The following is a 57671-nucleotide window of genomic DNA, read 5'->3' as shown; positions in this document are numbered from 1 at the left end:
GCTCCGCGAGGGATACGGCCGGTGGCTCGGCCACGCCTTCGGTGGCCGGACCAGCACCACCCTGGTGCTCGCCGGGATCGCCGCTACCCAGATGCTGCCCGTGCTGCTCGTTCGTGCCCGCGATCCGCGCACGCGCGCGCTCGCGCGCGGCGGTTACGCATGCTTGGTGGCGTCCCGCCTCGTGGCGGGCCAGGTGGAGCAAGGAGCCAGGCTGCAATGTGCCCGGATAGTCAGCGCCGTCGCCCATCCCGCAGCTGCCGCCGGGGTGATAGCGCTGGTCCTGGACTCGCGGGTGCGGCACCGGCGCGGCCAGGCCACCTGGCGGCAGCGGCCGCTGCGGCTGCCGTGATGGCCGCGCCCCCGCAAAGGCAGGCGAGGCCTCGCTCGGGCGCGGGCTAGCGCAGATGAGCTCGTGGGAGACCAGGCGTTATTCCTATATGGATGTGATCCTGGTGGACATCGTCCGAGAAGAACCCCTTGCGAGCTCCGTTCAGGTCGATCGGTCCGCCCACTTCCGTGGCCCCGAGCTCAGCGGCGCGGCGCATGAATTCCTCCACCAGTCCCGCTTCCATCTCGGGGCTCACCACCTGGATGCCATTGATCTCCCTGATATCGACGGCCCTGCCAACCGCGTGATTGGATACTCGGTTCGTCGGGAAGACAGTCTGGATATGGCCGGTGTGCATGACCTGGACGGCGAAGGTGTATTCACGCGCGAGTCCAAGGAGGACGTTCAATAGTGGTTCATGCATCCTGCCCGAACGGATGTCCAGCAGAGATGGCCCGGAGAGGTTGATCCGTGGTTCGGAGAGGACAGCGAGGGAGTTGCCAGCGAGAACGCCGAGAGGTGCTCCTAGCGTAGTAAGCGGATTGATTCTCTCGACTTTCCATCGAGCACCCCGGCGGTGCACGCGAACATCCAGAGCGAGCTGACGGGTCGTGGCCTCCCGCGGCAGGGCCAGGTGCTGGTTGAGCAAGGTGATGACGGCCGCCCGGTCGCCAGACAGTCCGCCATATTGCGGATAGATCACTGCGACCGAGCTTTCCCTGGCTTCCTCGACGTGCAGCGCGGCGGCGGATGCGGTGGCTTCGGGCGACGCGCCCGCCGCTGCAAGGCTGTCGGCACTGGTGCCGCCCGGGGCCCATGTTCCGGCTGTCTCGATGAACGCCGCCGCCGTGCGCTTGATGTCAGGGGATATCTCCCCCGGTCCCGGTAGCCAGCGACTGGCACCCGCCGACAAGGGGCGCGGAGGAGGCGCCAGGGTTGCCAGCCCGTCGGTGGGCCGCCTGCCTGTGAGCGTCGGCGCTGGGGAGCCTCGATCGGTCAGGGAAGAGCCACCGGCTGCGCAGCCTGCCACTGCCCCGGCTGGCAGGGCGGCCATCAACGCCAGAAACCGTCGGCGATCCAGATGCATTGCTCCGCCCTAGCTCCGGGCATCCAGCTGGGTGCGGTATAGCCGGACTTTCCCCTGGTCCCGGGTTGCTAGCTCGCTGACGGCGGTCCAGCCGAGGTGTTCGTAGAATCGCGCCGCGCTGGAGTTGTCCGAGAAGATGACCAGCTCGGCCGAACTCGCGCCAGCCCGCCGGCACTGCGCTGCGAATTCGTTGACCAGCGCGGCGCCAGTACCTTGCCCGCGGAGAGTGCCGTCCACGGCAAGATCCGACAAGACGGCGACCCGCGGCGCGGCGCCATCGGGAATTGCGACAGGCCTCGTGTTCCCGAGGATTCGCTTCGTCCAGGGCACGGCCCGCGAGCGCGCGAAACGGAGCAAGAGGGCTGGCCGCATCATCAGCGACAGCGCGCCTTGCAGGACGAGCAAAGCGAGGCTGCGCCGGTTTCCCAGCACCGCACGAGTGTGCGCGTCGTGATTCGTGGATCCCAGCAGAAAACCTGCTACGGCACCATTCGCGCTGCGATCAACCGCAACGAGGAACACCACGTGAGGCGAGGCCAGCGCGGCGCGATGCCATTGCCGCATGAAGCTCCTACCGAGCGCGGGGAACAAGCCCCGGGGCAGAAGCGTGATGTGTGTCCGGGCAGTCGCGTCCATGTCCTCTGCTGTCGCCCGGCGAATCAGCACGCTGCTCCGGCTTGCGCCGCGGGACTCCACCAGCAACTCCTAACTGCAACGGAAGCAGTGGTGCGTGCGGCGCCGCGGTCCCGATCAGGCAGATCCTGCTCGGCACATGCTCTGTACGCGGGTAGCAGCCAGCAGCTTCCAGGCTCCACGGTGATGAGGATCTCGGGGGCTCTTCGTGTGCTACCGGCAGAGTACGTGAGAATCGTCGAAGCCGCTGCGGCTGCCGTGACCGGCTAGGCCGGTACCGCTGCCATGCCGAGGTTGGCCAGGACCTCGCGGGTTGCCTTGGCGAAGTTGAGCGTGCAGAAGTGCAAGCAAGGGGCTCCCTCGTCGATCAAGCGCTCGCACATCGTGGTAGCGAGCTCCATGCCGACCTTGCGCACCTCGGCCTTGTCCTCCTCCGGCCCGTTGCCGGCTGCGCGGGCGAGCCGCTCCTCGATATGAGCGGGGATCTGCGAGCCGGAGAGCTCCACGATCTTGCGCACCTGCCGCAGCGAGGTGATCGGCATGATCCCCGGGATGATCGGCTTCTCGCCCTGGACAGGGTCGGCCGCGACGACCCGGTCGCGCAGGCGCAGGTAGTCGTCGACCTCGAAGAACATCTGGGTGATGGAGTACTCGGCGCCCGCGCGGAGCGTCCCCAGGAGGAACCGCGTGTCCTCCTCGAGCGACGCGGCACGGTAGTGGCCCTCGGGGAAGGACGCCACCCCGACGTGGAAGTCGCCGAGCTCGCGGATGAGCCGCACCAGTTCCTCGGCGTACTCCAGGCCCTCGGGGTGCTTCACCCAGTTCCCCAGCGGATCGCCCGGCGGGTCCCCGCGCAGCGCGAGCAGGTTGACGATCCCGCGGTCGGCGTAGGACCCCACGAGCCCGCGCAGCTCGTCGAGGCTGTGGTTCACGGCGGTCAGGTGGGCCACCGGCAGCAGCGTGGTCTCCTGCGCCAGCTGCCCGGCGATGCGCACGGTGCGATCGCGCGTCGAGCCGCCCGCGCCGTAGGTCATCGAGACGAAAGCGGGGTGCATCTGCTCGAACGTGCGCACGGCGCGCCACAGCCGCTGCTCCTCGACCTCGTTGCGCGGTGGGTAGAACTCCACCGAGAACGGCGTGCCGCCGCGGTGCTCGCGGATGCGCTCGACGATCGATGGAGTCCTGCTGGTTCGCTCTGTCGACTGACTTGCCCTGATTGCCACACACACAGCATACGGATTCCGTCACCGGCTAGCCGTGACGGAGCGCACCGGTGGCTGGCCCCGCGCCATGTCGCCCATCCGCGAACTGCTCGCTACTCTGGTGCCCGGGGCCGCCCCGACGACGACAGGAGCCAGCGCTGAGCACACAACGAGACGGGCTCGCCGCGCGCGATCTGCCGCCGCGGGTGACCAGTGCGCTAGAGGCATTCTTCGCTTCGCGCGGGCCCCTGGTCGAACCGATCGGGCCGACCTACGCCACCGCGGTGGCACGCCTCGAGGCATTCGTGCTCAGCGGCGGCAAGCGGGTGCGCCCCATGTTCGCCTGGCTGGGCTGGACCGCGGCCGGTGGCGAGCCCTCGGGCCCTGGTGCCGAGCAGGTGGTGACCGCGTGCGCGGCGCTGGAGCTCGTGCAGGCCTGCGCCCTCATCCATGACGACATCATCGATAACTCCGATACCCGTCGTGGCCGCCCCACCGTGCATGTCGGCTTCGCCGCCGACCACTCGGCGAGCAAGTGGGCGGGCAGCGCGGATCGATTCGGGATGGCCGCGGGCATCATCTGTGGCGATCTTGCGCTCGCGTGGGCCGACGACATGTTCTCGGGCTCGGGCGTGCCCGGCCCCGCCATGGCCCGGGCACGGCCGGTGTGGGCGGCGATGCGCACCGAGGTCCTCGGCGGGCAACTGCTCGATATCGTCGCGGAGGCATCCGGCGATGGCCGGCGCGGGACCGCCGAGCTGATCAACCGGTTCAAGACGGCCGCCTACACGGTGGAGCGGCCGCTTCACCTCGGCGCGGAGCTCGCTGGCGCCGATAGCCAGCTCATCGAGGACCTACGAGGGTTTGGCGCAGCGATCGGTGTCGCTTTCCAGCTCCGTGACGATCTGCTCGGTGTCTTCGGCGATCCCGCGGTGACGGGCAAGCCCTCCGGTGATGACCTCATCGAGGGCAAGCGCACCGAGCTGCTCGCTCGTGCGCTCGACCACGGCGACCAGCACGATCCGTCGGCAGCGACAAGGCTGCGCGCCCTCCTCGGGCGCGAGCTCCCTGCCGGGGAGATCGATGAGGCGCGCGCTATCCTGCACGATCTCGGGGCCGTGCGCGCCATCGAGGCCCGTATCACCTCGCTCACCGAGCGTGCTCTCGCGATCCTCGAGCCCTCGAGCATGACTGCCGGACCAAAGCGCCAGCTCCAGGAGATGGCACTGTCCGGCGCCCACCGAGACCACTGAACCATCCCAGGCAGCCCGAGGAGAAACCACGATGCCAGCACGACGCATCAATACCATTGCCCGGCCCGCGAACCATGTCATCATCGTGGGCGCCGGGTTGTCCGGGCTGAGCGCCGCGCTGCACCTGCGCGGCGCCGGAGCAGACGTCACCGTGGTGGAGCGCGCCGCCACCCCCGGGGGCCGGGTCGGTGCCTATCCGGGCCCCGGCGGCACCTATCGCATCGATAGCGGCGCCACGGTGCTGACAATGCCCAGCCTGATCGACGAGGCCCTCGCAGCGGTCGGCTCGGACCGCGCGCGCACCGGACTGGTGATCCGCCAGCTCGCGCCGGCCTACCATGGCCGCTTCGCCGACGGCACCACCCTCGATGTGCACAGCGACCCCGACGCGATGGAGCAGGAGGTCCGGCGGGTGTGCGGGGCCGCCGAGGCTGCTCGCTACCGGGAGCTGCGCGCCTGGCTCGCCGCGATGTTCGACACCGAGTACGACCGCTTCATCGCGGCCAACTTCGACTCCCCGCTCGACCTCGCGAACTCGTCCACCGCCTTCCGCGACCTCGCACGGCTGGTCGCGCTCGGCGGCTTCGGGCGCCTCGGCAAGCAGGTGGCCAAGCGGATCGAGGATCCACGCCTGCGGCGCATCTTCACCTTCCAGGCCCTGTATGCCGGGATGCCGCCCGCCCGGGCGCTCGGCGTGTACGGCGCCATCGCCCACATGGATACCTCGCTCGGCGTGTACTTCCCCGACGGCGGCATGCACCGGATCACCGAGGCTCTCGCCAATGCCCTGACCGAGGCAGGCGGCCGCATCCACTACGACACCGAGATCACCGGGCTCGAGCACAGCGGCAGCGCGATCACGGCAGCCACGACGGCCGATGGCCATCGGATCGCTGGTGATGCATTCGTCCTCACCGGAGACCTGCCGATCACCGACACGTTGCTCGGCCGCACGCCCGCGCGCATCCCCCGGCGGGCCACGCGCTGGTCCCCCTCGGCTTTCATCCTGCACGGCACGATCCCCCGGTCCGTCACCGGGCTGTGGGACGCCCAGGCCCACCACACGATCGATTTCGGTGACGCTTGGGACACCACGTTCACCGAGCTCACCGCCCGGCGCGGCACGGGAACAGTCATGTCCGACCCCTCGCTGCTGATCACCCGGCCCACGCTCACCGACCCCGCCATGGTCGCGGGCGGGACGGACGCTCCTCGCGAGCTCCTCTCGGTGCTCGCGCCCACGCCCAACCTGGTCTCGGCCCCGCTGGCGTGGGATGCACTGGAGCCGTCCTACCAGGCCGAGCTCCTCGGAGTTCTCGAGCAGCGCGGCTACAAGGGCATCACCGAGCACTTCGCTGTCGACCACCTCGATTCGCCCCGTACGTGGGCAGCGCAAGGCATGGCGGCCGGGACGCCCTTCTCCGCGGCGCACTCGTTCCCGCAAACCGGTCCGTTCCGCCGCGGCAACCTGGTCAAGGGCGTCGACAACGTCGTGCTCGCCGGATGTGGCACGACCCCGGGCGTGGGGGTCCCCACCACGATGATCTCCGGGCGCCTCGCGGCGCAGCGCATCACCGGCGCACCATGAGCCTGGTAGTCGTGCCTGCGCCGCTCCGGGATAGGGTCGATGCAGACAATGATCGCGATCCTGGCCTCCATGGCCACCACCCTGGGGAATGATCGACACCGATGAACGCCACACACCGTGCTTCGCTGCACACCACCGCCGAGGAGCGGCGCATCGGCAGCCTGCGGGAGTTCTTCGGCAGTCCCCAGGGACGCGCCGCCCTGCTGGGCTTGCTCGGCGCGATCGTGCTGGTGATCGGTGGGCTCGGCTCGGGCAGCCTGCGCCGCCACGATGCGCTGCTGGAGAACATGCAGCTCGGCTGGCTCCGCTACGGCCACGGCATGGTCATCGCGAGCATCCTGCTGTGGGCCGGGGTGCTGGTGATGATCTGGGCCTGGATCCGGCTGGGCCGGCTGACGCTGCGCGGCGACGTCACCCTCGCGGGGCTGCGCCTCACCGTCCTCGTGTGGACCGTGCCGCTGCTGTTGTCCGTTCCCCTGTTCAGCCGCGACGCCTACTCCTACATCGCCCAGGGCGCCCTGCTCCGCGACGGCTTCGACCCCTACAAGGTGGGGCCGGTCGCTAACCCCGGGGTGATCCTCGACAATGTCTCCACGGTGTGGACCACAACGCCCGCCCCGTACGGACCGGCGTTCATGCTGACCGCGAAGACCGTCACGATGATCGCGGGGGACAATATCGTCGCCGGCACCCTTCTGATGCGCGTCGCGATGCTGCCCGGCCTCCTGCTCACGCTGTGGGCGGTTCCGCGCCTTGCTCGCTACCTCGGCGGCAATCCCGCGGTCGCGATCTGGCTCGGGGTGCTCAATCCGCTCGTGCTGATCCATCTGATCGGCGGCGTGCACAACGAGGTGCTCATGGTGGGGCTGATGACCGCGGGCCTCGTCCTGGCATTGCAGCGCCACCATGTCGCGGGAATCGCCGTCGTCACGGTGGGGCTGGCCGTGAAGGCCACCGCCGGGGTCGCGCTTCCGTTCATCGTATGGATCTGGATGGTGCACCGGCGCGAGGACGCCACCGAGCGGGGCGCGGTGCCCGCGCACCCACTGGTGCTGTTCGCGCGAACCGCGATACCTGGCGTGGCCGTCTTCGCGATCGTGCTCGCCGCGATCTCCTTCGCGGCGCAGTTGGGACTGGGCTGGCTGACCGCGCTCCAGGGCTCCGCATTGATCGTCAACTGGCTCTCCCTGCCCACGATCCTCGCGCATATCGTCACCTGGTTCACCAGCTTCCCCCTGATGAGCGTCCTCGATGTCACCCGCATGATCTGCGGCGCGGCGATGGTCATCATCCTGATCACCGTCTGGTGGCGGGGCAGGCATAGCCAGCGCGACGCCGTGCTCGGCCTGCTCCTCGCGCTCCTCGCGATCGTGGTGCTCTCCCCCGCCGCGCTGCCCTGGTACTACTCGTGGCCCATCGCCATCGCTGCGGGCTTCGCCCTGTCCGACCGGTCGCTCGTGATCCTCGCTGGCCTGTCGGTGTGGCTGATGGTGATCTTCCGCCCCGACGGGGCCCACGGGATGTACGACCCGATACATGTGGCCCTCACCTTCGCCGCAGCCTTCATCGCGGCACGCTCCCTCACCGTCGAGGACCCGCTGCGCCTGCGAGAACTCGTGCGCGGCAAGCCCAAGCCGGCCGCTGCACCGAGCGAGCCTGCCCCCACCGCGTAGGAATCCTGGAGCCGTGACAGATACCGCCCCCGATGCCACGCTCGACCGCGCCTTCGAGCTGTGCCGCCGCATCACCGAGCGCCATGCCCGCACCTACTACCTCGCTGCCCGGCTCCTGCCCGACCGGCAACGCCCCGCGATCCACGCCCTCTATGGGTTCGCCCGGCAGGTCGATGACGTCATCGATGAGGGGGACGTGGACCCCGTGGTCCAGGCCGCGTTCGTCGACACTGTCGAGCAGGAGCTCCGCGATGCCCTCGAGCACGGAGCCCGGCCCGCGGACCCGATCATCCTCGCCCTGAGCACCACGATCATCCGGCATGGCATCCCGCATCAGTACTTCTGGGACTTCCTCGCCTCCATGCGGATGGATATCCCGGGCACGCCGGAGCATCGCGATCGCTACCGCACGCTCGCTGAGCTGCACGAGTACACCTATGGCTCGGCGGCGGTCATCGGCCTGCAATTGCTCCCGGTGTTCGGCGTGGACACGCGGCCTGCCCGTGAGGGCGCTGCCGCTCTCGGCGACGCCTTCCAGCTCACCAACTTCCTTCGCGATGTGGCCGATGACTTCCGTCGCGGCCGCATCTACTTGCCACTCGCCGAGCTCGCCGCGTTCGGTGTGGACGAGGCGATGCTCGCGCGATGCGTAGCGACGGGAGAGGCCACGCCGCAGGCGCGGCGCGCCATCGCGCACCTCATCGCCATCACGCGCTCGTACTACCGCACAGCCGAGTCCGGCTGCACCGAGCTGCCCACCGAGGCGCGGATGTGCGTGGAGACCGCCTTGATCCTGTACCGCGGCATCCTCGACGAGATCGAGTCAGCCGACTACAACGTGTTCGCCCGCCGCGCGGTGGTGCCCCAGCGCACCCGCGTCGCGGTCGCGGCCCCGCGCATGGCCCGGGCCGCGCTCGCCGGGGCCCGGACCGGGAGGACCAGCAACAGCTAGAGCGCCAGCGCCTGGGCGCGACGCACGACCTCGCGCGCCGAGTGCGTGCGCAGGGCATCGACGGGGCGGCCAGGCAGGCTCGGGTCGTCCTCGTACATCCATGCCAGCGCGCCGTCGTAGTCGAACCCGCCATCGCGCAGGACCGCGATGAGACCAGGCAGTTGCTTCAGGATACGACTGCGACCTGGGCGCTCCTGGTCAGCATCGAGGAAGACTGCCGGGACCACGACGATGTCGTCGCGGCGCACCGCGAGCAGTTGATCCTCCCGCAGCAACTGGTGCACGCGGGTCACAGGGATGCCCAGCGCTTCAGCCACATCGGGCAGGGACAGGACTTCGTCCGATTCGGCGAGGACGTCCTCGCAGACTGGAAAGGTGCTCACACGGCTACCGTAGCGGTTGCCGGTGCCAGAGCGGGTACCGGGCTGGCGGAAGACAGGGCTTCGAGCTGGCCGCTACCATCGGTACGGCAGGGAACCAGGATGGTTCCACCAACATCGTAGGAGTTGACGTCCATGAGCACAGGGGGCCAGCGGGGCTCGGACTCGCTCAATCTCGTCGGCGCCCTGCTCGATAACCGCTACCGTATCGACGCGCCGATCGCGCGGGGCGGCATGTCCGTCGTCTACCAGGGAATGGATCTGCGCCTCGATCGTCCCGTGGCGATCAAGGTCATGGAGCCCCGGTTCTCCGAGGATCCCGAGTTCCTCGAACGGTTCGAGCTCGAGGCGCGCAGCATCGCGCGGCTGACGCACCCCTCGCTGGTGGCCGTCTTCGACCAGGGCACCGATGGCGAGCACGTGTTCCTGGTGATGGAGCTCGTCCCGGGCGGCACGCTGCGCGAGCTGCTGCGCGAGCGCGGCCCCATGCCGCCGTATGCCGCCGCCGCAGTGGTCCGGCCCGTGCTGCGCGCCCTCGCCGTCGCGCACCGAGCTGGCCTGGTGCACCGGGACATCAAGCCCGAGAACATCCTGATCTCGGATGCTGGAGCGGTCAAGGTCGCAGACTTTGGCCTGGTCCGGGCTCTGGCAGCATCGGGCACGACCACCGACGGGATGATCCTCGGCACTGCCGCCTACCTCGCGCCCGAGCAGGTCACGACCGGTAGTGCCGATGCGCGCAGCGATGTGTACGCCCTCGGCGTGGTCATGTTCGAGATGCTGACCGGTCGCGTGCCATTCAGCGGCGACAACTCCATCTCCGTCGCCTACCAGCGGACCTCGCAGGATGTGCCAGCGCCCGGCTCGGTGGTCCGGGGGGTACCCCGCGAGATCGACGACCTCATCCTGCGGGCCACCGCGCGCGAGCCGCAGCACCGGTTCGCCGATGCGGGGGCAATGGTGCAAGCCCTGATCGCGGTGACGGAGAAGCTCGCGCTGCCCCCGTACCGTGTCCCCGTGCCGCGCCAGTCCGCGCAGCACGTCGCGGTCTCGTCCATGATGGGCAAACCCGGCTCATCGGGCGCTACCGGCACCGTGCCACCCGCAGCCGTGCCGCCCGACGACCAGGACGTTCCTGGCCCCGGCGGCATCGACGGCAGCCACCAGACCACCGTGATCCCGACCGGCCCGGCCCCCGCCGCCCCGGGAACGCCGGGTGCTGGCCGCGCGCCCAACGAGCAGACCACGAGCCTTCCCGCGGTGCAGGGCTCGCCCACCACGGTCCTGCCGGTGGGCGGCCCGCCGCCAGGCACGCATCCCACGCCGCACCAGGCGCCCGCTGCGCCCGATCGAGGGCTCTCCGCATCCCGGGGCGCCCGCTCCCCGCTCGTGCTGATCATCGTGGTCATGCTGCTCGCCACGCTCGTGGGGGTGGCCGGATGGTGGTTCGGCTCTGGCCGCTATGTCACGGTGCCGTCCGTCGAGGGGCTCAGCCTAGTCGCGACCGAGTCCGCGCTCGAGGAGGCCGGGCTCGATCCTGTCCGTGATGGCCAATACCGTGACGCGGAACCCGTCGATACGATCCTCGGGATCGCTCCGCCGCCAGGCAGCCGGGTGGTCCGGAGCTCCGAGGTGACGGTGACCGTCTCGCTGGGCCAGCCCGCGGTGCCCTCGGTCGACGACGACATCCCTGTCAACGAGATGATCGAGCAATTGCGGGACCGGACATTCGAGGCGGTGATCGGCGATGGCGCGTATCACCAGGAGCGCCCCGAGGGAACCGTGGTGTCGCTCGCCCCGGCCCCGGGGACCGTGCTGGCCGTGGGATCCCAGGTCACGATCACGCCGAGCCTGGGCGAGCCGATCATCGTTCCCAACGTGCGCGGCATGAGCGCCGACGAGGCGCGCGCGGCCCTCGTCGATGCGGGCCTGAACGTCGGCGAGATCGTCGAGGAGTTCGATGCCGGCATCGATGCGGGCGAGGTCGCGGCGACCCGTCCCCCGATCGGCGGCGAGGCAGGGGCGGAGACACCCATCACGCTGGTCGTATCGAATGCCGAGCGCGTGCCCGGCGTGCTGGGAAGCTCGGTCGCCGATGCCCGCTCGACCCTTGCCGCGGCGGGGTTCCGCGTAGCGGTGCGCCAGATCGTGAACTCGAGCTCCTCGCTGGTGATCGGCCAGAGCCCGAGCGCGGGCTCGCGCGCCCAGCCAGGGAGCACCGTCACGGTGACAGCTCTGCCCTAGCATGGGACGTGCCCTGCCCTGGCGAGGCGCCCGGGCGAAACGGGACCTAGCCGCGCAGCATCTCCGCGACCAGGAACGCCAGCTCGAGCGACTGCTGGGTGTTCAACCGGGGATCGCACGCCGTCTCATACCGGCCCGACAGGTCGAGGTCGGAGATCTCCTGCGCACCGCCGAGGCACTCAGTGACGTTCTCGCCGGTGAACTCGATGTGGATGCCGCCCGGATGGGTGCCGAGGGAATTGTGCACCTCGAAGAATCCTTGCACCTCGTCGACGATCCGATCGAAGTGGCGGGTCTTGTAGCCCGTGGTCGACTCGTGGGTATTGCCGGGCATCGGGTCGCATTGCCAGATCACCTGGTGACCAGTGGCCTGCACCTTCTCGATGATCGGGGGCAGCAGCTCCCGGACCTTGCCATTGCCCATCCGCGAAACCAGCGTCAGCCGGCCCGGCTTGTTGTGCGGATCGAGCCGCTCCACATACTCGACAGCCATGTCGGGAGTGGTGGACGGGCCGATCTTGAGTCCGATGGGGTTGGCGACCAGCTCGGCCAGCGCGATATGGGCGCCATCGAGCTGGCGGGTGCGATCGCCGATCCACAGGAAGTGCGCGGAGAGGTCGTAGAGACGGGGCTCATCGCGCCGCTTGTCGAGGCGCAGCATGGCGCGCTCGTAATCCAGCACGAGCGCCTCATGGCTCGCGAAGATCTCCACGGCATGCAATGCGGGATCGGTCACTCCGCAGGCATCCATGAATCGCAGCCCGCGGTCGATCTCGCTGGCGAGGGCCTCGTAGCGGGCGCCAGCCGGAGAGGTACGGACGAATTCGCGGTTCCACTCATGGACCTTGCGCAGGTCCGCGAGGCCCGAGCCCGTGAGCGCGCGGACCAGGTTCATCGCGGCGCTAGCGTTGGCATAGGCGCGGACGAGGCGGGAGGGATCATGCTGCCGGGTGTGCTCATCGGGCGCCAGCGAGTTGATCATGTCGCCCCGGTACGTGGGCAGGCCCAGCGCATCGACATTGGCCGAGCGCGGCTTGGCGTACTGCCCGGCGATGCGCGCGACCTTGACCACCGGCATGCTCGCGCCGTAGGTCAGCACCACGGCCATCTGCAGCAGGGTACGAATGTTCGCGGTGATGTGCGGCTCGGTGTTGTCAGCGAACGTTTCCGCGCAATCGCCGCCCTGCAGCAGGAACGCCTCGCCCCGCGCGACGGCGGCGAGCTTCTCCTGCAGCGCATCCACCTCGGGCGCCACGGTCACCGGGGGCACCGATTCGAGCACCGTGCGCATCGTGGCGGCCTGCCCGGCCGGCCAGCCCGGTTGCTGCATGGCAGGCTTGGCGAGCGCGGCATCCAGCCGTTCCCGCAGGTCACCAGGCAGCGGCGGGAGCTGCGGCAGTTCATCGATCGCGACGTCGACAGTCCAGTTCACTCCCCTAGCGTAGGACGTTTGCGGTCGTCTTCGCTCATGAGGGTGGAAATTCACAGCTCAGCGGTGGCTGTCGCATCGGCGTCGCCCGGTGGGGTCAGCGCCGGGACCTGCGATCTCGCAGTGCCTCGATCGACAGGAAGCGCTGCGCGTTGTGACGGGCGTCGGCGAGCGCGTCATGCACGTCATCAGGGGCGGGGGGCAGCTCCGGCTTGCCATGCGCCTCCCAATGCTGCTTGATCTCGCGCGTGAAGCGCGGCATCCCGCGGGGCAGGGCCGTCATAGCTCCCCAGAGCTGGCACAGTGCCACGTGATCGTAGGCACCGACCCACGCCCAGAGCTCGACGTTGCCATCGGCAGGCTTCAGGAAATCCGTGAGGTCCTCACGGATCTGGCTGCGGCTGCGCCACACCTGCGAGGACGGTGGCGGGAGCTTCGGCAGCACATGGGTGCGCACCCACGTGCCCGCCCGCCCGGCGTCGAACTCGGTGGATACCGCATAGAACTCCCGGCCGTCCTCGGCGACCACCGCGATCGAGACCAGGTCGATGGTGCGGCCGTCCTCGATGAACTCACAGTCATAGAAATAGCGCACGAGTAGTTGAAACCGCCTGTCTGTAGTGGTCTGGTGGCCCGCTCGCCAAGCGAGCGGTGTGAAGTCTATTGGCTGCCCGCCTAGCGCCGCGCGCGGTCCCCACCACGCGCGTCATCGCGGTCCCGCTTCGCGCGCCACCGCGGCGCGCGCGAGATCGGCGGCCCCGATCACTGCCGCATCCTCGCCCATCTGGGCGCGACGGATCCTGGCGAGCGGTCGATGCCCCGCCCCGGTGATCATCATCGCGTAATGCTCGCGCGCCTCGTCGAGGAACAAGGGGGCCGCGCTGCCCACGCCGCCGCCAAGCACGATGAGATCAGGATCGTAGATATCGCTGACCATCGCGAGCCCCACTCCGAGCCAGCGGGCGAACTCGCTGACCGTCGCTTCGGCAAGCACGTCCCCGTCCTGCGCCGCGGACATGATGCGCCGGCCCGAAACGGACTCGGGGTCGCCGCGGAGGTCGCGCGCTAGCGGCGAGGCGAGACCAGGATCGTTCGCGAGCAGCTCGATCGCGGAATCTATGAGACCGGTGCCACTGCAGTAGCGCTCGAGGCAGCCCCGCTTCCCGCACGGGCACGCGCGACCCTCGGGCACGACCTGCAAGTGGCCCAGCTCGGGCGCGACCCCATGGCTGCCCCGGTAGATCTCCCCGCTCATCAGCAGCGCCACCCCGATCCCGGTTCCGATCGCGAGGGTGACCACGTTCTCGCCGCCCATCCCGGCCCCGAACCGATGCTCGGCCCACCCCGCGGCATTGGCATCGTGCTCGACGACCACCGGAACGCCCAGCAGCCGCTGCATCGTCTCGCCCACAGCCGTGCCGCGCCACGGCAGATGAGGGGCGAATCGCAGGGCGCGACGGTCCTTGGTGAGGAAGCCCGCCACGGCCAGCCCCACCGCTGCGATATCGTGGCGCGCCATCAGGCCACGGACAGCACCAGCGACGGCCTTCTCGAGGGAACGCACCGAATGCGGGGTCGGCGCATGGATCGTGTCGATGACGGTGGAGTCGGGGGCGACGACCGCAGCGCGGATATTGGTGCCCCCGATATCGACGCCGACGGCAAGCGGCTCGATCGTGCCGGGATGCCCTGATCGGGTGCTCATGGGCCCGATCCTGCCACTGCCGCTACGTGCCGATCAGCACGGGGATGGGTTCGAACCGCTTCTCGCGGACCGGATGGGGGCGCGGATGCTCCCCTCCTGCCCCAGGTTGCCCGGTAGCAGGACGCTTCGACGAGGCACGGGCCCGCTGAGCGTGGTTCCTCGCCGCGCCGCCGTTCTGGGCATGGGCCGCGGGCGCGAATCCCCGGGCGAGGTCGAACATCGAGTTCAATTGATCGACCAGGATATCGTCGATCGACTCCTCGTCCTCGTTCTCCACGATCGTGCGCAGGAACCCCAGCACCGTGGCGCCATGCCGGGCAAGGACAGTGATGAGCTCATGGTTCTCCCCGCGGGCAAGAGCAACAACCGCGCACACCGGGCACCAGGTGCAGGCCGCTCCCCCGGCCGGCTCATGCTCCTCGTCCGCGTAGGCACGCAAAGCAGGCTCGAACTTGTCGATGATCACCTGGGCAAGCATGCGCAGCTCGCGGGCCGCGGCACGCAGGGCGGGCTGGGGCTCGGCGGTGGGCGAACCGTCTACCACTGTGGCCATACCTCCGGGTTGGGTCTGAAGCGTATCTGGAGCTCGCTGCCCTCCATGCGCGCGCCAATGACCAGGCACCGCCGGAGCACCGGGGCCAGCAGGACCCGCCGACGGATCCCCGCCGCGCCCACGATGAGATCGTCTCCGATCCGGCCGAGGCGCACCGAGGCTGGGTCAACGAGCGGGAGCTCCATCGTCAGAAGGTACACCGCATTGAGGTCCTCCCCGGTCTCGCACGATACCCGTGGGACACGGCGAGCCGCGACCTCCCCCGGATCGCCCCCTCGCGCGCCGATCCCCGGAAGGACCACCGCGAGCCGGTGCAACGCGTCCGGGCCAACGGGCTCGGCCGCCGCGTGATGGACACGGAGCAGCGGCACCGCGCCGAGCGCCCCGCCGAGCTCATCGAGGACGGCCTTCTGCTCCGCGAGGCGCGCGCTGTACCAATGGTGGATGGGATCGTCCGACGGGGAGCACGGATGCGGCTCGAGGACACGATTGGCGATCACCGTATCGAGGTTCATGCCGAGCAGCGCCATGGCTGTCACCGTGCGCCGGGCCTCCTCCATCACCACTTTCTCCGGGGTGAGCACCAGCGCTACGCGCACTGTGCTCGCGCTCGTGAGCCGCGACCGCAGCCGCGCCGCGCTCGCGGTGATCGCATCGAGGATCTCGGCGAGCATGCCGGGCCCACCGGGATGCCCCAGGGACTGGAGCCGCCTGTGCTGGGGCCAGATGCGATCCGCGTACGCCTGGACCGTCTCGGGGAGGGTGATCAATCGGAGCGTCTCAGCGGTGGGCGCGCAATCGACGATCACCTCGTCCCACTGCCCGCTCTCGGCGAGCCGCATGATCTCGACGAGCGCGAGCAGCTCCTCCGCGCCGGGGACCACGGTGATCTCCTCGGGCTCGAGGGACAACCAATCGATGGCCTCGTCGCCCTCGTTGCCAAGCCGCGGACCGATCCGCTCTACCAGGCTCGTCCACAGGGATTCGGCGAGCGCGACGGCATCGATATGCCGCGCATGCAGCAAGCCGTCCTCCAGATGCCACGATCCGTCGTCCCCCGCCGGGCCATCGAGGCCATATGCATCGGCGAGCGAATGGGCCTGGTCGGTAGAGATCACGAGGGTCCGGCGGTCCTGCCTCGCGCTCGCGACCGCGAGCGCCGCCGCGAGGGTCGTCTTTCCTACCCCACCCTTGCCGACGATCAGCGTGATCGGGGCACGGGTGGTGCCCTGGTCTTCGGTCAGCGCTCGACTCGCTTCTTGAGCTCCTTGAGCGCGGTATCGGTGATGACCTTCTCCGCGCGCCGCTTGAGCAGTCCGATGACCGGGATCGCGAGGTCCACCATCAGCTCATAGGTGACCCGCGTGGAATTGCCGTCGGGCAGCGGATCGAGCACGTACGAGCCTGACTGGGCCTTCTGGATGGTGCCGTCCTTGAGCTCCCAGCTCACCGCGAGGCCATCGGGCGACCAGCGGTACAGGAGATCATAGCTATCCTTGATAACCCCGGCGTCGAGCTCGAAGTGCACGCGCGCAGCATGCCCATTGGGCAGCGTAGATACCACGCGGACCTCCTTGACGGCCGAGACCCAGTCCGGATAGGCGGGAAAGTCCGCGATCACCGCCATGACACGCTCGGCCGGGGCTTCGATCACGATCGACTGCGTAGTCCTTTCCGTCATGATGCAAACGCTACCCTGCCGCGGGGGCCGCCACAGCGGGCTCGCCGACTCGGCGGCCCCGTTCCGCCCCCATCTTTGCCTCGAACGCCATCGCCCGGCCCTGCGCGCGCCGCGCCCGGTTGGCCCCGGCAAGGTTCTTCAGCACCGCCTGCGCACCAGGTCCGGCCGGTTCCGCGTGGAGGAAGTAGTGCAGGATCGTGCCGTCGAGAACCGCCTCGAGCCACACCTCCATCGTGCCGTCGAGGGGCCCATGGACCTGCCAGCGGATTCCCTTATCCGCGCGGTCCTCGCGCACTACCAGGTCCAGGCCTGGCCACCAGCGCCGCCACGTGGAACGGTCACCCAGAATCGCCGCGACCCGCACGGGCGCGGCAGCGATGAACGTGTCATCGGCGACATGAATGCTGCTCACCCCCTTAGCATCACATACGCGTTGGCAGCGCACCAGCACGGCTCCGGCGATAGCGTGCCCGCGAAACCCGCCTCGCTGGTCCTCCACCCCAGGCAAAGACACGTTAAAGTGTGGGGCACCACTTCAACGATGCACGGATGATCCCGGAGGTGCCTAGTGCACGAGTTCAGCGTACCGGCAACATTTACGATTCCTGAGGATGTGTCATGCGCGGATGCCGTCGCGCGCAATGCCGCAGAAAGCCCCACCTATCCCCTGTTCCAGCGGCTTGTTGACGGCGCCTGGGCAGACATCACCGCCGCCGATTTCGCCAAGGACGTGACCGGGGTCGCCAAGGGCCTTATCACTGTCGGCGTGAAGCACGGGGACCGCGTAGCACTGCTCGCCAACACTCGGTACGAGTGGACCGTCCTTGATTACGCGATCTGGAGCGCGGGCGGCGTGACCGTGCCGATCTACGCCTCCTCGTCCTCCGACCAGGTCGAGTGGATCCTCGAGGACTCCGCCGCCGTCGTCCTGGTCGTCGAGACCACCGAGAACGCGACCGCCCACAAGGCCGTCACCGATGCCGCCAAGGCCCTGAAGAAGGTCCTGGTGATCGACGAGGGCGCCCTCGACGAGCTCGTCGCCGCCGGGGCCGATCTCGACGATGACGTCGTGACCGAGCGGGTCAACAGCCTCAAGGCGTCCGATCCCGCCACCCTGATCTACACCTCCGGCACCACCGGACGGCCCAAGGGCGTGCAGCTCACGCACTACAACCTCCAGGCCGAGGTCAAGTCCATCCTCGCGTCGAGCCTGTCGTCCTACCTGCAGGAGGACTCGCGCACCCTGCTGTTCCTGCCGCTCGCGCACATCTTCGCCCGCGTGATCAGCATCGCGTGCGTCGAGGCACGCGTCACCGTCGGGCACACCTCCGACATCGCCAACATCGTCGAGCACCTCGGCACGTTCAAGCCCACCGTCCTCCTCGCGGTTCCGCGCATCTTCGAGAAGGTGTTCAACGGTGCCCGCTCCAAGGCCCACGCCGCGGGCAAGGGCAAGATCTTCGACTCCGCCGCCGACACCGCGATCGCCTACAGCAAGGCCCTCGATGAGGGCGGCGCCAAGTTCGGCCTCAAGGCCAAGCACGCGCTGTTCAGCAAGCTCGTGTACAAGAAGCTGCTCGCCGCCCTCGGCGGTGAATGCACCGGTGCCATCGCCGGTGGCGCGCCCCTCGGCGCCCGCCTCGGCCACTTCTTCCGCGGCGCCGGCCTGACCGTGTTCGAGGGCTACGGCCTCACCGAGACCAGCGCGGCGATCACCGTCAACACCCCGGACCACAACCGCATCGGCTCGGTCGGTCGTCCCCTGCCCGGCTCGAAGGTGCGCATCGCCGAGGACGGCGAGATCCTCCTCGCCGGCCCCGTGGTGCTCGAGGGCTATTGGCAGAACCCGAAGGCCACCAAGGAGTCCATCGAGGATGGCTGGTTCCACACCGGCGACCTCGGTTCCCTCGACGAGGACGGCTACCTGTTCATCAATGGCCGCAAGAAGGAGATCATCGTCACCGCTGGTGGCAAGAACGTCTCCCCCGCCGGTCTCGAGGACGTGCTGCGCTCGAGCGCGATCATCAGCCAGGCCATGGTCGTGGGCGACCAGAAGCCATTCATCGGTGCGCTCCTCACCCTCGATCCCGAGGCGCTGCCCGGATGGCTCGAGCGGCACGGCAAGTCGGGCGATACCGCCGTCGATGCGGTGCGCAACGATCCTGACCTGATCGCCGAGATCGATTCCGTGGTCAAGCAGGCCAACCAGACGGTGTCGAGCGCGGAGTCCATCAAGAAGTACAAGATCCTCCCGATCGACTTCACCGAGGCCACCGGCGAGCTCACGCCGTCGATGAAGCTGAAGCGCAAGGTCGTCGCGGAGAAGTTCGCCGACGAGATCGAGGCCCTGTACCAGAAGTAGGACCTGGCCTTCGAGGATGTGGCCCGCCGCTCATCGCGGCGGGCCACTTTCGTTTCTCCCGCCTGCTGTGGGGCCCGCGGGGCGGGCGGCGCGGGCGGGGCGCGGGCGGCGCGCGGGCGGCGCGGCAAAAGCACCGGAAACGGCCAAACGCGATAGAAAATGCGGTGGGATATCCGTGGTTTCTATCGCGTTTGGCGGCAAGCGCGGCGAGCGCGGCGTGCCGCCCCCGGCGCGGCCCGCCGACAGCGCCCCGCTCTAGGCGCGCACCCCGGTACCGTCGAGGAAGCCGCGCAGCCGCTCGGCCATCGTCTGCCACTGCCAGTTCTCGGTGACCCATTCGCGCCCCGCGCGCCCCATCGAGCGCGCGCGATCGGGATCCGCCAGCACCTCGGTGATCGCATCGGTGATCTCGCTGATCGACCGGCCATCCACCACGTGACCGGTCTCGTGATCGACCACCGTCTCCGGGGCGCCGCCCGACCTGCCCGCGACCACGGGTACGCCCGACGCCGAGGCCTCCAGGAAGACGATCCCGAGCCCCTCTACATCGAGGCCAGCGCCCCGCGTGCGGCACGGCATCGCGAACACATCGGCCATGGCATGGTGGGGGGCAAGCTCCGCCGCGGGCACTGTCCCGGTGAAGATGACGTCGTCGGCCACCTCGTGCTCCCGCGCGAGGGCGCGCAACCGGTCCCCGTATGGGCCGCCGCCCACGATGACGAGGGCAGTTCCGGGAACACGGCGCTGGATCCCCGGCAAGGCACGGATCAGCATGTCCTGCCCCTTGCGGGGAACCAGGCGCGAGAGGCACACGATAACCGGGCGGTCGCCGAGCCGATAGCGCGCCCTCATCTCCGCGCGCGCGACCTCGTCCGGGCGGAAGACATCCGTGTCCACGCCGGGCGGCAGATGCTCGAGCGCCGCGTCCGGGCCGAACGCCGAGGCGAAGCGGCCCCGCGTGTACCGGCTCACATAGGTCACGACATCGGTGGAATCGCCGATCATGCGCAATGCCTGCCGTGCCATCGGCACCATCGACCAGCCCACCTCATGCCCGTGCGTGCACGCGACGGCCCGCTCGATGCCAGCCCGCCGCAGCATCGGTGCGAGCAGCGCCAGGGGTGCCGCGGCACCGAACCACACGGCCGAGCAGTCGTGGGCGCGCACCAGCTCCCGGGAGCGGCGCAGCACATCGGGCGAGGGCACCATTAGCGTCGTGGGGTGCCGCACCACCTCGAACGGTTGCTGCGCGTCGAACCGCGTGTGCGAGTCCTCCCGCCAGCGGGGCGCGTACACCACCAGGTCGTCGGGCGGAAGGAGCGAGGCCAAGGTATGGATATAGGACTGGATGCCCCCCGGCCGCGGCGGGAAGTCATTGGTGACGAGCAACGTGCGACGCATGCTTCATACCGTATGCGCATTGCGGGCGCCCCACAGGACAAGGCGCGGGCTTCGCAGCGCCACCGTTGCCAGGGCCGCGCTAGCGCACGAGCCAGCGCCCCCACCCCTCGACGGCCTCGGGCAGGGTGACCTCGGCTGTGTCCTCGAGGGCGCGGGAGAACTCCTGCGTGCCGCCGCCCTCGGCGTCTGCCATCCGATAGGCCTCGATCACGGTGGCATCCCCGTGGGTCGCGGAGAGGTAGGCGACGAATGTCCAGGCGAGCTCGTAGGCGAGGAGCGATGCGGGGCCGCCCCCGGTGAAGTGATCATCGCGCGGCAGGCTGTCGGGAGGCCCGTACCGCTCGACGAGGTCCATCACGTGTGTGGCGTCGCTGCGAGGCTCCGGATAGCGGTCCCCTTTGGCAGCGAGCTCAGCGATTCCCTCGACGAGCCACAACGGCATGGGGCTTTGGGAGCGGGTGAGCACATGCGCGATCTCATGGCTCAGCGCGGCGAGCTGGCCCTCCCTGTTGAGTCCCGCGTATGCCTGGCCAGCAATTATGATGCGCTGCCCTGACCCTGGGGATGGGGAAGCAACCGGGTTGGCTATCGCCGCCGCGACCACGGCGGTTCCCGATCGGGGAGCGGTGCCCTCGTGCGCTGCCAGCCCGCCTCCGGTGAGGGCCTTGAATTCATCGTCGCTGCTGGCGATCTCGACGATGATCGGCCTATTCTCCCCCGGCTGGGGCCAGCGCCGCGTGACTGCGGCGGCGGCTTCCGGCAGCAGCTCGACCACCTCGAGGGCGAGCGCTTCGTCCCCGGGATGCGCGATCACGAGGGCACCATCCTGCGATTCCCGCTCGACCGTTGGCCCATGGTCCCAGGGCACTCGCGACCAGGTCGCGGGATCCGGTTCCCGAGCTCCGCCGATCAACCATTGCGTGCCATCGAGCACCAGGCTCATGTCGCTGGGCCTGTCGACCCCTGGCTCCTCTCCGCCGTTGCTGTACCTGAGCCTGATCTCGGGAGCCCAGGCATCACGGACTCCCTGTTCCTCCACGTCCTCGGTGGCGACGAATGCCTCGGGGCCATCGGTGACGGCGTAGGTCCACTCGTCGAGATCGGATGCCGCGAGGTTGCGGGCCCGCTCGAGGTGAAAGGCCCGGAATGCCTGCGGCGCGCTGGGGTGGATCATGCCGCTCGTTCGGACGGTGTCGCCTGCGAGCTGGGCACGCGCGAAGCGGTCGAGAAGCTCCTGGGCGGCATCCCGCCGTTGCTCATCGAAGCTGGATGCTCCGGCGGCGGTCCGGCCCGGGGCAGTAGGTCCGGCGCCGCTCGGATCGCCGGTGCCCGCCGTGTCCCTGGTGCCCGCGCAGGCTGGCAGGGCTATCACGGCAAGCAGGAGCAGGGCAGCGAGCACCCCGGATCTCGATGAAGGGGCGCCCCGGGTTCCCGACCATGGGGACGCCGGGCGCGGGCGGCTGGTCGTCGGCCGCGGGCAAGGCACGTGCCCAGGCTATCGCGGGCAGCCCGATCGCGGCTGCCTGCTGCTAGTACCGGCGGATCGAGTGGATCGGCGCGTTGTTGACCGTATCGACCTTGACCGGGACCCCGAAGGTCGAAGCGTGCACGATCTGGCCGTCGCCGATGTAGAGACCGACGTGCGAGGCATCCGAGTAATAGGTGATGACGTCACCCGGTTGGGCCTCCGAGGGGGAAACGGGCATGCCGCCAACCGCTTGCTGCTGGCTTGTGCGGGGAACGGAACGTCCCGCCTGGTGGTGAGCCCACATGACGAGCCCGGAGCAGTCGAACTCCTCCGGGCCGGTGGCGCCCCACACGTACGGCCGGCCCAGGCGCGTCAGGGCGGCCTGCACGATTGCCGCGCCGGTCCCGGATCCACGGACCGCGCCCGTATCGAAGCCCTGGGGCATGATCGAGCCTGCCCACTCGGCCCGCTCCTCGGCGCTGAGGCTCTCGTAGAGCGCCTTGATCTCGGCGATCTGCTGCTCGAGGCTCGCGCGGTGCCGCTCGACCTCGTCGCGGTGGGCAGCGGCAGCGACGGTGAGCTCACGGAGCTGCTCCGCGGTGGTCGCAGCATTCGCGGCGGCACGCTTGAAGCTCTCGCGCGCCGACTGGAAGTCCTTGACCCGCTCGCCGGTGTCACGCGTGATGACATCGAGCGCGGACATCCGGGTAATGACGCCTTGCGGCGAGTCACTGGTGAGGAGCGCATAGATGGGATCGACCCTGGTGCCCCGGTAGTTCGCCCGGGCATGCGCGTCGACGAGGACTTGCAGCACCTCGATCCGGCTGCTGGCCTCGGCCTCCGTGCGGAGATTGCCCTCCTGGCGGGCTTCGGCCGCGGCGAGCTCTTCCTGGAGGCGCGCGAGCTCCTCCTCCGCGGCGAGCACCTCGTCATTGGCCTTGGTGGCCGCGCGGCTGAGCTCCGACAGTCGGTTCAAGGCATCGGTGGAATCGGTGATGACAGGATCCGCGCTCGCCGGGGTCATGCTGGGCAGGCCGATAGGCCCAGCAAGGACAAGCGCAGCTAGCACCATCGTGATCAACGCACGGCGTGAACCTGCGATCACCAGCATCGCTCCTAAGCTCCTGGACGGATGTGCTCGCGCGCGGATCGCGCGCGCCTCCCCCGTTGCATCTCGATGAGATTACGATCCTGCTCGCGTGGTGTCCATTCGTCCACCACGCGCGCTAATGGGCGGGAGCCGTGGCTCCCGCCCATCGCGGTGGTTCCCTGCGCTAGCTAGGGATCACGCGTAGCGACGCGCGCTGTGGAACGGCATCATGCTGACGGGATCGACGCGGACGGGCGACGAGGAGTTCAGCGCGTGCACGACCTGGCCGTTGCCGATGTAGATGCCCACGTGCGAGGCGCCTCCGTAGAAGCCGATGACGTCGCCGCGCTGCAGGTCGTTGTAGGCGACGGGAATGCCGGCGCTGACCTGCTGCTGGCTGGTGCGCGGCACGTTGATGCCGGCCTGGCTGTGCGCCCACTGGACGAGCCCGGAGCAGTCAAAGGCGTTCGGCCCGCTCGCGCCCCACACGTAGGGGGAGCCAACCTTGGTCAGCGCGATGTCAGCGACCTGGTTGCCACGCGAGAACGGGGCAGCGATGTGCTGCGGCGCGAAGTTCGGGGCCTGGATCTGCGGGAGGTTCGGGATCTGCGGGACCTCGATGACCGGGACTTCGAAGTTGGTGGGGATCGCGAGGTGGTCCGGGACGTCGAAGGTGCCGATGCCGGGGATGGTCACGGGCGCTGCCATGGCGGGCGCGGCGGGAATCGCGATGACTCCGGCGGAAAGTACTCCGGCGGCGACTGCGTTTCGAACGGTCCGCTTGAGCGACGTGGTGGCCATAGTGATGGTTCTCCGTTTCTTCCTGGTTCCGCTGACCGAGTTAGCTGACGGGTTCGGGCCTGGAAGATTGCCCTACCCACGCGGGATCGCTGTCCAGCGTGGGATTCACCCCACGTAACGGTGGTTCCCCGGTTCGCGTGGCGGTCGGGTGCCACGCGATTAAGCGGTGTTGAGAGCGGCGCCATCCCGGTCGGGTCGGCAGGACTCCGCTGTGTCTCGAAAAGATTACGAAATGGACTCGGCTTCGTCCACGACCTCCACGGCGATCCGCCCTTGTGGTATAGATCACACTCGCTTCTGGTAACGCTTGCCACGCCGCTGATTTCGCGCATAACCCACGGTCAGCGCGATTGCCGGCCGCGTCGCCCCCGCCAGTGAGCCCGCATCGGGCGCCAGTGTCCCCAAGGTCCCTCTTAACCTGCCCCACTGCAGGTGAATCATGGGATGAATGCCCTGGCCAACAACTAAAATGGCTGGCAACAGGGCGCTAGCACGTGATCGCATAGCGAACCTTGCCTTTCTGGGCAAGCCGGATCCAGCGAGATGCCACGCACACTGAGAAAAACCTGTGGGCCTTCTCTCACTTGGCGTCCCGGCGCGTCGCGCGGTCTCCCCCGCCCCTCGACAGGACTGTCGGACCCTGTGACTACGCTGTCCGGCGTGCCCACCCCACCGACCTTGCCACCAGGCCAGATGAGCCTCCCCGAGCTCGAGGACACACTGCGCGACACCACTTTTGTCATCGTGGACCTCGAGACAACCGGTGGCAGCCCCGAGAACGACTCCATCACCGAGATCGGTGCGGTCAAGGTGCGCGGCGGCGCACGCATCGGCGAGTTCGCCACCCTCGTCAATCCCCAGCGGGAGATACCGCCCTACATCATCGAGCTCACCGGCATCACCACTGCCATGGTGCGCGAGGCGCCCCCCATCAGCGAGGTGCTCCCCGCGTTCCTCGAGTTCGCCCGCGGCTGCGTCCTCGTCGCGCACAACGCCCGCTTCGATACTGGCTTCCTCCGCGCCGCCGCCGCACGCCTCTCGTTCGACTGGCCATTCCCCCGGGCGCTCTGCACGGTGGTCCTCGCCCGCCGCATCCTCGACCGGGGGGGAGCCCCATCGGCCAAGCTCTCCGCGCTCGCCGCGCACTTCAATGTGCCCAACTCGCCCACGCACCGCGCGCTCGACGACGCCCGCGCCACTGTTGACGTCTTCCACGCCCTGCTCGAGCGCGTCGGCAACCAGGGCGTGCAGACACTCGACGAGCTCGAGCAGTACTACCCGCGCGTCCCGAGCACCGTGCGCGCGAAGCGAACCCTCGCCGATGACCTGCCGGACGGGCCCGGCGTCTACATCTTTCGCGGACCATCCGACGAGCCCCTCTACATCGGGACATCGAGCAACCTGCGCAAGCGCGTGCGCAGCTACTTCACCGGATCCGAGAAACGGACCGCGATGCGCGAGATGATCGCGCTCGCCACGCGGGTCGACCACATCCCCTGCTCGCACACCATCGAGGCCGGGGTCCGCGAGCTGCGCCTGCTCGCCGCCACGAGTCCGCCCTACAATCGCCGGTCCACGAGCCCCCGGCGTGCCTGGTGGATCAGCCTCACTGACGAGGCGTTCCCCCGCCTCGTGGTCGCCCGCACCGCTCGCGTGCCCTCCATCGGCCCATTCTCGAGCCGCGCCAATGCCCAGGAAGCAGCCGAGGCCCTCGCGACCGGGCTCGGGCTCCGCACCTGCCGCGCACGACTCGGCGCCACAGCCATCCACCCCGCCGACTGCGGCACCACCAGCGCCTCGCCGTGCGCCGCCTCCAGGCACGGGAGCCTCGTCGCGTCCGGCTACGCAGAGATCACCGACCATGCGCGCGCCACCATCGCCGGGCACGACAACACCGTCCTCGACGAGCTGCGCCAGCAGCTCGAGCAACTCGCCGCCGCCGAGAAGTTCGAGACCGCGGCACGCCTGCGCGACCGCGCGGCCAACCTCGGCCTGGCATTGCACCGCAGCCAGCGCCTTGCCTCGCTGATCCGCATCGATGAGATGGTTGTCGGGCGCCCCGACGGGCAACGCGGCTGGGAGATCGTGGTCATCCGGCGCGGCCGCCTGGCCGCGGCTGGCGTCGCGCGCCAGGGCACCTCGCCCCTACTCGTCGCCGAGCACCTTCAGGCAGCAGCCGAGACCACGATTCCCAATGAGGAGCCGCTCGAAGGAACCCATCCCGAGGAGATCGCGCTCCTCCTCGCCTGGCTCGACACTCCAGGCACCCGCATAGTCACAACGAGCCACGGGTTCCATCAGCCCGCGCGCGGGGCCGCCCAGCACGCCGACTGGTGCCAGCAGGCACGCACCGGCGCGCGCCGCGACCAGCTGCTCCGCCCGGATCGCCGAACGGATACCCTCACAGCATGATCACCGCGATAGTCCTGATCCACACCGATCCGCACAGCATTCCCGAGACCGCGCAGGCCGTCGCTGACCTGCCTGGAGTCTCCGAGGTCTACTCGTGCGCGGGCGACATCGATCTCATCGCGATCCTCCGGGTCGGGGACCACGAGCAGATCGCGCATGTTGTCACCGAGCGCATCACCAAGATCCCCGGGGTGCGGTCGAGCAGCACCCAGATCGCGTTCAAGCAGTACGCGAGCAGCGATGTCGAGGCTGCGTTCTCCCTTGGGGACTGACAGCCCCAACGCACTCAACTAGCCGCGCCGGGCCCCGGTCCACTCGTGCTACGCCCGCTGGGTCCAGTCCGCCCACGCATGCAGCAACGTCGCGGCCGCACCACCATCGATGGCCGCCTCGACCTCCCGCATCGCCTCGCCGATCGCCTCGTGCACATCCCCGCGCACGCCCTTGTACGCCGCCACCGCGGCAGCGGAGTTCAGCACCACCGCATCGCGCACCGCGGACTTCTCGCCAGCGAGCATCCGCCGCGCGATCTCCGCGTTGTCCTCGGCGTCCCCGCCTGTCAGGTCGCCCGGCTGCGAGCGCTCGATGCCCACACGGGCCGGATCGAAGCTCTCCTGCCGCACAGTCCCATCAACGACCACCTGCATCGTGGTCGTGGTGGTCGTGGTGATCTCATCGAGGCCGTCATCGCCCCGCACCACCAGCACTGAGCTCCCCCGGTCCGCGAATACCCCCGCCAGCACCGGCAGCAGGCCCGGGAACGCGCAACCCACCAGCCCGGCACGCGGCTGCGCAGGGTTCGTCAAGGGCCCCAGCACGTTGAACACGGTCGGGATCCCGATCTCGCGGCGCGGCGCGCCCGCGAACCGGTAGGCCGGGTGGAACACCGGTGCGAAGCAGAAACCGATGCCCACCTCCCGGACGCTCCGAGCCACTTCCTCCGGGCCGAGATTGATGCGGATGCCCAGCGCCTCCAGCACGTCGGCGCCGCCACTGCGCGACGATGCCGCCCGGTTGCCATGCTTGACCACGTTGATGCCGGTGGCGGCCACCACGATCGCGGACATCGTCGAGATATTGACCGTGTTCGACTTGTCACCGCCCGTGCCCACGATGTCGACCGCGTCGGTGCAGTCCTCGACCCGGCGCGCGTGCGCGAGCATCCCCGACGCGAGTCCACTCAGTTCCACAGACGTCGGGCCCTTCATCTTCATCGCCACGCCGAACGCCGCGATCTGCGCCGGGGTCGCCCGGTCCGACATGATCTCGTCCATCGCCCATGCGGTCGCCTCCGCGGGCAGGTCACTGCGGGAGGTAAGGGCCTCCAGCACGGTCGGCCATGCCAGGGCCGGAGTGTCCAGTGTCCCGTCAGTATCCCTCGTCTCGGGTCGCGGAGTCTTTAAGGTCGCGGGGTGCAGCGTCGAGGACATCGTAGTGCGGTTGCGGCCGATGGCCGGCGCCATTGCCCCCAATGCCGATCTGATCCGGCGCAGCTCAGCCAGCGCGCTGCCACGCTTCCCAGCCGAGCACATCGCCACCGTGCCGCGACAGCAGGCTCGCCATCCTCGAGCCCTCCTGTGCGCACCACAGCCCCGTGATCACGCCCACGCGCTGCACCGTGACCACCTCCTGCGCGGCGTCCTCGGCAGTCCGGAGGGAATAGCCCTCGGCCGCGAGCGCCTCCACGACAGCCTCGGCCCGCCTTCCCGGTACCGCGAGATCGAACCGCAGCACTCCTTGATCGCCCGGGCTCCAGCGCGGGGACGACTCGATGAGATCCACGACCGATACCGCTGGATCGCGCGTGCCCGCCACGAGCACTAGATCATCAGCATCCGGATCAAGGGGCTCGGCAGCCCGGCGGCGCCACCGGGCCAGCAGGCGATCCAGCATCGCGCCACGCTCCTCCGCGAGACTCTCGGCACGCACCTCGCGGTGCTCGCGGACCAGCCTACGCGACACGCCGCGGGCCCGAATCGGCAGCAAGCAGACGTCCACCAACTGGGAAAACGATGCCAACATCAACCCAAATCAGGACCCGGCTGCACGTTTAGTACGACGAGACGTCATACTTCCAAGTGTGACGAGCGCAGTAGGGAACTCAGGAACGGCAATCACACAACGTGTGCACTCGCTGAACCGCCCAAACATGGTCAGCGTGGGCACGATCGTGTGGCTGTCAAGCGAGCTCATGTTCTTCGCCGGCCTCTTCGCGATGTACTTCGTGTCGAAGGCCCAGGCCACCGAGTGGCCGCCACCACCCACGCATCTCAACATCCCCTTCGCACTGATGATCACCACCGTGCTGGTGCTGTCATCGTTCACGTGCCAGATGGGTGTGTTCGCGGCGGAACGTGGCGACGTGTTCGGCCTGCGGAAGTGGTACTACATCAGCTTCCTCATGGGCCTGTTCTTCGTCGTGGGCCAGGGCTACGAGTATTACGAGCTCGTGCACACCGGCACCACGATCTCGAGCAGCGTGTACGGCTCGGTGTTCTACATGACCACCGGCTTCCACGGTCTGCACGTGATCGGCGGCCTCATCGCGTTCCTGTACATCATCGCGCGGACCACCATGAGCAAGTTCACGCCTGCTCAGGCAACCGCCGCGATCGTGGTCTCCTACTACTGGCACTTCGTGGACATCGTGTGGATCGCACTGTTCGCGACGATCTACTTCATCCAGTAGCGACCACACAGCGCCAGCCCCGTCCAGCCCGTCCCCCATCACCAAAGGGATCTCGATGAGCTCATCTCCTCCACCCCCAGCCGATGCCCCCGGCGGGGAGGCAGTAGCGCCGGCCGCGCAGGCCGGCACACCGCCTCGCCGCTCCCGCCGCGCGCGCAAGCTGCGCCGCCGCGCCACCGGAGCCGCGCTGCTCCTTGCTGGACTCACCGGCGCGGGCCTGTTCGCCGCGGCGATCACCCCGGATGCGCATGTCGCGACCGCCAACGAGGACAGCGCCGCGCTGATCCGCGAGGGCAAGCAGATCTACGACGTGTCCTGCGTCACCTGCCACGGCGTCAACCTCCAGGGCGTCGCTGACCGCGGCCCCAGCCTGATCGGCGTGGGCGAGGCATCCGTGTACTTCCAGGTCGCCTCCGGCCGCATGCCTGCCATGCGCAACGAGGCCCAGGCAATGCGGAAGATCCCCAAGTTCGAGGAGCGCCAGATCGACGCCCTCGGTGCCTACATCCAGGCCAACGGTGGCGGTCCTGTCGTACCACGCGATGCCGGCGGCGAAGTAGCCACTGCCTCGCTGCGCGGCAACGATCCCGCCCGCGGCGGCGAGCTGTGGCGCCAGAACTGCGCCTCCTGCCACAACTTCACCGGCCAGGGCGGGGCCCTCTCGTCCGGCAAGTGGGCACCCTCGCTCGTCGGCGTCCCCGAGCCCGACATCTACACCGCCATGCTGACCGGCCCGCAGAACATGCCGAAGTTCTCGGATCGCCAGCTAACGCCCGAGGACAAGCAAGACATCATCGCGTTCGTCAAGTCCGTTCAGGAGACCCGCAACCCCGGAGGCTACGGCCTCGGCGGGTTCGGCCCAGTCTCGGAGGGCATGACGATCTGGGTACTCGGAATCTCAGTGGTCGTCGGCGCCACGATGTGGATCGGAGCAAGGTCATGAGCAACGCTGACCGGAACACTCCAGGGAACAAGAATCCCTCGGAGGAAGAACTGGCCAGCATGAGCCAGGAAGAGCTAGCGCGGCTCGGCACCAACCTCGATGACGTAGACGTCATCTTCCGCCGCAACCGCTGGCCCGCGAAGGGCACCAAGGCGGAGAAGCGCGCGGAGCGCCAGATCGCGTTCTGGTTCGCCCTCTCGGGGCTCTCCGCACTGGCCTTCATCGCGGTGTTCCTCTTCTGGCCGTGGGAGCACAAGAGCCTCGGCGAGGAGGGCTACAACCTCTACAACTGGGCCACTCCGCTCTACGGGCTCACCTTCGGCATGGCGATCCTCAGCATCGGCATCGCCGCGGTGCTGATCGCGAAGAAGATGATCCCCGAGGAGATCGCCGTCCAGCAGCGCCACGACGGTCCCTCCGACGCGGTCGACCAGAAGACCTCTGTCGCCCTGCTCAAGGACGCCTACGACACCTCCACCATCGGTCGCCGCAACATGATCAAGCTGTCGGCGATCTTCGGTGTCGGCACCTTCGCGGTCGCCGCGCCCGTCGCTCTCGCCGGCGGCATGGTGAAGAACCCGTGGGCCGACGGCGATGATTCACCGCTGTGGACTTCCCCATGGGATCCCGACTACCCGGGCCAGACCGTCTACCTGCGGCGCGACACCGGTCGCATCGACGACATCGTTCTCGTCCGGGCCGAGGACCTCGACGCCGGCGCGATGGAAACTGTCTTCCCCTTCAAGGAGGAATGGCGCGGCGACCTCTACAAGCTGCGCTACTCCCTGCGCCACCAGTACGCGCCGGTCATGCTGATCCGCCTGCGCAGCTCCGACACCGCGCGAGTCGTCAAGCGACAGGGCCAGGAAGACTTCAACTACGGCGACTACTTCGCCTACTCGAAGATCTGCACCCACCTTGCCTGCCCGACCTCACTGTACGAGCAGCAGACGCAGCGAATCCTGTGCCCCTGCCACCAGTCGCAGTTTGATGCGCTCCAGTACGCCAAGCCCGTGTTCGGTCCGGCGACCCGAGCGCTCCCCCAGCTTCCGATCACTGTGGACGAGGAAGGCTTCCTCGTAGCACGCGGCGGCTTCATCGAGCCCGTCGGACCGGCCTTCTGGGAACGGCCCAACTACACGGAGATCCCAGACCTCGGGGAGCGTGAATCATGAGCACGAGTCAAGCGATACAGGATCGCGCTAACAAGGAAGCGGCCAAGGCCGCCACCAACATGGACCAGCGGTACCGCATGGCCGCAGGCATGCGCCGCCAGATGAACAAGGTGTTCCCCACCCACTGGTCCTTCTTGCTCGGCGAGGTCGCGCTCTACAGCTTCGTCATCCTCCTCGTCACCGGCGTGTACTTGACGTTGTTCTTCGACCCGTCGCTCGCGCACGTGATCTACGAGGGCCCCTACCAGCCGTTGCGCGGCGTCGAGATGTCTCGCGCCTACGAGACGGCCCTCCAGATCTCGTTCGAGGTCCGCGGCGGCCTGTTCGTGCGGCAACTTCACCACTGGGCGGCGCTGCTGTTCGCGGCATCGATCATCCTGCACCTGCTGCGCGTGTTCTTCACCGGCGGATTCCGCAAGCCACGCGAGGCGAACTGGGTCATCGGTTCCATGATCTTGGTCCTCACCATCGCCGAGGGCTTCATGGGCTACACCCTCCCCGACGACCTGCTCTCCGGCATCGGCCTTCGCATCACCTCCGCGATCATGCTGTCGCTGCCCGTGGTCGGGACCTGGATCCACTGGTTCGTGTTTGGTGGCGAGTTCCCTGGCGAGCTGATCATCGCCAGGCTCTACGTCGCGCACATCCTGCTCATTCCAGGGCTCCTGCTCGCGCTGATCGCAGCGCACCTCGCGCTGGTGTGGTACCAGAAGCACACCCAGTTCCCCGGCCCCGGCCGCACTGAGAACAACGTCGTCGGCGTCCGGGTCCTCCCGGTGTTCGGTGTCAAGGCGGGTGGCTTCTTCGGCATCATCTTCGGCATCCTCGCCCTGATGAGTGGCTTCCTGCAGATCAACGCCATCTGGAACCTCGGGCCATACAATGCCTCCCAGATCTCAGCGGGATCCCAGCCGGACTTCTACATGTTCTTCACCGAAGGAATGGCGCGCATCTGGCCCGCGTGGGACATCTACATCGGCAACTACCTGATCCCATCGGTGGTCGGCGTCGCCGTCATTCTCGGAATCGTCTTCGCGCTGCTGTTCACCTATCCGTTCATCGAGGCGAAGCTCACCAAGGATGATGTGCACCACAACATCCTGCAGCGTCCGCGCGACGTGCCTGTGCGCACCTCGCTCGGCGCGATGGCGCTCGCGTTCTACGCCGTGCTGTTCCTCATGGCCATGAACGACATCATCGCGTTCAAGTTCCATATCTCTCTGAACGCGACCACCTGGCTCGGTCGCCTCGGCCTGATCGTGCTGCCGCCAGTGGTGTACATCATCACCTACCGCTGGTGCATCGCCCTTCAGCGCTCCGACCGCAAGGTGCTCGAGCATGGCATCGAGACGGGCATCATCACGCGCCTGCCGCACGGCGAGTACATCGAGCTGCACCAGCCGCTCGGCCCAGTCGACGAGCATGGACATCCCATCCCGCTCCCCTACCAGGGCGCGGCGATCCCCAAGCGGATGAACCAGCTCGGTGCCGCAGGAGCCCCAGGTTCCGGCAGCCTGCTCACCGCGGACCCGTCCGACGAGCGCGAGCTGCTCGAGCACGAGGAGCACGAGGCCCATCTCAGGCAGGCCCAGGCGCTCCGCGCGCTACAGCAGCGCGGTATCGAGAAGGGCGAGGACGATCACTGATCGGTCCTAGCTAGCTAGCGCCGCACGGTCCTACCGAGCGCCGCACGAGCTCCACGCGAAGGCCCCCGGGAATCCCTCCCGGGGGCCTTCGCCCTTGCGCATGCACGGTGGCCGGTCAGGCTCGTCGTTGCGCATGCACGGTGGCCGGTGAGGCTCGTCGCCCGCCGCCCAGGGTTCGGAGGCAGATCGGTCGTCTTCTCGTCCGTGAGTGGAGACTTTTCCCGGTGTCAGCGGGGGAAGTTTCCACTGGCGCGGCGTCGGGGCGCGGCGCGGTCTCGCGGCGCAGGCGCGGCGCGGCGCGGGCTTGCGGCGCAGGCGCGGCGCTCGGGCGCTGGCCCGCCCTCTCGACCGAGCCCAAGCTGCAAACGCGATATCCGGCCCCTTCTATCGCGCCAATTTCCTATCGCGTTTGGCCGTATCCAGTGCTTTTGTTGGCCAGCGGCTGAGATCTACCGACATCCGGCCCCCAAACCTGGCGGCACTCGGCCGATCCCTCGGCTCCCTCGGCGAGACTGCACGTGGGTTACGGGGCCCGAGACGCGTTCTACCGAACCAGAGCAAAGCTGCGTGCGTACAACCAACCTGGCCGCAGATGCGTTCCAGCCTGGCGTCCGGCGTGCGCTCCATTCTGGACCCGCGTAGAGCGCTCCTGAAGGGAGCAGGGGCGAGGACGAGGTGGATCAAGGCAGCCTGGAGCGCCGAGAGGCTGAGGGCATGTGCGCGAGAAAGCGGCAGCGACGGCCTCGAAGGGCTTGCCGGCCGCGCAGCGCGGATGCCTCCCGAGTGAACATCGGTCGCGGCCTGAAGCAAGCGGCTCATCCGCGCATCAGCGCATCAGAGCATTGCCGCCCCTCGCGGCACCAGCCTGCCCGCCTCGCGGCACCAGCCTGCCCGCCTCGCGGCACCAGCTTGCCCGCCAGTCGGCGCCACAAGCCACCACAGCAAAGCCACCACAGCAATCCCTGTGAGCACAGCAAAGCCCTCCAGCGCGGTGGGTCTTGCGCTGGAGGGCTTTGGCGCTGTCAAGGGCTTTGGCGCTGTCGAGGGTTGCGCTGTCGAGGGCTGCGCTGTCGAGAGCTGCGCTGCGGGGCTTTGGTGCTGTGTAGAGCTGCGCCCGTGGTAATCAGTGCTTCTCGGGGCCCCAGTGGTACTCGAAGACGAGTCCGGCGGTAGCGACGAGGATGATCACTGCTGCGACCACGATCAGCCACATGTAGAAGAAGGCGACCGCGATGCCTGCCAGTGCGGCGGAGAGCGCGAGCAGCACGGGCCAGTAGCTGCCGGGGCTGAAGAATCCGAGGTCGCCGGTGCCGTCCTCGATGTCTGCTTCCTCGTAGTCCTCGGGACGAGTGTCGATGCGTCGCGCGACGAACCGGAAATAGGTGCCGATGATGAGGGTCAGGCCCGCAGTGAGCACGATCGCGGTGAGCCCGGCCCATTCCAGCCCGGCGCGGGAGGTGTAGGTGAACACGCCGTACAGGATGGCGGTGAGGAAGAAGAACACCGTGAGCAGCTCGAAGAGCTTGGCTTCGATCTTCATGTCAGAACACGTCCTTGTTCAGTGCGGGGGCGTCAGTTGCCGGAACGGAAGGGGATCGCGGTCTGTGCCTCTCGCTGCGTGTTGAAGGGCACGGTGCTGATGGATAGGGGCTCCTCGCCGATGGCTTCGAGCGCCTCGGCGTTGGAGAGGCCCTGGCCGCCGTCGACGGTGGGCTTGCGCAGCTCGATGTACTCCGCGAAACGCTCGGGGCTCACTGCGCGGACCTCGAAGTTCATCATCGAGTGGTAGGTGCCGCACATCTCGGCGCAGCGCCCGACGAATGCTCCTTCCTCCTCGATCTCGCTGACCTGGAAGGAGAAGTCGGAGCGGTTTGCTTCGGGGTTGGGGAGGACGTCGCGCTTGAAGAGGAACTCGGGCACCCAGAAGGAGTGGACAACATCGGCGGAGGCAAGGACGAACTCGATGCGCCGGTTGGTGGGGAGCACGAGGACGGGGATCTCCTCGCTCGAGCCGAGGGTCTCGATGGTGTTGTAGCTGAGGTAGTCGAGCTCGCCGCGCTCGTTGCCATGGATGCGACCGACATTGCCGCCGTGGTCGTCGTCACCCTCGTCGCCCGTTGCGCCGAGCTGGGGACCACCATCGGGATCGGCGCCGTCGTAGCTCGGGGTGCCGTCGCCCATGTCGATGGTGCGGTAGCCGAACTTCCAGTTCCACTGGTAGGCGGTGACGTCAACGACGACGTCGGCCTCGCCGTGCTCCTTGTCGTTGACGTAGTTCTGCACAACGACGGTGAAGTAGAACAGCACCGCGATGATGATGAAGGGCACTGCCGTGTAGAGCAGCTCAAGGGGCACGTTGTAGCCCGTTTGCCGCGGGAAGTCAGGGTCGCCCTTCTTCTTGCGGTGGAACACCACTGTCCAGAAGGTAAGCCCCCAGACCAGTACACCCATTACGAGAGCAGCGACCACCGACCATGTCCACAACTCGCGCATCATCGTGGCCTGCGGGGTAATGCCCGAGGGCCAGCCGAATCGAAGGACCGTATTGTCGATGGAGCAGCCCGAAAGGAGCACGGCAGCGATACCGAGAGTCGCCGCTAGCCCAGTCCGTCGCGCAATCCGACGCCGACTACCGTGTGCCACGTTCACGCCTTCCTGGTTGCCACACCTTGTGCAGACCTAACCTGTTCAGACCTACCGTGTGCCGACCCCGCGAGCGCGCGGATCCGCACGGATCAAACTCTTGAGCCTGAATACTACGCAGCGTAGACCACGCGTTTGCAGCCGGCACTATCGGGTCTCCTCATGCGGGTGAAAGTTTTGCGGCATACTCCCTACCGGAAGAGTTTGCCCAGCTTGTCCGGGGGCGCCGCGGTGGCCCCTGAGCTGATCGTGGATTGAGGTGTTGTGCGCTGTGTGTGGCCTCCTGGGAATTCTGACTCCGGACGGGTCTGCCGCGGAGGTGGCTCCGCGGCTGGGAGAGGCGCTGCATTGCATGCGTCATCGTGGTCCGGACGAGGCCGGCACGTGGCATGACGATGATCTCGCGCTGGGGTTCAACCGGTTGTCGATCATCGATATCGCGCACTCGCACCAGCCGTTGCGCTGGGGTCCGCCGGAGAACCCCGAGCGATACGCGTTGACGTTCAATGGCGAGATCTACAACTACCTGGAGCTGCGCGAGGAGCTCGCTCGCGAGCATGGTGCCGTGTTCCGCACCGAGGGCGATAGCGAGACGATCGTCGCGGCCTTCCACCACTGGGGCCCGGGCGCGGTGGAGCGACTGCGGGGCATGTTCGCGTTCGGAGTCTGGGACACCGAGACGCGCGAGCTGTTCATCGCTCGCGACCCGTTCGGCATCAAGCCGCTGTTCATCGCGGATGCCCCGGGCGGATTCGGCTTCGGGTCGGAGAAGAAGAGCCTGCTGGAGGCCGCGGACCTGTTGAAGCTCGATCTCGGCATCGACGCGCGCGCCACCGAGCATTACCTGGTGCTGCAGTACGTGCCCGAGCCCGAGTCGCTGCACACGGGCATCCGTCGCCTGGAATCGGGCTGCTACGCCTGGGTGCGGCCGGGCGAGGCGCCACGCGTCACTCGCTACTTCAAGCCCTCGTTCCCGGTGGTGCCCTTCGCCAAGGGCAAGGACGCCGCGCAGAAGCGCTACGACGAGATCGCTGCCGCGCTCGAGGACTCCGTCGCCAAGCACATGCGCGCCGATGTGACGGTCGGCTCGTTCCTTTCCGGGGGCATCGACTCGACGGCGATCGCCGCGCTCGCTATCCGGCACAACCCGGACCTGATCACGTTCACCACGGGGTTCGAGCGCGAGGGCTACTCCGAGGTCGATGTGGCCGCGGAGTCCGCGGAGGCGATCGGCGCGCGGCATGTGGTGAAGATCGTGGGGCCCGAGGAGTTCGCGAAGTCGATCCCGGAGATCGTGTGGTACCTCGATGACCCGGTCGCGGATCCAGCGCTCGTGCCGCTCTACTTCGTGGCCCGGGAGGCGCGCAAGCATGTCAAGGTCGTGCTCTCCGGCGAGGGCGCGGACGAGTTGTTCGGTGGCTACACCATCTATCGCGAGCCGCTATCGCTGCGCCCGTTCAGCGCGCTGACCCCGGGCATGCGCCGGGCCGCCGCTCGGCTATCGGACCGGATGCCCGAGGGCAAGCGCGGCAAGAGCCTGCTGCAGCGCGGATCGCAGCGGCTCGAGGAGCGCTACTACGGCAACGCGCGCAGCTTCCAGGATCATCATCTGCGCGCGGTGCTGCGGGACTTCCGGCCCGAGTGGACGCACATGGACGTCACCGCACCGATCTATGCCCGCTCCGAGGGTTGGGACCCGGTGGCGCGGATGCAGCACCTCGATCTGTTCACGTGGCTGCGCGGCGACATCCTCGTCAAGGCCGACAAGATGACGATGGCGAACTCGCTGGAGCTGCGCGTGCCGTTCCTCGATCCCGAGGTGCTCGCGGTGGCGGAGAAGATCCCCTACAAGCAGAAGATCACCCGCGAGACGACGAAGCATGCGCTGCGGCAGGCGCTCGAGGGCATCGTTCCCCACCATGTCTTGCACCGCGCCAAGCTCGGCTTCCCGGTGCCGCTGCGGCATTGGCTGCGCGGGCCCGAGCTGTATGAGTGGGCCCGCGACCAGATCGCGGAATCCGGCACCGATCACATCCTGGACCTGGCGGCGGTCGGCAAGATGCTCGAGGAGCACCGCGCGGGCGTCTCCGACCACAGCAGGCGCCTGTGGACCCTGCTCACCTTCATGGTGTGGCATGGCATCTTCGTGGAGGAGCGGATCACCCCGTCGATCGAGGACCACGAGTACCCCGTGACCCTGTAGCGCGCTGCCTGGCCGCTAGGCGTTCTTGCCGTGCGCCGCGTCGTAGCGTTGCTTCTCGCGCGCGTGGCGCGCCTCGGCCTTGGGGTTCTGGAGATCCTTGGGCAGCCCGTGGCGCTCGAGGCGCCGTGCCCGATTGGGCTCCATGTAGGCCGCCGAGTAGAACAGCGCCAGCAGCACGCCGAGGAGGACGACGGCCGCGCGAAGGCTCAGCGGACCCGGGAGCATGAAACCGAGCGCGTAGATCGGCACGAACGGCACCATGCTGCGGATGAGGTGCCGGGGCACGGCCCAGTCGCCGGTGAGATCGTTGCGCACCCAGTCCTGCATGCTGGGCGGGAGGGTGCGGCCGAAGCTGTAGCCGATCCATTGCAGTGGGCCGGGGCGGGTTGCGTTGCTGGTCATGAGAGTGCTCCTGCGTTGAGCGCGGCTGCGTTGATACGGGTGAGGACGTCGTGCAGCTCGGTGATCTGTTCCTCGGTGACGCCGAGACTGCTCATGACGGCGGGCGGGATCTTCTCGGCCTCGGCGCGAAGCGCTCTCCCCTCGCTGGTGAGGTGCACCTCGAGCTGCCGCTCAGCGTGCTGGCTGCGGGCCCGGGTGAGGAGCCCGGCCGCCTCGAGCCGCTTGAGCAGGGGCGAGAGGGTGGGCGAGTCGAGCTGGAGCGCTTCGCCAATGTTGCGCACCGACCGTGGCTCCTGCTCCCACAGGGCGAGCATGACGAGGTACTGCGGGTGCGTGAGCCCCATGGGCTCGAGGAGCGGCCGGTAGACGGCGAGGACGGCGCGATTGGTGACGGCGAGGGCGAAACAGACCTGGCGGTCGAGGGCGAGCGGGTCTGGTGCGGGCATGCCTCAAATATAGTGCACGCTCTAATCGTGCACAACTACTTCGTGCACTATCTATTAGGGCACTCGTCACAAGCGCTGCCCTAAGCGGTCCCCTGCATCAGTGCCGCTGGGCTACTCCGCCCCGGCAACGAACAAGAGCCGGGCACCCCGTGAGGTGCCCGGCTCCGGATCAGATCGCCCACCGTCAGGCAGGCAGGATGTCGCCGATCTCGCGCGCTGCATCCGCGCCGTAGGCATTCTTGATGCGGTCGAGCGCCCTCTCGCGGTTCCACTCCCATTCCTGGGTCCCGACCGTCTCGAGAACCAGTACAGCAATCAGTGAACCGAGCTGAGCGGCGCGCACGTGGTCCAGCTTCGCCATGCGAGCGGTCAGGTAGCCCGCTCGGAACGCATCGCCCACGCCAGTCGGGTCCACGCGGCCCTCATCAGGCACGACATCAACATGCACGGGGTCCTCGCCGCGGACAACGATATCCACCCCGCCCGCGCCCAAAGTGGTTACACGAATGCCCACCATGCCCGCGACGTCCGCCTCGGAAAGGCCTGTCTTCTGCCGCAGGAGGCCCCACTCGTACTCATTCGTGAACAGATAGGCCGCGCCATCGATCAGGTCGCGCGCGGTGGCGCCATCGATACGAGCGAGCTGCTGGGAGGGATCGGCCGCGAAAGGCACGCCGAGCTCGCGGCACTCCTGGGTATGGCGGACCATCGCGTCGGGATCATTGGCCCCGACGAGGACCATGTCGATATCCGGACGACGGTCCACGACGCCCGCGATGGAGATCTCCCGTGATTCGCTCATCGCGCCCGGGTAGAACGAGGCGATCTGCGCCATCGCGGTGTCGGTGGTGCACACGAACCGCGCCGTGTGCGCGGTGCCCGAGATGCGGACCCCATCGCAGTCGACGCCGTGCTGCTGCAGCCACGTCCGGTACTCGGCGAAGTCCGCGCCCGCCGCACCCACGAGCAGGGGGTTGCCGCCGAGCACGCCGATGGCGAACGCGATGTTCCCGCCGACTCCCCCGCGGCGCACGACGAGATCGTCGACGAGGAAGCTCAGCGAGATCTGGCTGAGCTTGTCCGCGACGAGCTGCTCCTCGAACGTGCCGGGAAACGTCATCAGATGGTCTGTCGCGATGGAACCGCTGACCGCGATCGCCACATTTGCCCCTTCCGCGCTGGTGCGCAGCGCGCCGGACTGTGGCGCGCGCCGCACTACAGTACCCCGGCGGCGTGGCGCTCATGCAAGCACGCTCGCCGGTCGAGCCTGTCCGCGGTCACCCGCCGCGCCCCGCTGCTCGTGGCACGCGAAAGGGCGGCCTGGCTCCGGGCCAGACCGCCCCGCACGTGTTCAGCGTGTCAGTTGAACGAGTCCCCGCATGCGCAGGAGCCTGTCGCATTCGGGTTGTCGATCGTGAATCCCTGCTTCTCGATCGTGTCAACGAAGTCAATGACAGCACCATGCAGGTAGGGCTCGCTCATCCGATCCACGGCAAGCGTGACGCCATCGACCTCAAGGGTATGGTCGCCATCGAGCGTGCGATCGTCGAAGAACAGCTGGTAGCGGAGGCCCGCGCAACCGCCGGGCTGCACCGCGATGCGCAGCGAGAGGTCAGTGCGACCCTCCTGCTCCAGCAGCGTCTTCGCCTTGGCCGCCGCAGCGGTCGTGAGCGTCACGCCCTGGGTAGTGGTCTCGTTCTGCACAGTCATGCGTTCTCCCTCAGGTCCTACAGAATTACCGTGCACATTCCGGTGCTTGATCCAACGGTACTCCTGTTCCGGAAATTCCCCTACCCGCGGTCGACCCCGCCCCGAGCCCCCTCGGCCTGCCCGATCCGCCGAGCGATCCCCGCGACGGCCTCCGCCAACGCAGCCTGCGCGTCGCGGATCGCAGCGCTCGCCGAGCCACGCAGATCGGCCAGCGACACTACCTCGCCGAGCCCCATGCCGCGCCACTGCGGCTGGCCCAGCATGCAGCTCCCCACCACCGCGACCACCGGCACGCGTGCCTCCGCGGGCGCCGCGTGCGACTGGCCCGCCAACTCGGACACTACCTTTCCGGCCAGCGTCTGCGCGTCCAGCCGGCCCTCGCCCGTGATCACGAGGTCCACCGCGCCAGGCCGCCGACCGCGCGCCAGCACATCGCTGAGGCCGGTGGCGCTGGCCACGAGCCGCGCTCCCGATACACGCTGGCCACCCAGCGCGAGCAAAGCTGCTCCCAGTCCCCCTCCCGCGCCCGCGCCATCGCGCATGGCCACGCCACGACCATGCGCGTCGACCAACCTGGCGCTGGCCCGCGCGAGCCGTCGCTCCAGCAGTCCGACCATGCTGGCGTCGGCACCTTTCTGCGGACCGAACACGCGCGCAGCCCCCAGCGGCCCGAGCAGGGGGCTCGTCACATCCGTCGCGGCGATCAGGGCGACCCCCGCCAGCGCCCGCCGTCCCTGCTCGACCCCACCCAGCACGTCGAGCATGCCACTGCCGCCGTCCGTGCACGCCGTGCCGCCAAGCCCCACGACGATGGACCCGGGCTCCTGCCCGGCAGCTCGGAGCAGCAACTCCCCCACTCCCGCGCTCGTAGCGGCCCAGGCCGAGGAGGGCGTGGGCCGGCCCGGCAGCAGGTGGAGCCCGCAGGCCTGCGCGGCTTCCACATACGCCACGGCGCCCCGCGCCTGCTCGAGCTCCGCGCCCTGCACCAGCCACCTCGCCCGCACGCGCTCGCCGAGCGGACCGCGCACGGCCGCCTCTCGCGCCTGCCCGCCGCGAGTGGCGAGCGCGTCAACGAAACCGGGACCACCATCGGATTGCGGGAGGAGCTGGAGCTGGTCCCCTGGCCGCTCCGCCAGCCACGCGTCATGCATGACGATCGCGGCCTCGCGTGCCGACAGAGTGCCCCCGAAGGAGTCCGGCGCCAGCACGATCCTCATGCCTACCAGTATCGCCCGGAGCGGTGGCGTGAGTGCGGGACGGGCCGCGAGCGTGCCCTGGTTTGCCCGGATCACCAGATCGCATACCCTAAAACCCGTGAAACTCACCGGACGTGGCAGCAGCGGCAGCAATCCCGATGATCCCTCCGCGCAGGACGGGCCTGGCCAGGATCGCCCGGCGCAGGAGCAATCGGTGCAGCCCGCCGGGCACACCCCCGGCAAGGGACGTCCCACGCCCAAGCGCAACGAGGCGCGCCGGGGCGCGCGCGCTCCCCTGATGCCGCCTCCGATGACAAAGGCCGAGGCGCGGGCGCGCAAGAAGGCCCTCAAGGCCGAGCAGCGCAAGAAGCCGAAGATGTCCAAGGAAGAGCGCAAGCGCTTCAACGCCGAGAGCCGCTCGCGCGCGAACGAGCGCCGCGCCCGCATGATGGCCGGCGACGAGGACTACTTGCTGCCCCGGGACCGCGGAAAGACCCGCAAGCTCGCCCGAAACTACGTCGACGCGCGGCGCAACCTTGCGGGCATGTTCATGCCGCTGGCGCTGCTGGTGCTGCTGACGCTGTTCATGCCGCCAGACATCCAGGCCGTCATCACGCTCGGCATGATGGTCTTCCTCATCTTCATGATCGTCGAGGGAATCGTGCTGGGACGGCAGATCAGCAACCGGGTGCGCGAGCGATTCCCCGACAGCGACGACACTGGGCTGGGCATCGGCTGGTACGCGTTCGTCCGCGCGACGCAGATCCGGCGGCTGCGGGTGCCCAAGCCGCAGGCACGCCCCGGCGACGCGGTCTAGCCCGCCATGCGCTGCCTGGTCCTCGGGGGCGCGCGATCCGGCAAGTCCGGCCACGGCGAGCAGGTGATCAACGAATGGGCGCCGCGCCAGCCGGTGCGCTATATCGCGACGGCTCCCGATCGTCCTGGCGATGAGGAGTGGGCCGAGCGCGTGCGCGCCCACCAGCAGAGGCGGCCCGCGCACTGGAAGACCGTGCGCACCGATGACCTGGCCGCCGAGCTCGACCGCGATACGTCCCTCCCCACGATGATCGACGATCTCGGCATGTGGCTCGCGGCGATGATGGATCAGGCCGGCGCCTGGACCGATTCGAGCAGGGCAAGCGCTCCGGTCGACCGGCTGGTCGATGCAGTGGTCCGCTACCCTGGCCCGCTGGTGATCGTCACCCCCGAGGTGGGGATGGGCATTGTTCCCGAGACGCGATCCGGACGGGCATTCCGGGACGAGATCGGGGTGTTGAACGCGCGCATCGCGGAGGAATGCGAGAAAGTTGTACTGGTGGTGGCGGGAATCCCGTTGTCGCTGAAGTGATCCCCGCCTGTCGCGCGGCCGGCGAGAAAGGCTGGAGCAGTTGACCGACCAGGAACGCCCGGACGATCCCAGCGTTGTCGATCCCAGCGTCTTCGATCCGATCCCCCAGCCCGATCGCGAGGCGCGGCGAGCAGCCTGGCAGCGGCAGGCATCGCTCACCAAGCCCACTGGCTCCCTCGGCAGGCTCGAGGAGCTCTCGACGTGGATCGCGGCATGCCAGGGCCACTGCCCGCCCGTCCCGTTCGCCCGCCCCCGCATCGTCATCTTCGCCGGCGACCATGGCATCGCGCGCCACGGCGTGTCCGCTTATCCGCCCGAGGTGACCGTGCAGATGGTGCGGAACTTCCTCGACGGAGGGGCCGCGATCAATTGCCTCGCCGAGAACGCCGGGGCGACAGTGCGGGTGGTCGATATCAGCGTCGACGGCGACACCCCGGCATCGGTGAGCGCGCACAAGGTCCGCCGCTCGAGCGGGCGCATCGACACCGAGGACGCGATGTCCCACGACGAGGCCGTCGCTGCGGTCGCGGCAGGGCGCGCCATCGCCGACGAGGAGATCGACGCGGGCGCGGACCTGCTCATCGCCGGTGACATGGGCATCGGCAACACAACTCCGGCCACGGTGCTCGTCGCCACGCTGACCCGCACCGAGCCCATCGCCGCGGTCGGCCGGGGCACCGGGATCGATGACAACGCGTGGATGCTCAAGACCGCCGCCGTGCGCGATGCGATGCGCCGCGGCAAGATCGTCGCGCGCGATCCCGTCCGGCTGCTGGCCACGAGCGCGGGCGCGGACATCGCAGCAATGGCAGGCTTCCTTGCCCAGGCGTCGCTGCGGCGCACCCCGGTGATCCTCGACGGCGTGGTGGTGAGCTCCGCCGCGCTCGTCGCCGAGGACCTCGCGGCGGGCGCTCGCGAGTGGTGGCTGGCAGGGCACCGATCGACCGAGCCCGCGCACTCGATCGCGCTGCGGCGGTTGCAGCTCGAACCGATCGTGGACCTCGGCATGCGCCTCGGCGAGGGATCCGGCGCGGCAGTGGCGCTGCCGATCCTGGCGGCGGCGGTAGCGACGCTGGCCCGGATGGCCACTTTCGAGGAGGCAGGGGTGAGTGATCGATGAGCGCCAGAAGTTCCCGGGGCCCGCGCGGCAGCACGAGCAGCAATCCCACCGTGGACGGGGCACGCTTGGCGTTCTCGTGGCTGACTGTCTTGCCCGTGCGCGGCCCGCGGATCGTGGATCGGCAAGCCAGCGCCTGGGCAATCGCGGTGACGCCACTGATCGGCCTGGTCCTCGGGCTATCAACGACCCTGCTGCTGTGGGGGATGCTGGCGCTCGGGCTGCCCTCCCTGCTCGCGGGGATCCTCGCGGTGGGGTTCCTCGCGCTCGCGACGCGGGGACTACACATCGACGGGCTCGCCGATACCGCTGATGGCCTGGGCACGTTCGGGCCACCTGAGCGGGCGCAGCGGATCATGCATGCCGGCGGATCGGGCCCGTTCGGCATCGCCACGCTGGTTGTCGTGCTCATCGGGCAGGGCCTTGCGCTCGGCGCGCTCGCTGGGGCCAGCATGTTCGTCGCGATCACTGTCGCCATCGCGGCAGGGCGCGTCGCAGTGGTCATCGCGTGCCGGCCCGGCCTGCGGGCAGCACGGCCCGAGGGCTTCGGGGCGCTGGTGGCCGGGAGCCAATCCTGGGCGACCATCGGCTCCTGGGTGGCGGCGTCCCTGTTCATCGCTACTGTCGCGGTGCCCGGCAGCCCGCTGCACGGCGTAATCGTGCTGATCGTGGCATTCGCCTTCGCGCTGGTATTCGTGATGCATTGCGCCCGGCGCCTCGGCGGGATCAACGGCGACGTGCTGGGCGCGGCTCTGGAGCTGACCGTGCTGATCGCGGTCGTGGGGTTGCTGCTCGGAGCGTGAGGGCCTGGCCACCACGTGCAGGTGACCAGGCCTCATGGCGCGGCTCGCGATTCAGAGCAGGCGCTGCATCCAGCCGCGCGTGTCCTCGAAGGTGCCGCGCTGGATCCCGGTGAGCGTGTCGCGCAGCGCAAGGGTGACCTCGCCCGGCTCGCCGTCAGCAATGGTGTATTCGCCACCGGTGTGCTTGACCCGGCCGACCGGAGTGATCACTGCGGCGGTACCGCACGCGAAGACCTCGGTGATCTCGCCGCTGCGGGACTTCTCCTCGACCTCCTCGACCGAGACGCGCCGCTCCTCGACCGGGATGCCAGCGTCCTCGGCGAGGTGGATCAGGGATGCCCGCGTGATGCCGGGCAGCAGCGAGCCAGATAGCTCCGGGGTGACAAGCCGCGCCTCGGCGCCGGATCCGAACACGAAGAACAGGTTCATGCCGCCCATTTCCTCGATGAAGCGACGCTCGATCGCATCGAGCCAGACCACCTGGTCGCAGCCCTGGTCCGCGGCCTGCGCCTGGGCGAGCAAGGAGGCGGCATAGTTCCCGGCGAACTTCGCGGCACCCGTGCCACCGGGCGCGGCACGCACGTACTCGGTGGAGAGCCAGACGCTGACGGGCCGGACACCAGCCTTGAAGTAGGCCCCGGCCGGGGACGCGATGAGCAGGTACTGGTACTCCGCCGCGGGACGCACGCCAAGCCCCGCCTCGGTGGAGAACATGAAGGGTCGCAGGTAGAGCGACTCCTCCCCGCCTGCCTCGGGCACCCATGCCTCATCGACGGCGAGCAGTTCCTTCAAGGACGCGAGGAACATCTCGTCAGGCAGCTCCGCCATGGCCATGCGGCGCGCCGAGGAGCGGAAGCGCTCGGCGTTCGCGTCCGGGCGGAACGAGGCGATAGTGCCATCGGGCTGCCGATATGCCTTCAGCCCCTCGAAGATGGCTTGCCCGTAGTGCAGCACCATCGCCGCTGGATCAAGGGTGATCGCGCCGTACGGCTGGATGCGGGCGTCATGCCAGCCCTGCTGCCGCGTGAAGCGGATCGCGACCATGTGATCGGTGAAGTGCGTACCGAAGCCCGGGGACCGCAGGATCTGCTCCCGCTCGGCCTGTGGCCTGGGCGCGGGATGGGCGGAGCGGGTGAATTCGGGCAGCGTCGTCATGAGCGGAAATCCTATCGCGAAAAGTCACTGGGTCCTCGGTGCGACGAACGGTGGCCGGACGACTTCGCAGGGAATGTGGCGTCCCCGTACGTCGACCGTCACGGTGGCGCCCGCGGTGATGTCCGCGGAGGTGTCGAGGAGCGCGAGCGCGATGCCGGTTTTCAGCGTTGGTGAGAACGTACCGGACGTCGTCGTCCCGATCATCTCGTTTTCGGCCCCGAGGACGTCGAGGCCGGGGCGCAGCACGCCCCTGCCGAGCGCGCGCAGCCCCCACAGCGAACGGCTGGGCCCGGCCTCGCGCTGCCGCTGCAAGGCATCGCGCCCCCAGAACCCGGGCTTGCGCCAGCCCACGGCCCATCCGCAGCGCGCTTCGACGGGGGTTATCTCCAGCGAGAGCTCATGGCCATGGAGCGGATAACCCATCTCCGTTCTCAGCGTGTCGCGCGCGCCGAGCCCAGCGAGCCGCCCACCAAGCTGCTCGGCGCGGTCGGCGAGCCGTTGCAGGGCCACCTCGGCATCTCCGCTGGGCACCACGATCTCGTAACCCTGCTCACCGGTATAGCCCGTGCGGCAGATCCGCACAGTCGATCCCCCCGCGCCCTGCCACTCGGCGTCGGCGAACGCCATGTACGGCATGGAGGTGGGCAATCCCTCGAGCTCGAGCAGCTCCGCGGACCGCGGACCCTGGACAGCGAGCACGGCATGGTCCCGGTGCTGGTCCTGCACGCTCACCCCGGCCGGCGCGGATGCCTCGAGGCGCCGCGCCACCTCCGCGGAGTTGGCCGCGTTCGGGATCAGGAAGACCTCGCTCTCGCTGACGAGGTAGGCGATCAGGTCGTCGATGACGCCACCGCTCTCATCGCAGCACAGCGTGTACTGCGCCTTGCCGGGGCTGATGCGCTGCAAGTCGTTGGCGAGCGTGCTGTTGATGTACTCGGCGGCGCCGGTGCCCGTGACGAGGATCTTGCCGAGGTGGCTGACATCGAAGATCCCCACGGCCTCGCGGACCGCGTTGTGCTCCGCCACCACGCCGCCGTAGGAGATCGGCATCGACCAGCCCGCGAACGGCGCGAACGTGGCGCCCGCGCGGACATGGACTTCGTTCGCCGGACTGGACAGCAAAGTATCTGGGGCATGCTCGGGACTCACGGCGTCCACGCTAGCCGGCGACGCGGGCGGTAGCCTCTAGCCGTGGGGGCGTCCATGGCGCGGCGCGGCCCCGCCGGGCACCCCGCGGCGCTAGCCCAGCGCACCCTCTCGCATTGAACATCCCAAGGAGCGTCACGTGAGCGACAAGCCGAAGTCCACCGATACCCGGACCACCGATCATCGGGCCAGCGGCCTGGCGCTCGGTGTTTCCCGCAAGATCGCCAAGCGGCATGAAGCGATCATCGTTGGCGTCGCGCGCGGCAAGAAATCCATCGCCCTCGATGGCGCGGACCCTGTATGGGACAAGGACACCCAGTCCGCTGTGGTGGCCGCGCTGAAGGCCGCCGGAGCGACCGGCAAGGCCGAGCAGGTCACGCGGATCCCCGCGCCCAAGGGCATCGCGGCGCAGGCAGTCGTCGGGATCGGTCTCGGCGCGGGCCGCCGTGACGACATCGAGGCCGAGCAGATCCGGCGCATCGCGGGCACCGCTGCCCGGTCGCTCACCGGCGTCGGCTCCGCGGCGACGCTGCTGCACTCGCGCGGCATCGCTCCGGTGGTGGAGGGCTTCTGCCTCGGCGCGTACTCGTTCACCGAGTTCCGCTCCCCCAGGTCCGCCCCTGATGCCAGCGCGGCCCCGCTCGGCTCGGTGGACCTCATCATTCCCGAGGGGAACGCCAAGAAGGCCGAGAAGGCGATAGCGCGCTCCGTCGCCATCGCCGACGCTGTCGCCATCGCACGAGATTTCGTGAACACGCCGCCGAGCCACCTCTACCCCGGCGCGTTCGCCGAGCGGGCCGCGACGCTCGCCGCGGACGCCGGGCTCGATGTGGAGGTCCTCGATGAGCAGGCCCTCGAGTCCGCCGGGTACGGAGGCATCGTCGCCGTCGGCAAGGGCTCGGTCCGCAAGCCGCGCCTCGTCCGCATCGCCTACCGGGGCGGGCCGGAGAGCGGCGGCAAGACCGTGGCACTCGTCGGCAAGGGCGTCACCTTCGACACCGGGGGCATCTCCATCAAGCCAGCCGCGGGCATGGAGAACATGACCTCTGACATGGCCGGCGCTGCGGCGGTGATCGCGACCGTCCTGCTCGCCGCCCGCCTCGAGCTTCCCGTGACCGTGATCGCGACCGTACCGATGGCCGAGAACATGCCGTCGGGCACCGCGACCCGTCCCGGCGACGTCATCACCCACTACGGGGGAACCACCGTGGAGGTTCTCAACACCGATGCGGAGGGACGCCTGATCCTTGCCGACTCGCTGGTGCGCGCGGCCGAGGATGGACCGGATTACATCATCGATACCGCCACCCTCACCGGCGCGCAGATGGTCGCGCTCGGCACGCGCGTGCCCGGCGTGATGGGCACCGACGATTTCCGTGACCGGGTCGCCGCGCTGTCCCAGCAGGTGGGCGAGAACGGCTGGGCGATGCCCATGCCTGCCGAGCTGCGCGCCGACCTCGGCTCCCGGGTGGCTGACCTCGCGAACGTGACCAACCACCGCTGGGGCGGCATGCTGTCCGCCTCGCTGTTCCTCAAGGAATTCGTCGCTGACGGGGTCGACTGGGCACACATCGATGTCGCCGGGCCCGCGTTCAACACCGGCGCCGCCTGGGGCTACACACCGAAGGGTGGCACCGGTGTGCCCGTGCGCACGATGCTCGCGGTCCTCGAGGACGTCGCCGCGAACGGCTGACCCGCCCGGGCGCTGGCCGGGCGCGGGGGTGGCTGGCGCGGGGGTGGCTGGCGCGGGGGTGGCTGGGCGCGGGGGTGGCGCCTCCCTGAGCGGCAAAAGCACCGGAAACTGTCAAACGCGATAGAAGTCACGCTGGATTCCAGTCGACTTCTATCGCGTTTGCGACTGAGGCGGCAGCGGCAGCGGACGGCGGCTGAGGCGGCAGCGGGCCGCGCCCAGCCGACCGGACCCGCTAGTCCTGGTCGCGTTCCTGCCGGGCGCGCTTCTCGAGGATGCGCTGCCGCTCGTTGTAGTCCCTCATGCGCTGGGGGTATCCAGTCTTCTGCACGTCATACAGCGGAATGCCCAGCTTCTCGCCGACCTTCCGGGCGATCTTGGGAGTGCGCACGCGGCGGCGCGTCCATTCGCCGTCCTTCGCCACGAGCACCACGGTGATCTCGTTGACGAAGGTGGGTGGCTCGACGAAGCCTTCCACGCCGGTGCGCGCTCCCGTCCAGCTCGCGAGGTGGGCAAGGTCGCTGTCCCGCATTCCACGAACGTGGGCGGCGGCGGTGCCGCGTGGTTGACGAAATCGTCCGAAGATTCCCATATCCCGATGCTGCCAGGAAATCAGCGGGAGCACCTACCCGTGGCGCATGGGACATCATCCGCCGGGGCCCCCACCGGGACCGGCCGTGCGCGCGGGAGCGAGGGGTGCAAGGATGGGTCGTGGTGGACGTCATGGGATTTGCGTTGATCTGAGCATCTGCCCACATAACGTCTGCGCCACAAGCACAATAGAGATCGCCTCGCTACGGCCGCGAAGCGATCAGCCATACACCCCATCGAGCGCCGAGGAGTCGAAGGATATGGCCTTCTCCGTTCAAATGCCCGCCCTAGGTGAGAGCGTGACCGAAGGCACGGTCACGCGCTGGCTCAAACAGGAAGGCGATACCGTCGAGGTCGACGAGCCGTTGCTCGAGGTATCGACGGACAAGGTCGATACCGAGATCCCCTCCCCTGCCGCTGGCGTCCTGACAAAGATCGTCGCGCAGGAGGATGACGTCATCGAGATCGGCGGCGAGCTCGCCGTGATCGGTGACGCTGACGAGTCCGGCGGCGACGACAGTGGCAGCGATGATGCCGCGGACGATGCCGCTGATGAGGTCGAGGACGCTCCCGAGGACGACGCGCCCGAGGAGGAACCTGCCTCCGACGAGACCGACGACGAAGAGACCGACGACGAAGAGACCGACGAGGACGCGGAACCAGCCTCCTCTGGCGGCGATGGCGGCGATGGCGGCGATGGGACTCCGGTCACGATGCCCGCACTCGGCGAATCGGTCACCGAGGGAACCGTTACTCGCTGGCTTAAGGCCGTCGGGGACGAGGTCGAGGTCGATGAGCCGTTGCTCGAGGTCTCCACCGACAAGGTCGATACCGAGATCCCCTCGCCCGTGGCTGGCACGTTGCTGGAGATCACGGCGGAGGAGGACGAGGTCGTCGAGATCGGCGGCCAGCTCGCCATCATCGGTAGCGGATCCCCCAGCTCGAGCAAGGCGGAGCCCGAGAAGAAGCCCGAAGCCAAGAAGGAACCAGAGCCCGAGAAGGAACCAGAGCCCGAGAAGGAACCAGAGCCCGAGAAGAAGCCGGAACCGGAGAAGAAGCCCGAGCCCAAGGCCGAGGAGGAGTCGAAACCGGCCCCCAAGGCCGAGAAGAAGCCGGAATCCAAGCCGGAATCGGATTCCAAGCCCGCGGCCTCGTCGGGTGGCACGCCCTACGTGACGCCGCTGGTGCGCAAGCTCGCCGCCGAGCATGACGTGGACCTCTCGTCGGTGAAGGGCTCCGGTGTTGGTGGACGCATCCGCAAGGAGGATGTGCTCGCGGCCGCCGAGTCCTCGAAGAAGCATGCCGCGGAATCGGCGCCGAAGAAGTCCGGTACTCCTGCGGGTGTTCGGCCCGAGCTCGCGAAGCTGCGGGGCACCACGCAGAAGGCCAACCGCATCCGGCAGATCACCGCGCAGCTCACCCGTGAGTCGCTGCAGCAGACCGCTCAGCTCACCCAGACCCACGAGGCGGATCTCACCCGGGTCGCTGCCCTGCGGTCCGAGCACAAGGCGGCGTTCAGGGACCGGCATGGCGTCAACCTGACGTTCCTCCCGTTCTTCGCGAAGGCCGCGGTGGAGGCACTGCGCCTGCACCCGAACATCAACGCGAGCTACGACGAGGATGCCAAGGAGATCACCTATCACGGCGCCGAGCATCTTGGTGTCGCGGTCGATACCGAGAACGGGCTGCTCTCCCCTGTTATCCACAACGCCGGCGACATGTCCGTCGCCGAGCTCGCCAAGGCGATCGCTGACCTCGCCAAGCGGGCGAGATCGGGAGGCCTCAAGCCCGACGAGCTGACTGGCGGCACGTTCACCGTCACGAACATCGGGAGCAACGGCGCCCTGTTCGATACGCCCATCCTGGTGCCGCCGCAGTCGGCGATGCTGGGCACGGGCGCGATCGCCAAGCGCCCAGTGGTCACCACGGACGAGTTCGGCAACGACGCGATCGCGATCCGCTCGATGGCGTACCTGCCGCTCACCTACGATCATCGGCTCATCGATGGTGCTGACGCGGGCCGGTTCATCACAACGATCAAGGAACGTCTCGAGGACGGCGACTTCATCGCCGATCTGGACCTCTGAGCAACCGGGCCCTGGCACTCCAGCTGGGGCCCGGCCTTTCGGGTAGGCCCCCGCCTGGGGTAGCGCGCCCCTGGGGCTGCACGAGCAGGAAGGCGGTATGCGCATGCGCGTGGCAATCGCGGGATCATCAGGACTGATCGGCACGGCGCTCGTCGCGGCGCTGCGCGCCAGCGGCCATGATGTGGTGCGCATGGTCCGGCGCGCCACGCACGCTCCGGACGAGGTGCGCTGGGACCCCACCACACGGCTCGACCCCGATGTCCTCGGGTCCACCGATGCAGTGATCAACCTGTGTGGCGCGAGCATCGGCGACCGGCGCTGGACGGGCGAGTACAAGCAGGAGCTGCGAGACAGCCGCACCGGCCCTACCGAGGTGCTGGGCGAGGCCGCGGCAGCCGCAGGGGTCGGCACCGTGATCAATGCGAGCGCAGTCGGCTACTACGGCGATACGGGCAGCGCCAAGGTAGATGAGTCCTCGCCCGCCGGGGAGGGATTCCTCGCGAGCCTGTGCGAGGAATGGGAAGCGACCGCGCTGCGGCACGCCAACCCAGGCACCCGGGTCGCCTGCATCCGCACGGGAGTGGTGCTCTCCCGCGCGGGGGGCATGCTGCCCAAGCTGATCCCCCTCTACAAGCTCGGCCTTGGCGGTCGGCTCGGTGATGGACGCCAGTACTTTCCCTGGATCAGCCTGGAGGACCACGTCCGGGCTGTTGAGTTCATCCTTGGCAATCCGGACCTGCATGGCCCGGTCAACCTGACAGGCCCTGCCCCGGTGACGAACGCCGAGTTCAACCGGGCCTTCGCCAAGGCCACGCATCGACCGGCCCCGTGGATCGTGCCCGGCTTCGCGCTCAAGGCCGCGGTGGGAGAGTTCGCGTCGGAGGGCATTCTCGGCGGCCAGCGCGCGATACCGGCCAAGCTCGAGGCGGCGGGTTTCGAATTTGTCCACAACACGATCCGCGAGGCGCTCGAGGCGACGCTCGCTCGTTCGAGCCAGTCCTAGGCATCGCGCTGGGGGCATCTGCTGCCCGAGCGAGGAGTACGGTGGCTTGCATGAGTGAGCGAAGCGCTTCCGCGCGGTCATCCTCGGCCGCGCTGGAGTTCGTCGAAGCCGGAATGATCGACTACCTGGCGGCGTGGGCCCGGCAACGCGAGATCGCCGAGGCACGTGCTCGCGGCGAGGGCACGGATACAGTCCTGCTCCTCGAGCATCCGCCGGTGTACACGGCCGGGCGCCGCACCACCGATGCCGAGCGTCCCACCGACGGCACTCCCGTGATCGATGTGGACCGGGGCGGCAAGATCACCTGGCACGGCCCCGGCCAGCTCGTGGGCTACCCCATCGTGGCGCTCGCCGAGCCCATCGATGTGGTGGGCTACGTGCGCCGCATCGAGGAGGCCCTCATCTCGGTGGTCACCGGCCTGGGAGTGCCGTGCGGGCGGATCGATGGCCGATCTGGCGTCTGGCTGGCAGCGGGAACGTGGCTAGGGCCCGATGGCCAGGCCCGGTTCCTGCCGGAGCGCAAGATCGCCGCGATCGGTGTCCGTGTGGCACGCGGGGTGACGCTGCACGGGTTCGCGCTCAACTGCAACAACACGCTCGACGCCTTCGACGCGATCATTCCCTGCGGGATCACCGACGCTGGGGTGACGTCGCTGTCGCGCGAGCTCGGCCGCGAGATCACCGTCCAGGACGTCATCCCTGCCGTCACGGATGCGGTCGCCCGGGCACTCGATGGGGAACTGCCGGTCTCCGAGCATCCCGTTGCCCGGCGTGCCCCCGCCACCGGTGATGATGACGCGCCCGCGCCGCGGGTGACGACGTACAGCTTCACCTAGCCGCGCGAGGCCTCGCGGCCCCTGATGACCACTGCACCCAAGCGTAGGATCGAGAACGTGACTGTTGCCCCAGAAGGACGCAAGCTGCTCCGCGTCGAGGTTCGCAACGCGGAGACCCCCATCGAGCGCAAGCCAGGCTGGATCCGCACCCGAGCCACGATGGGCCCCGAGTACACCGAGCTCAAGGGGCTCGTGCGCCGCGAGGGCCTGCACACCGTCTGCGAGGAAGCGGGCTGCCCCAACATCTTCGAATGCTGGGAGGACCGGGAAGCAACCTTCCTCATCGGCGGTGACCAATGCACCCGCCGCTGCGACTTCTGCCAGATCGACACCGGCAAGCCCGCGGCGCTCGATCTCGACGAGCCTCGTCGTGTTGCCGAGAGCGTGCAGGCAATGGGCCTGCGGTACTCCACCATCACCGGCGTTGCCCGCGATGATCTCGACGACGGTGGCGCCTGGCTGTACGCCGAGACGGTCCGGCAGATCCACGCGCTCAATCCCGGAACCGGCGTGGAACTGCTCATCCCGGACTTCAACGCGGACCCCGGCCAGCTCGAGGAGGTCTTCTCGTCCCGGCCCGAGGTGCCCGCCCACAACGTGGAGACCGTGCCCCGCGTGTTCCGCCGCATCCGTCCGGCCTTCCGCTACCAGCGGTCGCTCGATGTGATCACCATGGCGCGCGACGCCGGCCTCGTCACGAAATCGAACCTGCTCCTCGGCATGGGCGAGACCCCCGAGGAGGTCACCGAGGCCCTGTCGGACCTGCACGAGGCGGGCTGCGACATCATCACCATCACCCAGTACCTGCGGCCCTCGCCGCGGCACCACCCCGTGGAGCGCTGGGTGCGGCCCGAGGAGTTCGTGGCGCACTCCGAGACTGCGCGCGATCTCGGCTTCGCCGGGGTGATGGCGGGACCGCTGGTGCGCTCCTCCTACCGGGCAGGGCGCCTCTACGCGCAGGCCATCGCGCATCGCGGCGAGCGGATCCCCGAGAACCTCGAGCATCTCGACCGCGGCGGTGCCGCGGCGCAGGAGGCCAGCGCCGTGCTCGCCCGCTACCAGGGGTAGCAACGGACCCACCTGGCTCGCCCGCGAGCGCCAACACCGTATCCTGGAGGCATGGCGAAGGCGCAGAAGCTCGACAAGGAGCAGCGAAAAGCACTGAAGGCTGCCCGCAAGGCACGCTCGCGGGAACGGCGGTCACAGTTGTGGCAGGCGTTCAAGATGCAGCGCAAGCAGGACAAATGGTTGCTTCCGATCCTCGTGGGCACGATCGTCGTGACCACGGCAGTGTTGTTCGGCATCGGTGCGCTGCTTGGCGCGCAGTGGCTGTTCCTGCCGTTCGGCCTGATCCTCGGCGTGCTGCTCGCGTTCATCATCTTCGGGCGGCGCATGACCCAGTCCGTGTACAAGAAGGCCGATGGCCAGCCCGGGGCGGCGGCGTGGGCCCTCGAGTCCCTGCGCGGGCCATGGATCGTCAGCAACGCGGTGGCTGGCACCACCCATCTCGATGCCGTGCACCGGGTGCTGGGCCGTCCCGGAGTGATCCTGGTGGGAGAGGGTGCCCCGCATCGCGTCAAGAGCCTGCTCGCCCAGGAGAAGAAGCGCGTCGCCCGGCTCGTCGGCAACACCCCGATCTACGAGATCATTGTCGGCAACGACGACGACCAGATCCCGCTCGCGAAGCTGCAGAAGGCCGTCAACCGGCTGCCCAAGAACATCAATCGCAAGCAGATGGATGCCCTCGAGAGCCGTCTGGCAGCGATCGCGTCCCGCTCCGGAGGCCCCGCAATGCCCAAGGGGCCGGTGCCCGGTGGTGGCCGCATGAAGAACGTGCAGCGCACCATCCGCCGTCGCTAGCTTCCTGCCGTTGCGCGCTACCTAGCGGGCGCGGACGACCACGGTGTCGGTGAGGCGGTCGTGGAGCCCGCGACCGTCCCGATCCCAGATCGCTGCGGGGATGATGAGGAAGACGAGGATCGCCCGTCCGATCGATCGCCCGATCCCCACGGCGGCCGGGCTGTGCGCTCGCTGCACGCGCAGGCCGAACAGCGCCTGTCCTGGCGTGAAGGAGAACAGGAAAACGGCGAGGATCGCGACGGCGAACCACAGGAGCAGGCCCCAGTGCCCTGGCGGCTCGGGCAGCGTGAACAGGCCAGCGACCAGCCCGGCCATGATGATGTCGGTGAAGAACGCGCCGCTGCGCCGCAACCAGGTGGGCATCGAACCGGGGCCATGCTCGGGCAGTCCGAGGCTCTCGCCGCGGTACAAGTCCTCGTCGCCGGTTTGGCCGTCGGGCAACGCGGCCGCAGGTCCATAGAGCCAAGAGCCAATATTTCGGGGCATAGTCACTAGGATAGTGTCTATACCGCGCGGTCACGCCCGGGGAAGCAGCGCATGGACCGGGCCCGGGGCGGCCAGGATCACACGGGAACGGGAACAACCCGTGTCGATTCGCCGAACTCGCCGGATTTGGTAACACGTGTGAAACATCCGGGTGACCGCGGGGCAATACCAACTTCATATCGTTCCCATTGATTACCCGCCACTGAGCAACCGATCGCGGCGGGGCCTTGACTGAAGGAGCAGACGCGTGGCGTTTTCCAATGCCGAAGAAGTCTTCAAGTTCATTAAGGATCAGAACGTCGAGTACGTCGATGTTCGATTCTGCGACCTCCCGGGCGTGCAGCAGCACTTCTCCATCCCGGCATCGGCGTTCAACAAGGACGTCATCGAGGACGGTCTCGCGTTCGACGGCTCGTCGGTGCGTGGTTTCCAGTCGATCCACGAGTCCGACATGCTGCTCCTCCCGGACGTCACCACCGCGCGCATCGACCCGTTCCGTGCCGCGAAGACCCTGAACATCGTGTTCTCGGTCCACGACCCGTTCACCCGCGAGGCCTACAGCCGCGACCCGCGCAACGTCGCCCGCAAGGCGGAGGAGTACTTGGCCTCCACCGGCATCGCCGACACCGCGTTCTTCGGCGCCGAGGCCGAGTTCTACCTCTTCGACTCGGTCCGCTTCGACTCGCAGGCCAACGGCTCGTTCTACGAGATCGACTCCGAGTCCGGCTGGTGGAACACCGGCGTCGACCGCGAGGCCGACGGCTCCCCCAACCTGGGCTACAAGGTCCGCTACAAGGGTGGCTACTTCCCCGTCGCTCCGTATGACCACTACGTCGACCTGCGTGACGAGATCACCACCAACCTCACCAACGCCGGGTTCGAGATCGAGCGCGGCCACCACGAGGTCGGCACCGCGGGCCAGGCCGAGATCAACTACAAGTTCAACACCCTCCTCCACGCCGCCGACGATCTGCTGCTGTTCAAGTACATCGTCAAGAACACCGCGTGGAAGGCCGGCAAGTCCGCCACCTTCATGCCGAAGCCCCTGTTCGGCGACAACGGCTCGGGCATGCACGTCCACCAGTCGCTGTGGAAGGACGGCAAGCCACTGTTCCACGACGAGGCTGGCTACGCCGGACTCTCCGACATGGCCCGCCACTACATCGGCGGCATCCTGCACCACGCGCCGTCGCTGCTCGCGTTCTCCAACCCCACGATCAACTCGTACCACCGCCTCGTGCCGGGCTACGAGGCCCCGATCAACCTGGTGTACTCGCAGCGCAACCGCTCCGCAGCGGTCCGCATCCCGATCACCGGCAACAACCCGAAGGCCAAGCGCCTCGAGTTCCGCGCGCCCGACAGCTCCGGCAACCCGTACCTCGCGTTCGCGGCGTGCATGATGGCCGGACTCGACGGCATCCGCAACAAGATCGAGCCGCCCGCCCCCGTCGACAAGGACCTCTACGAGCTCCCGCCGGAGGAGGCCAAGGGAATCCCGCAGGCCCCCACCTCCCTCGAGGACGTCATCGACAACCTCGAGAAGGACCACGACTTCCTCACCGAGGGCAACGTGTTCACCAGCGACCTCATCGAGACCTGGATCGCCCTCAAGCGCGCGCAGGAGATCGACCCGGTCCGTCTGCGCCCGCACCCCTACGAGTTCAACCTGTACTACGACGTGTGATCCTCGCCCCGTGCGGAGCAGCCACTTCTGACTGCGACGCGCACGAGGTGCTAGGCGCTAGGCGCTAGGCACGCTTCGAGTCCACCCGCTTCACGATCCAGGTCGTGGAGCGGGTGGACTTTTTCGTCGTCCGGGGCGGGCTGGTGGCGGTTCGGGCTGGTGGCGGTTCGGGCTGGTGGCGGGCCGGGCTGGTGGCGGGCCGGCCAAACGCACTGGAAACTGCCAAACGCGATAGAAAATCGCTTGGCTTCCGGGCAGCTTCTATCGCGTTTGCGGCTGAGGCACGGCTTGGGCGCGAAGGCATAGGAGCTGGAAAGGCCGAGTCAGCGGGGCTGCCACTCCCCCGCGCGAGTCACTGACCGCCAGGAGAGGTGTGATGCAGCCGTGCTGCCCCAGGCTTCGGCATCGCACGGCTGCTGGCTTCGGCCTTGCATGGCCTGCCACTCGTGCGGGTAGCGCACCCGCCTGGCCCTCGACTGTGGTCGAGAAGCGGCCAAACACACCGGAAACTGCTAAACGCGATAGAAAATCGTAGTTTGCCAGGCTGGTGGTGAGACACCACCTGGCACG

The 57671-nt window shown here is 68.5% G+C and carries 53 protein-coding genes and 1 riboswitch (1 of these 54 running past the window's edge); of the genes, 25 read left to right on the top strand and 28 right to left on the bottom strand.

Going from position 1 to position 57671, the window contains the following annotated elements:
* A protein-coding gene (locus tag HT102_RS14755; protein WP_192040205.1) for a glycosyltransferase crosses the window boundary here: on the top strand, positions 1-349 show its final stretch. Its footprint begins 797 nt before the window's first position; the window shows 349 of its 1146 coding nt (coding positions 798-1146); its start codon lies beyond the left edge, outside the window; its stop codon occupies positions 347-349.
* A gap of 46 nt (positions 350-395) precedes the next feature.
* Here HT102_RS14755 and HT102_RS14750 read toward each other — a convergent pair whose 3' ends face one another.
* From HT102_RS14750 to metF, 3 genes are all read right to left on the bottom strand, one after another.
* Complete coding sequence (locus HT102_RS14750; protein WP_225443733.1) at positions 396-1415, bottom strand: hypothetical protein; 1020 nt, start codon at positions 1413-1415, stop codon at positions 396-398.
* 9 nt (positions 1416-1424) lie between these two features.
* Positions 1425-2051: a GNAT family N-acetyltransferase gene (locus HT102_RS14745; protein ID WP_192040204.1), complete on the bottom strand. Its 627-nt coding sequence runs from the start codon at positions 2049-2051 to the stop codon at positions 1425-1427.
* Positions 2052-2314: 263 nt separating this feature from the next.
* Positions 2315-3271 (bottom strand): methylenetetrahydrofolate reductase [NAD(P)H], encoded by a 957-nt coding sequence (gene metF / locus HT102_RS14740; protein WP_333473476.1) that lies wholly within the window; start codon positions 3269-3271, stop codon positions 2315-2317.
* 185 nt (positions 3272-3456) lie between these two features.
* On the opposite strand from metF, the gene HT102_RS14735 reads away from it, so the two are divergent.
* The 4 genes from HT102_RS14735 (at position 3457) to HT102_RS14720 (ending at position 8716) form a co-directional block, all read left to right on the top strand.
* On the top strand, positions 3457-4503 hold the full coding sequence (locus tag HT102_RS14735) for a polyprenyl synthetase family protein (protein ID WP_333473475.1): 1047 nt from the start codon (positions 3457-3459) through the stop codon (positions 4501-4503).
* A gap of 31 nt (positions 4504-4534) precedes the next feature.
* Positions 4535-6091, top strand: coding sequence for a phytoene desaturase family protein (gene crtI / locus HT102_RS14730; protein WP_192040203.1), 1557 nt, complete (start codon positions 4535-4537; stop codon positions 6089-6091).
* A 101-nt stretch (positions 6092-6192) separates the two neighbouring features.
* Entirely contained in the window at positions 6193-7764 is a 1572-nt protein-coding gene (locus HT102_RS14725; RefSeq protein ID WP_192040202.1) for an alpha-(1->6)-mannopyranosyltransferase A, read from the top strand.
* Between the two features lie 13 nt (positions 7765-7777).
* On the top strand, positions 7778-8716 hold the full coding sequence (locus HT102_RS14720; RefSeq protein WP_192040281.1) for a phytoene/squalene synthase family protein: 939 nt from the start codon (positions 7778-7780) through the stop codon (positions 8714-8716).
* Here the strand turns inward: HT102_RS14720 and HT102_RS14715 are convergent.
* Entirely contained in the window at positions 8713-9099 is a 387-nt protein-coding gene (locus tag HT102_RS14715) for an Rv2175c family DNA-binding protein (RefSeq protein ID WP_192040201.1), read from the bottom strand. The two genes, HT102_RS14720 and HT102_RS14715, sit on opposite strands and share 4 nt — an antisense overlap.
* A gap of 132 nt (positions 9100-9231) precedes the next feature.
* On the opposite strand from HT102_RS14715, the gene HT102_RS14710 reads away from it, so the two are divergent.
* Positions 9232-11340, top strand: a complete 2109-nt coding sequence (locus tag HT102_RS14710; RefSeq protein ID WP_192040200.1) for a protein kinase domain-containing protein — start codon at positions 9232-9234, stop codon at positions 11338-11340.
* Positions 11341-11386: 46 nt separating this feature from the next.
* Here HT102_RS14710 and HT102_RS14705 read toward each other — a convergent pair whose 3' ends face one another.
* From HT102_RS14705 to HT102_RS14675, 7 genes are all read right to left on the bottom strand, one after another.
* Positions 11387-12772, bottom strand: coding sequence for a class II 3-deoxy-7-phosphoheptulonate synthase (locus HT102_RS14705; protein ID WP_192040199.1), 1386 nt, complete (start codon positions 12770-12772; stop codon positions 11387-11389).
* Positions 12773-12866: 94 nt separating this feature from the next.
* Positions 12867-13364 (bottom strand): polyadenylate-specific 3'-exoribonuclease AS, encoded by a 498-nt coding sequence (locus HT102_RS14700; protein WP_192040198.1) that lies wholly within the window; start codon positions 13362-13364, stop codon positions 12867-12869.
* Between the two features lie 111 nt (positions 13365-13475).
* Positions 13476-14474 (bottom strand): ROK family protein, encoded by a 999-nt coding sequence (locus tag HT102_RS14695; protein WP_192040197.1) that lies wholly within the window; start codon positions 14472-14474, stop codon positions 13476-13478.
* A 22-nt stretch (positions 14475-14496) separates the two neighbouring features.
* Positions 14497-15027, bottom strand: a complete 531-nt coding sequence (locus tag HT102_RS14690) for a hypothetical protein (RefSeq protein WP_192040196.1) — start codon at positions 15025-15027, stop codon at positions 14497-14499.
* Positions 15012-16229 carry an ArsA family ATPase gene (locus HT102_RS14685; RefSeq protein ID WP_333473487.1) on the bottom strand — a complete coding sequence of 406 codons (1218 nt, stop codon included), beginning with the start codon at positions 16227-16229 and terminating at the stop codon, positions 15012-15014. Before HT102_RS14685 ends, HT102_RS14690 begins: the two co-directional genes overlap by 16 nt.
* 38 nt (positions 16230-16267) lie before the next feature.
* Positions 16268-16708: an SRPBCC family protein gene (locus HT102_RS14680; protein WP_192040194.1), complete on the bottom strand. Its 441-nt coding sequence runs from the start codon at positions 16706-16708 to the stop codon at positions 16268-16270.
* Between the two features lie 10 nt (positions 16709-16718).
* Positions 16719-17120 (bottom strand): polyketide cyclase / dehydrase and lipid transport, encoded by a 402-nt coding sequence (locus tag HT102_RS14675; RefSeq protein WP_192040193.1) that lies wholly within the window; start codon positions 17118-17120, stop codon positions 16719-16721.
* Positions 17121-17276: 156 nt separating this feature from the next.
* On the opposite strand from HT102_RS14675, the gene HT102_RS14670 reads away from it, so the two are divergent.
* Positions 17277-19070, top strand: a complete 1794-nt coding sequence (locus tag HT102_RS14670; protein WP_192040192.1) for an AMP-dependent synthetase/ligase — start codon at positions 17277-17279, stop codon at positions 19068-19070.
* Between the two features lie 255 nt (positions 19071-19325).
* Here HT102_RS14670 and HT102_RS14665 read toward each other — a convergent pair whose 3' ends face one another.
* From HT102_RS14665 to HT102_RS14650, 4 genes are all read right to left on the bottom strand, one after another.
* Positions 19326-20471: a glycosyltransferase family 4 protein gene (locus HT102_RS14665; protein ID WP_192040191.1), complete on the bottom strand. Its 1146-nt coding sequence runs from the start codon at positions 20469-20471 to the stop codon at positions 19326-19328.
* A 79-nt stretch (positions 20472-20550) separates the two neighbouring features.
* Complete coding sequence (locus HT102_RS14660) at positions 20551-21870, bottom strand: hypothetical protein (RefSeq protein ID WP_192040190.1); 1320 nt, start codon at positions 21868-21870, stop codon at positions 20551-20553.
* Positions 21871-22000: 130 nt separating this feature from the next.
* Positions 22001-23044: an NlpC/P60 family protein gene (locus HT102_RS16370; RefSeq protein ID WP_192040189.1), complete on the bottom strand. Its 1044-nt coding sequence runs from the start codon at positions 23042-23044 to the stop codon at positions 22001-22003.
* A 180-nt stretch (positions 23045-23224) separates the two neighbouring features.
* Positions 23225-23830, bottom strand: a complete 606-nt coding sequence (locus tag HT102_RS14650; protein ID WP_192040188.1) for a C40 family peptidase — start codon at positions 23828-23830, stop codon at positions 23225-23227.
* A 14-nt stretch (positions 23831-23844) separates the two neighbouring features.
* Positions 23845-24006, bottom strand: a riboswitch (cyclic di-AMP (ydaO/yuaA leader).
* Positions 24007-24523: 517 nt separating this feature from the next.
* Here HT102_RS14650 and HT102_RS14645 point away from each other — a divergent pair.
* Together HT102_RS14645 and HT102_RS14640 are read left to right on the top strand one after the other, a co-directional pair.
* Positions 24524-26242, top strand: a complete 1719-nt coding sequence (locus HT102_RS14645) for a DEDD exonuclease domain-containing protein (protein ID WP_192040266.1) — start codon at positions 24524-24526, stop codon at positions 26240-26242.
* Positions 26239-26514 carry an Lrp/AsnC family transcriptional regulator gene (locus HT102_RS14640; RefSeq protein WP_192040187.1) on the top strand — a complete coding sequence of 92 codons (276 nt, stop codon included), beginning with the start codon at positions 26239-26241 and terminating at the stop codon, positions 26512-26514. The genes HT102_RS14645 and HT102_RS14640 overlap by 4 nt, the downstream gene beginning before the upstream one ends.
* Positions 26515-26562: 48 nt before the next feature.
* Here HT102_RS14640 and trpD read toward each other — a convergent pair whose 3' ends face one another.
* Both trpD and HT102_RS14630 read right to left on the bottom strand, forming a co-directional pair.
* Positions 26563-27672 (bottom strand): anthranilate phosphoribosyltransferase, encoded by a 1110-nt coding sequence (trpD, locus tag HT102_RS14635; RefSeq protein WP_192040265.1) that lies wholly within the window; start codon positions 27670-27672, stop codon positions 26563-26565.
* Between the two features lie 64 nt (positions 27673-27736).
* Positions 27737-28204, bottom strand: coding sequence for a hypothetical protein (locus tag HT102_RS14630; RefSeq protein ID WP_192040186.1), 468 nt, complete (start codon positions 28202-28204; stop codon positions 27737-27739).
* Between the two features lie 118 nt (positions 28205-28322).
* On the opposite strand from HT102_RS14630, the gene ctaE reads away from it, so the two are divergent.
* Genes ctaE through qcrB form a run of 4 tightly spaced genes read left to right on the top strand, consistent with a single transcriptional unit; the run spans position 28323 to position 32695 of the window.
* Positions 28323-28931 (top strand): aa3-type cytochrome oxidase subunit III, encoded by a 609-nt coding sequence (ctaE, locus tag HT102_RS14625; protein WP_192040185.1) that lies wholly within the window; start codon positions 28323-28325, stop codon positions 28929-28931.
* 55 nt (positions 28932-28986) lie between these two features.
* Positions 28987-29874, top strand: coding sequence for a cytochrome bc1 complex diheme cytochrome c subunit (qcrC, locus tag HT102_RS14620; protein WP_192040184.1), 888 nt, complete (start codon positions 28987-28989; stop codon positions 29872-29874).
* Positions 29871-31049: a cytochrome bc1 complex Rieske iron-sulfur subunit gene (qcrA, locus tag HT102_RS14615; RefSeq protein ID WP_192040183.1), complete on the top strand. Its 1179-nt coding sequence runs from the start codon at positions 29871-29873 to the stop codon at positions 31047-31049. The genes qcrC and qcrA overlap by 4 nt, the downstream gene beginning before the upstream one ends.
* The gene (gene qcrB / locus HT102_RS14610) at positions 31046-32695 is read left to right on the top strand and encodes a cytochrome bc1 complex cytochrome b subunit (protein ID WP_192040182.1); all 1650 of its coding nucleotides are present in this window, start codon (positions 31046-31048) and stop codon (positions 32693-32695) included. The genes qcrA and qcrB overlap by 4 nt, the downstream gene beginning before the upstream one ends.
* A gap of 1123 nt (positions 32696-33818) precedes the next feature.
* On the opposite strand, the gene HT102_RS14605 is transcribed toward qcrB, so the two are convergent.
* Complete coding sequence (locus HT102_RS14605) at positions 33819-34235, bottom strand: cytochrome c oxidase subunit 4 (RefSeq protein WP_192040181.1); 417 nt, start codon at positions 34233-34235, stop codon at positions 33819-33821.
* Positions 34236-34267: 32 nt separating this feature from the next.
* Positions 34268-35344, bottom strand: coding sequence for an aa3-type cytochrome oxidase subunit II (gene ctaC, locus HT102_RS14600; protein WP_192040180.1), 1077 nt, complete (start codon positions 35342-35344; stop codon positions 34268-34270).
* A 265-nt stretch (positions 35345-35609) separates the two neighbouring features.
* Here ctaC and asnB point away from each other — a divergent pair, with 265 nt between their 5' ends.
* Entirely contained in the window at positions 35610-37541 is a 1932-nt protein-coding gene (gene asnB, locus HT102_RS14595) for an asparagine synthase (glutamine-hydrolyzing) (RefSeq protein ID WP_192040179.1), read from the top strand.
* A 15-nt stretch (positions 37542-37556) separates the two neighbouring features.
* Here asnB and HT102_RS14590 read toward each other — a convergent pair whose 3' ends face one another.
* From HT102_RS14590 to HT102_RS14570, 5 genes are all read right to left on the bottom strand, one after another.
* A complete protein-coding gene (locus HT102_RS14590; RefSeq protein ID WP_192040178.1) occupies positions 37557-37943 on the bottom strand; it encodes a DUF5313 family protein in 387 nt (128 codons plus the stop codon).
* Positions 37940-38389, bottom strand: coding sequence for a MarR family winged helix-turn-helix transcriptional regulator (locus tag HT102_RS14585; protein WP_192040177.1), 450 nt, complete (start codon positions 38387-38389; stop codon positions 37940-37942). The genes HT102_RS14590 and HT102_RS14585 overlap by 4 nt, the downstream gene beginning before the upstream one ends.
* A gap of 184 nt (positions 38390-38573) precedes the next feature.
* The gene (locus HT102_RS14580; RefSeq protein WP_192040176.1) at positions 38574-39551 is read right to left on the bottom strand and encodes a carbohydrate kinase family protein; all 978 of its coding nucleotides are present in this window, start codon (positions 39549-39551) and stop codon (positions 38574-38576) included.
* 197 nt (positions 39552-39748) lie between these two features.
* Positions 39749-40099 (bottom strand): HesB/IscA family protein, encoded by a 351-nt coding sequence (locus HT102_RS14575; protein WP_192040175.1) that lies wholly within the window; start codon positions 40097-40099, stop codon positions 39749-39751.
* 80 nt (positions 40100-40179) lie between these two features.
* On the bottom strand, positions 40180-41316 hold the full coding sequence (locus tag HT102_RS14570; protein WP_192040174.1) for a glycerate kinase family protein: 1137 nt from the start codon (positions 41314-41316) through the stop codon (positions 40180-40182).
* 97 nt (positions 41317-41413) lie between these two features.
* On the opposite strand from HT102_RS14570, the gene HT102_RS14565 reads away from it, so the two are divergent.
* The 4 genes from HT102_RS14565 to HT102_RS14550 are packed head-to-tail and all read left to right on the top strand — an operon-like array spanning position 41414 to position 44563.
* Positions 41414-42112, top strand: coding sequence for a DUF3043 domain-containing protein (locus tag HT102_RS14565; RefSeq protein ID WP_333473472.1), 699 nt, complete (start codon positions 41414-41416; stop codon positions 42110-42112).
* 6 nt (positions 42113-42118) lie between these two features.
* The gene (gene cobU, locus HT102_RS14560; protein ID WP_192040172.1) at positions 42119-42643 is read left to right on the top strand and encodes a bifunctional adenosylcobinamide kinase/adenosylcobinamide-phosphate guanylyltransferase; all 525 of its coding nucleotides are present in this window, start codon (positions 42119-42121) and stop codon (positions 42641-42643) included.
* A 40-nt stretch (positions 42644-42683) separates the two neighbouring features.
* Positions 42684-43763 (top strand): nicotinate-nucleotide--dimethylbenzimidazole phosphoribosyltransferase, encoded by a 1080-nt coding sequence (gene cobT / locus HT102_RS14555; protein ID WP_192040171.1) that lies wholly within the window; start codon positions 42684-42686, stop codon positions 43761-43763.
* A gap of 50 nt (positions 43764-43813) precedes the next feature.
* Positions 43814-44563 carry an adenosylcobinamide-GDP ribazoletransferase gene (locus tag HT102_RS14550; protein ID WP_192040264.1) on the top strand — a complete coding sequence of 250 codons (750 nt, stop codon included), beginning with the start codon at positions 43814-43816 and terminating at the stop codon, positions 44561-44563.
* 51 nt (positions 44564-44614) lie between these two features.
* Here HT102_RS14550 and HT102_RS14545 read toward each other — a convergent pair whose 3' ends face one another.
* A complete protein-coding gene (locus HT102_RS14545) occupies positions 44615-45718 on the bottom strand; it encodes a branched-chain amino acid aminotransferase (protein ID WP_192040170.1) in 1104 nt (367 codons plus the stop codon).
* A 24-nt stretch (positions 45719-45742) separates the two neighbouring features.
* Entirely contained in the window at positions 45743-46867 is a 1125-nt protein-coding gene (gene gcvT / locus HT102_RS14540; RefSeq protein WP_408611371.1) for a glycine cleavage system aminomethyltransferase GcvT, read from the bottom strand.
* 136 nt (positions 46868-47003) lie between these two features.
* On the opposite strand from gcvT, the gene HT102_RS14535 reads away from it, so the two are divergent.
* A complete protein-coding gene (locus tag HT102_RS14535; protein WP_333473471.1) occupies positions 47004-48557 on the top strand; it encodes a leucyl aminopeptidase in 1554 nt (517 codons plus the stop codon).
* 232 nt (positions 48558-48789) lie between these two features.
* Here the strand turns inward: HT102_RS14535 and HT102_RS14530 are convergent, their stop codons facing one another.
* Positions 48790-49146, bottom strand: coding sequence for an oxidoreductase (locus HT102_RS14530; RefSeq protein ID WP_192040169.1), 357 nt, complete (start codon positions 49144-49146; stop codon positions 48790-48792).
* 259 nt (positions 49147-49405) lie between these two features.
* On the opposite strand from HT102_RS14530, the gene sucB reads away from it, so the two are divergent.
* From sucB to HT102_RS14505, 5 genes are all read left to right on the top strand, one after another.
* The gene (sucB, locus tag HT102_RS14525; protein ID WP_192040168.1) at positions 49406-51232 is read left to right on the top strand and encodes a 2-oxoglutarate dehydrogenase, E2 component, dihydrolipoamide succinyltransferase; all 1827 of its coding nucleotides are present in this window, start codon (positions 49406-49408) and stop codon (positions 51230-51232) included.
* A 103-nt stretch (positions 51233-51335) separates the two neighbouring features.
* Positions 51336-52235, top strand: a complete 900-nt coding sequence (locus HT102_RS14520) for a TIGR01777 family oxidoreductase (RefSeq protein WP_192040167.1) — start codon at positions 51336-51338, stop codon at positions 52233-52235.
* Positions 52236-52285: 50 nt separating this feature from the next.
* Positions 52286-53071 carry a lipoyl(octanoyl) transferase LipB gene (gene lipB, locus HT102_RS14515; protein WP_192040166.1) on the top strand — a complete coding sequence of 262 codons (786 nt, stop codon included), beginning with the start codon at positions 52286-52288 and terminating at the stop codon, positions 53069-53071.
* A gap of 24 nt (positions 53072-53095) precedes the next feature.
* Positions 53096-54139, top strand: a complete 1044-nt coding sequence (gene lipA / locus HT102_RS14510) for a lipoyl synthase (protein ID WP_225443730.1) — start codon at positions 53096-53098, stop codon at positions 54137-54139.
* Between the two features lie 51 nt (positions 54140-54190).
* Complete coding sequence (locus tag HT102_RS14505) at positions 54191-54931, top strand: DUF4191 domain-containing protein (protein ID WP_192040164.1); 741 nt, start codon at positions 54191-54193, stop codon at positions 54929-54931.
* Positions 54932-54952: 21 nt separating this feature from the next.
* Here HT102_RS14505 and HT102_RS14500 read toward each other — a convergent pair whose 3' ends face one another.
* Positions 54953-55417 (bottom strand): RDD family protein, encoded by a 465-nt coding sequence (locus HT102_RS14500; protein ID WP_192040163.1) that lies wholly within the window; start codon positions 55415-55417, stop codon positions 54953-54955.
* 247 nt (positions 55418-55664) lie between these two features.
* Here HT102_RS14500 and glnA point away from each other — a divergent pair, with 247 nt between their 5' ends.
* A complete protein-coding gene (gene glnA / locus HT102_RS14495) occupies positions 55665-57101 on the top strand; it encodes a type I glutamate--ammonia ligase (RefSeq protein ID WP_192040162.1) in 1437 nt (478 codons plus the stop codon).
* Positions 57102-57671 lie beyond the last annotated feature (570 nt).

The organism is Lolliginicoccus lacisalsi, from assembly GCF_014841105.1.
GTDB lineage: Bacteria > Actinomycetota > Actinomycetes > Mycobacteriales > Mycobacteriaceae > Lolliginicoccus > Lolliginicoccus lacisalsi.
This window is presented reverse-complemented; position numbering and strand designations above follow the sequence as displayed.

What these genes read in the sequence shown, in the direction of transcription:
- HT102_RS14750 (WP_225443733.1), bottom strand. Translation starts at nt 1,415, where the DNA reads ATGCATCTGGATCGCCGACGGTTTCTGGCGTTGATGGCCGCCCTGCCA.
- HT102_RS14745 (WP_192040204.1), bottom strand. Translation starts at nt 2,051, where the DNA reads ATGGACGCGACTGCCCGGACACACATCACGCTTCTGCCCCGGGGCTTG.
- crtI (WP_192040203.1), top strand. Translation starts at nt 4,535, where the DNA reads ATGCCAGCACGACGCATCAATACCATTGCCCGGCCCGCGAACCATGTC.
- HT102_RS14725 (WP_192040202.1), top strand. Translation starts at nt 6,193, where the DNA reads ATGAACGCCACACACCGTGCTTCGCTGCACACCACCGCCGAGGAGCGG.
- HT102_RS14710 (WP_192040200.1), top strand. Translation starts at nt 9,232, where the DNA reads ATGAGCACAGGGGGCCAGCGGGGCTCGGACTCGCTCAATCTCGTCGGC.
- HT102_RS14695 (WP_192040197.1), bottom strand. Translation starts at nt 14,474, where the DNA reads ATGAGCACCCGATCAGGGCATCCCGGCACGATCGAGCCGCTTGCCGTC.
- HT102_RS14690 (WP_192040196.1), bottom strand. Translation starts at nt 15,027, where the DNA reads ATGGCCACAGTGGTAGACGGTTCGCCCACCGCCGAGCCCCAGCCCGCC.
- HT102_RS14680 (WP_192040194.1), bottom strand. Translation starts at nt 16,708, where the DNA reads ATGACGGAAAGGACTACGCAGTCGATCGTGATCGAAGCCCCGGCCGAG.
- HT102_RS14665 (WP_192040191.1), bottom strand. Translation starts at nt 20,471, where the DNA reads ATGCGTCGCACGTTGCTCGTCACCAATGACTTCCCGCCGCGGCCGGGG.
- HT102_RS14650 (WP_192040188.1), bottom strand. Translation starts at nt 23,830, where the DNA reads ATGGCCACCACGTCGCTCAAGCGGACCGTTCGAAACGCAGTCGCCGCC.
- HT102_RS14645 (WP_192040266.1), top strand. Translation starts at nt 24,524, where the DNA reads ATGAGCCTCCCCGAGCTCGAGGACACACTGCGCGACACCACTTTTGTC.
- HT102_RS14640 (WP_192040187.1), top strand. Translation starts at nt 26,239, where the DNA reads ATGATCACCGCGATAGTCCTGATCCACACCGATCCGCACAGCATTCCC.
- trpD (WP_192040265.1), bottom strand. Translation starts at nt 27,672, where the DNA reads ATGTCCTCGACGCTGCACCCCGCGACCTTAAAGACTCCGCGACCCGAG.
- qcrC (WP_192040184.1), top strand. Translation starts at nt 28,987, where the DNA reads ATGAGCTCATCTCCTCCACCCCCAGCCGATGCCCCCGGCGGGGAGGCA.
- qcrA (WP_192040183.1), top strand. Translation starts at nt 29,871, where the DNA reads ATGAGCAACGCTGACCGGAACACTCCAGGGAACAAGAATCCCTCGGAG.
- qcrB (WP_192040182.1), top strand. Translation starts at nt 31,046, where the DNA reads ATGAGCACGAGTCAAGCGATACAGGATCGCGCTAACAAGGAAGCGGCC.
- HT102_RS14605 (WP_192040181.1), bottom strand. Translation starts at nt 34,235, where the DNA reads ATGAAGATCGAAGCCAAGCTCTTCGAGCTGCTCACGGTGTTCTTCTTC.
- HT102_RS14590 (WP_192040178.1), bottom strand. Translation starts at nt 37,943, where the DNA reads ATGACCAGCAACGCAACCCGCCCCGGCCCACTGCAATGGATCGGCTAC.
- HT102_RS14585 (WP_192040177.1), bottom strand. Translation starts at nt 38,389, where the DNA reads ATGCCCGCACCAGACCCGCTCGCCCTCGACCGCCAGGTCTGTTTCGCC.
- HT102_RS14575 (WP_192040175.1), bottom strand. Translation starts at nt 40,099, where the DNA reads ATGACTGTGCAGAACGAGACCACTACCCAGGGCGTGACGCTCACGACC.
- HT102_RS14570 (WP_192040174.1), bottom strand. Translation starts at nt 41,316, where the DNA reads ATGAGGATCGTGCTGGCGCCGGACTCCTTCGGGGGCACTCTGTCGGCA.
- cobU (WP_192040172.1), top strand. Translation starts at nt 42,119, where the DNA reads ATGCGCTGCCTGGTCCTCGGGGGCGCGCGATCCGGCAAGTCCGGCCAC.
- HT102_RS14545 (WP_192040170.1), bottom strand. Translation starts at nt 45,718, where the DNA reads ATGACGACGCTGCCCGAATTCACCCGCTCCGCCCATCCCGCGCCCAGG.
- HT102_RS14530 (WP_192040169.1), bottom strand. Translation starts at nt 49,146, where the DNA reads ATGGGAATCTTCGGACGATTTCGTCAACCACGCGGCACCGCCGCCGCC.
- sucB (WP_192040168.1), top strand. Translation starts at nt 49,406, where the DNA reads ATGGCCTTCTCCGTTCAAATGCCCGCCCTAGGTGAGAGCGTGACCGAA.
- HT102_RS14520 (WP_192040167.1), top strand. Translation starts at nt 51,336, where the DNA reads ATGCGCGTGGCAATCGCGGGATCATCAGGACTGATCGGCACGGCGCTC.
- lipB (WP_192040166.1), top strand. Translation starts at nt 52,286, where the DNA reads ATGAGTGAGCGAAGCGCTTCCGCGCGGTCATCCTCGGCCGCGCTGGAG.
- lipA (WP_225443730.1), top strand. Translation starts at nt 53,096, where the DNA reads ATGACCACTGCACCCAAGCGTAGGATCGAGAACGTGACTGTTGCCCCA.
- HT102_RS14505 (WP_192040164.1), top strand. Translation starts at nt 54,191, where the DNA reads ATGGCGAAGGCGCAGAAGCTCGACAAGGAGCAGCGAAAAGCACTGAAG.
- HT102_RS14500 (WP_192040163.1), bottom strand. Translation starts at nt 55,417, where the DNA reads ATGCCCCGAAATATTGGCTCTTGGCTCTATGGACCTGCGGCCGCGTTG.